Consider the following 41,294-nt stretch of genomic DNA (forward strand, 5'->3'; position numbering starts at 1 on the left):
CTGCTAATCCCTTTAAGCACTCGGGAAAACGAGATGACGTCGCGATTATAGGTAAGTTGAAAGGGACGGTGCGGCGCGAAAATGACGGTTCGCCCGTCCGCTTGCACCGTCTGGCGATACCACTCCTGGCTCTTCGGATCATAATCGAGAATATTCGAACCGTATGCCGCATAGGAAAACTGCTTAATCGGGGACACGTAAATATATAGACTATTGAAATCTTTTCTTAGGTTAAGCAGCCTTTGGAAAAATCCTTGCATCACCTGCAAAGCCTCGTATTGCTCCAAGGTGCTCCCGAACCCTTCGGAAGACAGAATTTCCCTCATGCTGAGCCCGTTCCCGTAATTGTCGGCCTCCGCGTGAATCGACATGATGATGCGGTCGATTTGATCGAGATTATCGGCAAAGCCCATGTTGATGTTATGGGCGAGACGGGCCGTCGAATCGAGGGATTGCCTTTCCAGCACTTTCTGAAAATAGAGGTAGGAGGCGATACTGGACACGGATAAGACGAGCAGTACAATGACGATTATGCCGTAGAAAAATTTATAGAACAGACTGATGCCGGACAGTTTGTCCCATGCAGCCGAAAGGCGATACCTGGCAGTCTTGGCTATGTTCGCGATCGGTTTGGACAGCAAGCTTCCTCCCCCTCTCCATGTGAATAATCACAGTCTAGCAGAAATCGCGGAATCGGCATATGCCAAGTGGCCGTTAAGGAAAGCCTTAACAGCCACTTGGTTATACGTCGTTCTAATCAATAAACGACAGCTTCCGCAAACTGCATGCGATATCGGTTGCCGTCATTCGGATTCGTTCGCAAATTCGTCCCTTCGATTTTTACGTATCGGGCGGATATGGCGGCGAACGTAAAGCTTTGAACCGCAATTCCCGGTTTCGCGTAGCCCGTTCTCGTAACCACCGTACTCCAGGTCGTTCCGTTCGCCGACACCTGGATCGTGAAATCGACCGGGAATCCATATCCGGTATCGACGCCGTCGTTACGTGGATATAAATTGACATTGCCGATCGATTTGCTAGCACCCAAGTCCAAGGTGACCGATTCCGTATGGTTCGCGAAGAGGTTGCTGTCCGTCGACCAGCCCATCGAGCCGCCGATGCTGCTCGTGTTGCCATCCATCATTCTGGAATTGCCCCAATTGGCATCCTCTACGGAGCTCGTTGAGGAAACTGCGGTAATCGCATAAGGGTTAATTTCGGCAAACTGCATGCGATACAGATTGCCGTCGTTCGGATTTGTCCTTAAACTCGTCCCTTCGATTTTCACGTAGCGGGCCGCCTGAGGCGTGAACGTGAAGCTCTGAACCGCATTTCCCGGCAGAGCGTATCCGGTTCTCGTAACCGCCGTGCTCCAAGTCGTTCCATTCGTCGACACTTGAATCGTGAAGTTAACGGGGAATCCATAACCCGTGTTTACGCCGTCATTCCGAGGGTACAAATCGACTCTTCCGACCGATTTGGCGGAAGCCAAATCCAAAGTGATCGATTCCGTATGGTTCGTCGTCAGGCTATTGTTGCTGGACCAGCCCATCGCGCCGCTTACGCTGTTTGAATTCCCATCGATAGCCTTCGCGATTCCCCAATCGGCGTTTTCGACGGAGCTGGTTGCCGTTGCCGTTATCGGCGCGTAGTTCGTATCGATATTATTCGTTAGAACTAGGTTGGAACCGGCGCTATTCGTTATTCCGATTCCTCCATAGCCTCCGGAGCCCACGATTTTGGCTGCCGTAATTCCCGCGCCGACGTTAAACGACGTATAAGGAGCTTGGTTGCCAAGGAATAACCCATAAATATTCGCTGTTCCGCCATTCAATTGGGCAGTAATCGCTTCCTTCGACATAATCACTTGATAATGGTTAACCGTCCCGCCGTTCACCGTAAAATAAGTTCCATGATCGGAGTGCCTTAGTCCGAAGAAATTTGCCGTGCCGGTGAAGGTGGACGCCGCCACGCCGCCGTACTGCGTTCCGCCTTGATCAACGAAATTAAGCGTTCCCGCATCGTCGATTCTTACGAACGGAGAAGCATCCGTCTGGCAAGTGATACAGGTGAAGTTGTTGGTCAGTCCCCCGTCGTTAACGAATCGGATGCCTGCCGCTTGAGAATCTACGGACGTATCCGGCAAATAAACGGTCAACTGCAATCCGGTAATATTCGACGTATTGCCAAGCTTAATCGGAAACGCGGTGCTGGCGAAAGACAGATTGTTGCGATAGGTGTTGTTCGGGAATGCAAGCGCCGCGCTCTCTGCTCCTTCGCCCGTCCAAGCCTGCATCAGGTTTTCCATTTTGCCGCCTGTTGAGCCTTTGCTTACGAATATAGCCGTGTTTCTGACATTCCCCGATATGCCCGAGAACTCGAAGTTGTCTGAACGAACCGTCGCGAAATCGATGCCGTTCCAGGAATTCACCATCCGAATATCCCGGATCCAAATTCCGTTGCCATTGCCTTTGATCGTATACGGATATTGCGTCGTACGGCTCGTTCCCATGTCCGGATAATAGACATTGATTCCTCTTAAGCCGCTCGATGCGTTCATGGTGATAAAAGGCGCGCCTCCTGGATTGCCTGCGTTGGCGTAGGAGAATAACGTCGATCCCCGGTTATCTCCCATGGAAGTCGCTTCGGCCACCCCTCTCAGCTCTACGCCGGTAGGAACGGTAAGCTGTCCCTTTACCATCCAATATCCCGCGGGAATAAATACGGTTCCGCCGCCCGCGGCAGAAGCCGCGTTCAAGGCGTTCTGAATCGCCGTAGTATTGTCCGTCGACGGATTGGAGGTTCCGCTAACCGCGCCATAAGTCGTAATATTGTAGAAGTTCGCCGGATTTGCCGGTTTTCTCTCGGTCATCAAGCTATAACTCGCAGTGATCGAAGGTAAACTCGGTATGCCCAGGCTCGTATGATCGATCTTGATTTGCGCCGAAGGAGTGTAAGAGATCGCAGGAGTGCCGACAAACGTATTTCCGAGAATGGAAGCCGCCTTCACCGAGCTGTTCAAGAGCAGATGCGGAGCATTCTTGTTAAAAGCCGAGGCATGGATCAAGGCGCTGCCCTGATTGACCTTAACCGCATAGTCCGTCCAATTAGTAAAGGTCATCTTCATTAAATTCAACGTAGCGGCGTTCGAATCGAAGTTAACGCCGTTCGTCGGCGTTCCGCCTATCGTAATCCCCTGAATGAGCACGGGACCGTAATTCGTCATTTTAATTCCGCTTGTATTCGTGCCCGGCAGTACGTTGATCGTCCCTCCGACCAAGGAATTTCCGGTGGCGTTCCCATCTCCTACGTGATAATAGGCACCCGTATTCACGTTATTCAAGGTCACGTTCGTGATGTGCGACCACCGAACCGAGACGTCAAGGCCAATATTCGCGTCCTCGACCCGAATATCGTACAAGTTCAACCCGTCCATATGACCATCAAGCAGAACTCCCGTCACGTTGGAGCGCAAATAGCTGATCAGGGTACTTTGGTCGGCAGGTGTAGAAGGCGATCCGGTTAACGCCGAGTTCATCCAGTACTTGGAGGAAATATGCACGCTCTCGGTATTGCCGAAGTTCCAATCGTTCGTCTGGTGCACGCCGGTATTCAAAGCCGTCATCATGACGTTTTTAATGAGGGGTTCCTGTGACTGTTCTAAACCCGGTCCCGTTTCGATCCCTTTATAAGAATTGTACAGCGTTACGTTTACGACGAAGAAGCCGTGATGGCGAGTGTCCTCGGCATCGAATATCCCTTCCGAGATCGTGTACGGATAAGCCGACGGGCTGGAGAAACTTTGATTAGGGTACCAAATGCTTAGATTTTTGACTCCGGCATTGGAAGCGACCTTGATGAACGGCGCTCCGCCCGGGTTGTTCTGGTTAGCCGTCGTGGACAAAATCGTGCCTAAAGCCGGTTCGTTCCCCGCGATATCCGGGTTGCGCCACTCGCCGCGGAGAGTAACCTTTCTTTTCAGCACCAGCGTTCCGCTTAACGTCCACTTCCCTGCGGGAACGTATACGATACCGCCCCCGTTGTTATAAGCTTCGTCGATCGCGTTCTGGAACGCCGTTGTGTTGTCCACCGCCGTATTGTTCGGCACCGCGCCGAAATCCACTACGTTCTCGGTAAAGACCACAACATCGTCCTGAGGGATCGAGGGACTCGGGTTAATATTCGGAGTGTACGCGGCATGCGTCTTCGCGACAAACGAAAACAAACTTACGCCTGCGCTGCTTAATAGAAGTGCGCTCATCAACAAGGCCGATATGAACTTCTTCATCGATTACCATCTCCTTTTGATTTGAATACGCTTTCACAAACAGCTTTATTTCGTTTCTTCGCCTCCCCCTTTTTTAATGCAATCCGGTCTTCCTTTTTCATTATAGAAAATCATGGTTACAGAGGCATTCTACTCCTGCTACTATTTTCCATGCACTTTTTTTACTTTCCGCGTTAAGCTGACGATATTCAAGGTAACTTCAGCCTTGCCTGGCTGTTTACCACATAATATTTCCTAAAATGGATAATGATAAGGCAATCCTTAAGATGGGAGGGCTTCATACTGAAACTCAAAAAAGGCACAGGCAAACGTATCGTCGATGAAATCACGGAACGGCTAGGACAATCGCCGGACTTTGTGTGCCATGAATTCGAGATCAATCCTGGTTTACGCTTTTCTTGCATTTATATCTCGACGATCGTATCCACGGAACAGATCGATGAATTCATGTTAAAGCCTATTATGGAGCGAAGTCAGGACGAAGAAGCCTCGCACGATCCCATGGGTTGGCTTAAATCCTTAATCCCCAAAGCGCAATCGAAGGAAGGTTCGGAAACCTCGGAAGGCATTCGTAATCTGCTTGAAGGTCATTGTCTTCTTATTCCTTCAGTTGGAGATTTCTATCTTTGCTACGACGTATCCAAAGGGCAAAATCGCAGCGTATCCGAACCTACGACGGAAGCCTCCATTCGCGGTCCAAGGGAAGGTTTAGTCGAGGATATCGCGAGGAACGTCTCCTTGATCCGCAAACGGTTGAAATCGGAGCATCTGGTGTTCGAACCGCTCGTTATCGGGACGGAAACGAAGACCAAGGTTTATTTGACCTATATAGACAATATCGCTTCGGCGCCGGTTGTGGATGAATTTCGTCGTCGTCTAAAGTCCATTCATACGGACAGCATTCTGGAGAGCTCTTATATTGAAGAATGGATTCAAGACACCGCTCTCTCGCCGTTTCCCCAATTGATCAGTACCGAACGTCCGGATTCCGTCGTTGCCAAGCTTGTCGAAGGTCAAATCGGAGTCATGACGGACGGTACCCCGATCGTTCTTTTCGGTCCAATTACTTTATTTGAACTGTTCAATTCTCCGGAAGACTATTATCAGCGGGCGGATATCGCCACGCTCTCGCGATGGCTGCGAATGCTCGCCTTTATGTTATCCATATTCGTACCGGCTCTCTATATCGCGATCGTAAGCTATCACCAGGAATTACTCCCTACTTCTCTCTTAATCAGTTTGGCTGCGCAGCGAGAAGAAGTACCCTTCCCTGCTTTTATCGAAGCTGCGATCATGACGGTTACCTTCGAGATCTTACGGGAAGCGGGCTTACGCATGCCGCGAATCGCCGGGCAGTCCATATCCATCGTAGGAGCGGTTGTATTGGGCCAAGCGGCGGTGGAAGCGGGGCTCGTCTCGGCCGCCATGGTTATCGTCGTCTCTCTCACGGCCATTTCAAACTTCGTTTCCCCTAACTACAGCTTCGGCATTGCCCAAAGAATCATTCAATTCGCTTTTATGTTGCTAGCGGGACTAATGGGTTTGTTCGGTCTCATGTGCGGCGTATTTTTCCTATTGGTGCATCTCGTTTCTTTACGCTCGTTCGGCGTGAAGTATCTCACACCGTTCGCACCGGTTGTCCTCTCGGACTGGAAGGACACTCTGGTTCGGGTTCCCCGGTTTATGATGAAGCGATTCCCGAATAAACGAATGGCAAACAAATAAGAAGGTGCGTCATGATGAAAGCTTTCCTAATAGGTCTAATTCTTCTGGTATTCTGTACGGGATGCTGGGATATGAAAGAAATCAATGCGCTCGCGATCGTTAGTCTAGCCGGGGTCGATAAAAATCCGGAGACGGGAGAATATACGGCTTATTACCAAGTGATCAATCCGACGGGTCTTTCAACCAGACAAGGCTCCTCGGCGAGAGCTGCCGTATATACTTATAATTTCAAAGATTTTAGCCTCGGAAGATTCACGGATAGAACAAGCAGAGTTATGCCCAGAAAGTTTTTTACGGCTCATCTGCAGAGCTACATCATCTCAGAGCGTTATGCCCGGCAAGGGATATTAGATTTCATTAATTTTATCGAGCTTAACCCGGAACGTCGGGCCAATGTGGTTTTATATATTTCGGATAGCCCCATGAACACGATCATGAACAGCTTTACGCCTTTGGACAGAGTGCCGGGAAGGTTTATCCGCTCCTTGACGAATCTTGTTAAACCGTCTTTTAGCATGGGCACGTTTCCCATCCGGATTAAAGAAATGGCCAAAGAATTACATCTTCATACGCCGACGGTTGTTCCTATCGTTCATTACGCCGGGGAGAATCCGTCTTCCACAACCAATAGATTGGAGGAAATCGATGTAAGCAAGAACGGGATGAAATTCGGCGATGGAGCCGTATTCATCCATGCCCGTATGGTAGGCCGTATAGATGAGACATCGAAAACTCTGTACTTGGTGTTGAATAAGAAACTCATGAAGTATACGGAAACCGTGAAAATCAATGGGGATTACGTGGATGTCGAAGCGCAGAACGTAAGAGTAAAACGTAAGTGGGAAAAGGATAAGCACACTTCTCTATTCGCATTGAACATAAAAGCCGATCTGCGCATATTGAACAATCAACAAAAAAGCAAGATGACCGTACAGAATCTTCGTCAGATCGAAACATCATTTAACCAAAGATTGGAGGAGAGGATAGAATCCTTTGAGAGGATGGGTAAGGAGAAAGGCTGGGATCTATTAGGCATACAGGACAATGGAGGCAATGAAATGACGTGGCGCCAAACCAAGGTCAATATACATATCAACTCTAGGATGACAGCGATCGGCAACACCAGTACGCCATACCATTTAGAATAGAGGAAGCTTTCGGATGGAGAACGCTCGATTGAGTGGTTGGCAGTTTTTTCTTCTTGCCATGTTTTACGTCGTCGGAACCACGTTTATTTTGTTGCCGGGGAGTCTTACTAACGATGCCAAACAATACGGTTGGCTTGTTCTCGTGTGGGCGTTGCTATACGGATTGGTATTGGCCGGATTCTGGCTCTACTTGTCCACCCGGTTTCCGGGATTAAGCATTGTCCAGATTGCGGTGCAGGCGCTGGGTAAATGGGCCGGCGGTTTGGTCTCTCTCCTGTATATTCTCTTCTTCATCCAAATCGCATCTTGGGTTACGCGCAACTTGAGTGATTTCATGCGCATTAACCTGATGCCTCGAACACCTGTATCGATCTTCAATATTATGATTTTGCTCGTCTGCGCTTATGCCGTCGTGAAAGGAATCGAATCGATCGCCATGGTTTGCGAGTTATTGGCGCCATACCTTACATTGGCGTTCTGGATTCCCATCTCGGTCATGGTCAAAGAATGGGATTGGCGGAACTTCGCTAACCCTTCACCCTTTCACCCTTGGGATACCTTCTTGCATACAAAGTATGCCCTCGCGTTTCCCTATATGGAAGCCATAGCCTTCATGATGTTATTTCCATTTGCCGTGCGTCGAATTAAATTCTCATTTCTGTCGGGGATTTTCATCGGGGGGATCCTCCTAGTCATAACCGTATTTTTTACGATCGGCATTCTAGGAGTAGAGCGCGCATCCCATCTTATCTATCCCGTATTTATTATTTTTCGCGAAATGCAATTTACGAACTTCGTCGAGCATCTGGAATCGCTTATTTCCGTCAATATCCTTCTTATCGTCTGCCTAAAATTAAGTTTGCTGTTTTATTGCGCTGTATTGGCCATCTGCCAGCTATTCCAAGTTAAAGAGCGCGCCGTAGTTGCCTATCCCCTAGTTTGGATTATATCCGCTTACTCCCTATTCTTCGAAAACATCGTCGAGAACGTCGATTGGATCAACAAATACTTATTCAATTACTACACGTTGTACGCTATCGTAATTCCGGTCATTCTCATTGTGAGCGCATGGCTCAGGAAGAAAGGGCAATCACAAGAAAGGGAAACGGCGACATGATCGGTTTGATTCTCTTGTACGTTCTGTTTCTAATCGGCGGAATAAGCTTATTGAGAAAAAATAATTCAAACAATAAAGAGAAAGCGCTCTTTATCGGTATTACGACTATAGGAGCGGCACTCTGGGGGAGCATAATCGTACGGCATCCGCTCGATTTGAATAAGACCATTGCATGGATATTTATTTATTGGCAGTGAGCCTAGCAGCGCTGGCCCGGACCTGATGGCAACAGCTCCGCTTCTTAATAAAATCATAGATGGTTCGGCATCAGCTCATCCATATCTATAGCCAGTGCAATATTGCATAGCATTCCCTTGGCCAGAAATATCGTCGTTCGCTCCTCGGGCTCGGGATAGCCGGATTGTTGAAAGGAACTTAAAACATAATCGCGGATTCGTTTCATGCCGGACTGCATCGCTTTCCGGATCTCGGGATCCTGGATCGTCTGGGCTTGCATTTGCAGCAAAATCTCGGACTGGAAATTCCGCAATACATTCTTATAGGCTTCGGTAAATGCGGTTTCCATATCTTCCGGTTTCACCTTCTCCCGAACCGAACTAAACGCTTGCAATATACGATCCCAAGATCTCTCCAAGGCAGCAAGCAATAAAGCCTCTTTCGTATTATAGAAGCGATATACGTATGGCTGGGAAATGTTAGCCTGTGCGGCGACTTGCGCCGTCGTGGCCCGATAATATCCGAGATCGGCGAATACCGTGATCGCGGCGGAAATGATGTCTTCTTTGCGGCTTGCCGCTTTCGGCGTAATTTTATCCATTGGCTTGCTCCTCATTTTGGCTGATTCATTATTGATTCATCAATCAGTAATTTTATTATACATCTATTTTTTATTTACGCAAGCGCATTACGGAAAGTGCAATTTACGATTTACGCACAAAACCTCCCATCCTGTTGAATCAACGGAATGAGAGGCTTATGTCGTTAACTTTGAATATCCTTTGCACCGTAACCGATTTTCTTCAGTAAAGTAATTAATAATTGTTTCTCCTCATCCGACACGAAGGAAAGATTGTTGGATATGGTGTTTACATGTCTTGGAAAAATATCATCAAAATAAGCTTGCCCTTCTTCGGTTAAAGTCACATTCGTTTTACGTCGGTCTCCAGGAATCGGAATTCGCTGAACATAGCCCTTTTTTTCAAGCTTATCTACCACATAGGTGATACTTCCGCTTGGTATTGAAAGCTTTTCGCTAATTTTTTGAATAGGTTGGGGACCTTTGCTAAACACGAGTTCAAGGATTTGAAAAGTTTCCGTATCCAGTCCATACTCGATAACGTCATCTTCAATGTTCTTGAAAACGACTTTCGACATGTTCCTCATCACACGAAAAAGTCTTAAATCAAGCTCCTGACGACTATTTTCGCTGTTTGCCATCAGCCCGTCTCCTTATCTGCGTTTCTGATACAAAGGATAATCGACTTTTTCAGGAATATCAATGAGAACAATTCGCAAATTTTCTCCATTTGCTTGAAAGACGATTTCATCCTCATCCTCGGATTGAAACACCAGAAAATCTTTATGTTCAAATGAAGTAGCTTCCTTACCGAGTGAAGAGAACGACCCGCCTCCCCTTATCGCCAATCCGGCAAGAAAGCGATTCGGCAATAATCGATAGGTGTACGATGACCCATCATCAACTTTCAAATCGATCATTTGCGCATCCGTAACTAAGTGAATGGGCGAATCATCACCCAAAATCGTTTTCATCTCGACCCCATCCTGCTTAACAACCGGAAATTGTTCGTGCTTAAATAAAGAATAGGTGGGCACTCGTTTCACGGCTTCATTCAAGTAAGGCTCAAACCAGATTTGAAACCCTTCAAATCCAGCCTCAATACCTTCGGAATGCGACACTCCGGAACCTGTCTGCATAAGTTGGATATCTCCCGCGCCTAGAATGCTTTCGGAGCCGAGAGTATCCTTGTGAACACCTTGGCCTGCTATTCCATACGTCATAATCTCGAAGCCTTGGTGCGGATGAAGCCCAAGGCCAGACTTCGTTTCCGCGTGAGCCCATGCCCAATAAAACAGCGGACCAAGTCTTATAATGGCCGATCCTTCCCCCGGGAACCCTATCGGTTTCTGCTCCTGTATTTTGCCGCCATCGAATTCGCCTTTCCCTTGATCCTGTGGGTGGATGATTTGTACGTTCATTTGAATTCCTCACCTTCAACTGTAATTAATACTCTCCCGCTAATTTCCCCGTTTTCGAATTTTCGATGAACTTCGGCCAGCTCGCTTAGACCAATTCTTTCCGTAATATCCGGTTTCAGCAGTCCTGCATCGAGTAATGCGGCTATCTCGGCTAATTGCGCCGAATTGCGTTGCGAGTTTATTCTAACCGCCTTAACGCCCAGTTCTTTAGCAAGGTTCTCATCCACCGGCGTTGTAGTGGATATGAAAATACCGCCTTCATTAAGCGTATATAAAAGCTTGTTTAATTCCGATTGACCTACGGGAGATAGATTGAAGATCACATCTACCTTTCCGTTTAAAGACTCCACTATGGGCTGACTATTGTAATCAATAATTTCATCGATTCCGAGCTGTTCCAGAGTGGAGAACTTTTTCTTGGAAGCCGTACCGATCACGTAAGCGCCTTTCCATTTCGCCAGTTGAACCGCTAAAGTTCCCACACCCCCTGAAGCGGCAGTAATGAGTACGCGTTGACCCGGCTGTAGCTTGCCATAGTCGAACAATGCTTGCCAAGCCGTCAAGGCTACGTTTGGAACAACTCCCGCTTCGTGCAAGTCAAAGTTTTTGGGCGCATGGGCTATGTCGACGGCTTTACTAACTACATACTCCGCGGCCGCGCCATTCTTCGTCACATCGATAAAACCATAAACTTTATCGCCTACCCGAAACGTGTTAACCGATTCACCTTTCTTTTCAATAATACCGGATACGTTTACGCCTAGGGTAAAAGGAAGTTCGATTGGCAAAAATGCTTTAAATGCGCCGGATCTTAATTTGGCATCGAACGGATTGAACGATGTAGCCGAGACCTTAATGAGCACTTCATCATCGCCTACTTCAGGAATGGGCGCGTCTTCGTATCGGATCACTTCGGGTCCGCCATATTGATGTATCCTTGCAGCTTTCATGTAGCTTTTTGTTGTCATTTGTAACGCTCCTATATTCAAATTTGTTGAACTGCCTTTTAATTAATAATTGCGAACTGCCTTTAATTAATAATTGAGAACTGCCTTTAATTAAAAATTGAGAACTGCGTCAATGGAGTAGTCACCTGCACCAATAAAGGCTACGCCGATGACGACGACCAGCAAGACGAGCGGATACTCGTAACCATTAGCAGTTGACCAAAGTCCGTTAGGGGCATGCACTTTCACAATGGCACCCAGCATCGTCAGTGCGATAAGTATCGCGGCTAGAGGTGTCAAGAAACCGATCGTAAACAGCGCACCACCGACCAACTCCATCAATCCGGCCAATATCGCCATTGCCACCCCCGGCTTCAATCCGATGGATTCCATAAATCCTCCGGTACCTTTGGGACCATACCCGCCGAACACCCCGAACAACTTCTGAGCTCCATGACCGACGAACAGTAAACCGATGACTACACGAATAATTAACAAACCAAATGCCATCATAATAACCAACCTCCATCTTTTTTGTTTAATTCACTTTATCCTAAAAATATAATTCCTAGTTCTAAGATAAATTTATCCTAACATTAGGATGTTTGTCTGTCAATAGGTTTTTCGTAACTGCGTAAAATAACTACGACTGACCCATACACTCGTCGATCGCTAGCAAACAAAACTTACCCTGAAAGGGAATTCCGGCTATGGAAATAGATGTGGAAGAGCCTTTAATAAGCTTGAGGCGGAGTTGGGGTTACGGCGAGGAGTTGTTCTAAATATTCGAGTATTTCGTTGGTGGTTGGGGTTTGTGGTGGGGAGTTGTTCTAATTATTCGATCAATTCGTGCATCGCAGGGGCTTTTGCGGGGAGTTGTTCTAATTATGCAGCTTGATCAAATTTTCTCCCGCTTGCACATAAGGCGTCATATTCACGCTTTTGTAGAAGGGATCCTGCCAGCTTGCAGTCTCTAACGCACGCAGTCGATGCCCGTCTATCGATCTTGCAAAGGAGGGTCTTGATTTATCCAATTCCATTCATTATTCTCTACAAAAATACTTACTGCCTGACCAAAAGTTAGACCCCATTCTTGAAATGAAGAAATCACCTCAACAAATTCTAGTACTTTTTCTTTAGTCGGGTTAATCATCATTTCATTTGCCATTTGGATATAGTTAGCGGGTTTGTCGGCTGCTTTTTCTACAAATTTCATTAATGATTTATGGCAAGGAAACAAGATTCGGTTATGTGCTAAAATCATTCTAGAAGCAAACAAAACTAAATTACTTATAGAATGGTTTAACAAATAATTGTTACCTTGTTCCAATGCTTGGATTGCAAAATATTTGCCGTATAACAAGACTTGCGCATAAAAATCAGTTAAGTTCTTCGTTCTATTCTTCTCGGGGTATATTGGAATTTGAGCTATAATTTCTTCAAAGCCTGATATTCTAGAAAATACAACCGTAGAACCGATAAAAGATGCTCTCGTAGGTTCACTGCCTCTATTAACTGCTTGTTTCAAGAAATCTATATTTATTATCTTTCCATCAATATAGCCGCCCGAGTATCCACATATTTCATCGTTGAAAAAAAATAGATTATTTTCCTTTAATCTTATTACAAATTCTTCATCTTTCACAACGAGATAAACATCTATATCTGAACTATCTTTTGCAGTACCTTTAGCAATTGAACCAGCTAGAATTATCGCTAAAAATTCCTCTTTGTCCCTTAAATAACTAATTAAGTTGTTGATTGCTGCCTGATGATGTTCTTTCATTCCTTAATGTACCTCCTGAATAATTGTATTATCATTACACCGGTTTCTGAAAACGAGCTTGTATTCACGACGCCCCACACCTTAAGGTCCATAGGACCGGCCGTGACGCGGTTAATTACTGATTGCCCAGGGCTCACTTGAGTATTTTTGTAAGTAATCCCTCTACCATCCATTATATATCCACGTTTTGGAAGGTATTCGTTGGAACGTCCTTATAAAGGCGACACCATCTAATCAGAGAGAAGGCAATATCTCCATCTGTAGTACAATGTCGAGAAAGCGGCCGAGGATGAACAGCGGTTAGGCACGCGAAAACGATATGAGAAATACTTCCAGGTTCACGAAACAACGGTAAGAGGGAGTACAGTGGTGGCGAAGCAAGCGGCGATTGACGAGGCTAAGAAAAACTGTGGCTATTTCGCATTGATCCGGAATGTTCTGTCCGACCCGGTCGTGATCTTCGAATCGGTGAGATCACTAACCCGCAACGAGAACTGTTTCAGCAATTAGGCGTGACGCCGCCCGCCTCGTTATGAGTGGGCGGGCATGCAGGGAAGAGTGCGAAATCTACTTCAATAGTTGTTTTATGAGACTTTCCATAGCCGATTCTTCCATGCCCACAAATGTAGAAAATCTACTTTCTATTTCATTCAATAACAACTTGTTTTTCGTTATAAAATACCTTAAGTACATATTTCTAACCACTGTGACTTTATCCTCAATTCCTAAAAAAGTGTCACTTAGAGATGTGCATTGTTGAATTATTTTTTGCTGCATCAAGTTCTGAATCATAATCCTCATGAACTTTTTATGATCAAGCAACACTGGCAGCACTCTATAATCTATAATATATTCTCCTTCTTTTTGCATTTGTATTTCGGTTTGAATACGTTTCAGAGTGTCAACACCATATATCTTTTCTTCCAATAGGCCGAAAGTTAGATCGCATCTATATCGAGGAGAACTACGCTTAGAATGCAAATAATCTTCCAATGACCCTATAATAAGCTCTTTATTTAATGCGACCTCTACATCTCCATTATATTTGTACAGTTCGATTCCCCAATTATATCCTGGTATTTCTTCATATCCCTTTTTAATATCTTCAAAAGAACATTTCTCGAATTTGAATATTCCGTTAACAAAAAAATCCGCAGTATAAAAAAATTTTTTTTCTTTATTATATCCATAAATAAAGATTGGATGCATGAACTCAAACGATTGATAAGCTGCATAAGGTTTAATATAGAAACCCTCAACTTCAGTATAAATATAGAAACCATTATCAATACAATCTATAAAAATATCTACAATATCCTTTCTATCATTAATATTTCTTGGTAATGTTTCCCTAATAAGAAAAGGACAATTTAATAAAGAGTATGAATTTATAGCTAGCCAAGGTGCCGTTCCGACATAAAAATCCAAACTTGTAGGTAGGTCCAAATCTGCACTCGCTATCAATTGAATGTAGTTACTAAAGAACCAAGGTAAATATTTATCGTTACACGAAATTATTGACAAACAAGTTGCATGATGAGAATAAGAAGTAATTGGTGGAAAAGAAACTGCAAGTATTTTTTCCATATCGCCACCTCCAAAAATAATAATTTCCAGATCTATTGCAAGGATCAGTGGCTTGTATTAAGTAAAGAATGAAATCTCCCCGCAGCAGGCTGCAAGGATTGAATCGGAGAGATTAATTGAATGAAAAGGTACAATTACCCGCACACCTTAATTAATATATTTGTCATTATAAATATATCAAATGCATTAAACTTTATCAATAGTATTATTTTTCAATCCGGCCAATATCGCCATTGCCGCCCCCGGCTTCAATCCGATGGATTCCATCCATTGATTACACGAATAATTAACAAACCAATTGCCATCATAATAACCAACCTCCAATATTTTGCAAAAAAAAGAAGCCTGACTTCTCAAGCTTCTTGTTTCCATATCACATAAGTCCAGTTTACCCGTTTCGATACGAACGGGGAGTATGGCCTGTTCTCTTCTTGAACAGTTTGACAAAGAAACCTTTGTCCTGGTAACCGGTAGCTTCCGCAATTTCGGAAACGGATAGACGAGTCGTTCTCAGAAGCTCGCAACTGAGCTCAATACGCAGGTTCTGAACGTACTGAGTGAAGGTAAAACCCATCTCTTTGGTGAACAATCGATGGAAATGCCGCTCGCTCAGTCCGGTCGCGATTGCGACTTGACCAGCTGTAATCGGGCCGGCAAAATGGTTGCGAATGAGTAAAATTGCCGTGCCAAGTATTCTCTCCGTTTTCGCCGGGACATCGCTCTCCAATTCGGTAAGATGCCGCTCCAACTCCGTTGCGAGAGCGATAAATAAGCTATGCATACGCGGTACAAAACCGATCTTTCGCAGGCGGAATTCCTGATAGGCATGAACCAGCAGCGTGCGGAACGCACCGGAGGTATCCCGGATTCGTTTCCAGTCAGGTTGACCGGGGACAAGGTTAAGTAAGTAAAGCGCAGTCGACAATGAGTCAAGCCCTGGAAATCGCTGCAACGCTTCTGCAACACGATCGGCCATGAAGATAAAGTTGTAAACAACAAGGGGATACTCAGGATCGGTTGACCGGGGACGGAACACATGCGAAGTGCCCAGAGGCAAAATAAACAGATCTCCAGGGCTCACTCTAAGAGTTTCATCACCGATATAATGAACTCCATTCCCCTCAGCGACATAACAAATCTCCGTAAACTCGTGTTCGTGCAGTTGCAAAGAGTAAGATTCGGAAATGCGACTCACGTTGTAAGGCAATTCTTCGTCGAAGTAAATATGAGCTGGCGTAATCTCAATCGCTTTTCTAACCATAAGAGCCCCTTTCTGTGTCAGGATTACCCTCTATATTGGCAGATTCACCTCTTTTTTGTCCAGCCCGGAAAGGTATAATGAGAGAAAAACCAACCATTTAACAGGAGGTAACCCAATTGAAGATTACAGGACTGAAAACGGAGTATACGGTTACGCCTATTGGCATAGACACTTTGGAGCCAAGATTAAGCTGGCGGTTGGAATCCGATACCCGAGGCACGAAACAAAAATCCTATCAAATCCTTGTTTCCTCCAATCTAGAAGCCCTCTCGGCTCATGATGGCGAGGTTTGGAATACAGGGCCTATCCTTTCCGATCAATCTCACGCTATTCGGTATGCAGGTAAAGGCCTAACATCCGGACAGCGTTACTATTGGAAGGTAAGAGTTTGGGAACAAACCGATTCCCCAAGCGATTGGAGTGAACCGACTTGGTGGGAAATGGGGCTATTGCAAGAGACAGACTGGCAGGGAAAATGGATTGGCGGGACTACGGTTCCATCGGATACCGAAGCTGCTGCGCCTTTATTGCGAACAACAGTCCAATTGGATAAGCGAATTGCGAACGCCAGAGCCTACATTTGCGGACTCGGTTATTATGAATTATGGATTAACGGGGCAAAAATCGGCAACAACGTATTGGACCCGGGGTTTACGAATTATGATCGACGCGCGTTTTATGTAACTCATGATATTACAACTAACCTGAGCAAAGGGATCAATTGCATAGGCGTTGAGCTGGGGCGAGGCTTTTACTCCATCCAAACCAAGAATGTGTGGAATTGGGAGCAAGCCTCTTGGAATAGCGAGCCGAAATTGCTTATCCAGGTGAATATCACATTTGAGGACGGGACAAGCCAGTGGGTTGCAAGCGATGAAACTTGGCGTACGGCATCCGGGCCGAGATTGAAAAATTCGTTGTACAGCGGAGAAGTATACGATGCAAGGCTTGAAAAATCGGGTTGGACATCCACGGATTACGACGATGCCGATTGGTCCAAAGCCGCTTTGGTAACGCCGCTTCCGGTGAAGCTGCAATCGCAAATCATCCCGCCGATTCAAATCATCGAAACCGTCCAACCTATAAGTATCAGGCACACGGATACAGGTCGTTATATCGTTGATTTCGGCATCAACATCGTTGGCTGGGTTGAATTCCGAGTTCAAGGCAATGCCGGCCAATCCTTGCAACTCCGCTATGGTGAAAAATTAAATCCCGACGATACGGTATATAACGAAAATTCGTATGTACACGCGGAAAGCCAAACGGATCATTATATTTTATGTGGAAATGGAATTGAGGTTTGGGAGCCGACTTTCAGCTACAAAGGTTTTCGTTATGTGCAGTTGGATAATTGGCCAGAAGCTCCGGGTTTAGATAGCATCACCGGTAAAATTGTACGTTCGTCGGTTAGAACTACAGGGAGATTTAACAGTTCAAACCCTTTATTAAATCAAATTTACGAAGCAACGAATCGTACCATCCTTAATAATCTGCATAGCATACCTACCGATACTCCGGTTTATGAAAAGAATGGCTGGACGGGGGATGCGCATCTAATCGCGGAGACCGCCAATCATAGCTTTGACCTATTGCTCTTCTGGGAGAAGTGGGTGCAAGATATCCAAGATTGCCAAAAGCCGGATGGGGCGATCCCCCTCATCGTGCCTGCATCCGCGTGGGGATGGGATCATGCGCCGGTTTGGACCTCCGTATATGTTCTGATTCCATGGTACCTTTATATGCATTATGGAGATCGCAGTGTATTGGAGCGGCATTATAGCACTATGAAAGCATATGCGGATTGGGAAATTTCCAAGCTCAATGAGGATTATACTGCGCATAGCGTTCTTGGAGACTGGGTTCCGCCTGGAAGTACAGATTGGAGCCCTCCGGAAGGATCGCGATTGATGGCGGCGGCTTACGTATTCCATATTTTAAAGACCGTAGGTCAAATTGCCGAAGTCGTGGGATCGGATTCGGATGTCAAACAATACAGCTATGTGGCGAACAAGATTGCGGAGAGCTTTCATGCGACCTTTTTCAATCGCGATAAAGGAATTTACGAAACGGAAATCGAAGCCGGTTATCGGCAAGCCTCCAATCTCATTCCGCTTGCATTCGGACTCACTCCTAACGAAGATAAAGATCAGGTCGTTCAGCATTTAATGCATGACATCATTAACGTACGCGATAAGCATCTGAATACGGGAATCATCGGCACGAAATACATTTTGCCTGTGCTTACCGATTTGGGATTCGGCGATATTGCCTATGCTATCGCCGATCAAAGGACTTATCCGAGCTGGGGATTCTGGCTGGAAAATGGCATTCATACGCTTATGGAAGAATGGGAATTGAAGTCGCGATCGCAAAACCATTATATGTTCGGCACGATTGTGGAGTGGTTTTATAAATATCTCGCTGGTATTCAACCTAAAGCTCCAGGGTATCAATCATTTACAGTAAAGCCGCATATTGTGGGTTCGCTCACGCAGGTTTCCGCTGAAATGGAGACCGTGTACGGTCAGTTACTGGTGTCTTGGCAGCTATCCATTGATGGAGATTACAGCCTGATTGTTACGGTTCCTGCAAACTCTCAAGCAACAATATTCATCCCGGCTGCTTATTCAGATGGTGTAACAGAAAGTGGAGTTGCACTGGAATTTGCACGGGACGTAAAAGCGATTGACATTGCCACTAAGGATTATGCAGTCTGTCAAGTGAATTCAGGAACATATCATTTCCGCTCGCGCATCCTTCCAAGTCAACTAACCAGGAGGACTCTATGATTGGAAATCAGCCAGAATTGGCAGAGCTTATTGAACGCTTTACCGGCCGGGACGGAGTTCACTCGACGGTCATACCTTCGCTCCATTTAATTCGCTGCTCCAATATCACAACGCCTATACACACAGTCCATGAACCTGCTTTGTGTTTGGTTGCCCAAGGCAGCAAAGTGGTCATGTTGGAACAGATGAGCTATCAGTACGGAATTTCCAACTATCTTGTTATTTCTGTGGATTTGCCGATTTCCGGCCAGGTCATCCAAGCGTCAGCCGAAGCACCTTATTTGTGTCTTCGGCTTGATATTGATCCCAACCAAATCTTCGACATTATGAAAGATTCTGATCTGCATTCGGATAAAGCGGGAGAATTCCATCGGGGCTTGTATATAAGTAAAACGAAGTCTACTCTTCTGGATTGTGTAGTCAGGCTTGTTCGCCTTTTGGAAACTCCGCAGGATGTTTCAGTAATTGCGCCGTTGGTTATTCGTGAGATTCTTTATAGGATTCTGAATGATGAACAAGGGAATACCTTGAAACAGCTTGCCATGACCGGCAGTAATTCATATCGCATCGCGAAAGTCATTAAACAAATCAAGCAGGATTATGACAAACCATTAAAAGTTGAGGAATTGGCCAAACTCGCCAATATGAGTTCTTCATCACTGCATCGCCATTTTAAAGATGTGACGGTCATGAGCCCATTGCAATATCAAAAAAAATTACGATTGCAAGAAGCCCGCCGCCTTTTGTTAACCTTGTCGGCAGATGCAGCAGATGTTGGCTTCCGCGTTGGTTATGAGAGTCCATCCCAATTCAGCCGTGAATATGTCCGATTATTTGGCCTGCCTCCGATAAGTGATATCAAACGAATGCGCATGCTGCCGAATTGGCAATCTTTGTGAAAATTCGTAGTGAAAGCACTAAGTTAATGCGATAAGAAGATTTTTTTCGCAACGCTTATCGCATTCAAAACTTTTGGAAATCCCGTATATATACGGGAAACATTGTAGTAGTGCTTCTATCGCTTTCTTGTCTTGTTAAACCTACATTGATAGCTGCATTGAGATGAACGTGCAACTGCGGCTCGCATCCGTCGATTTCTTGAAGTTTTGCCAAACCTCTCTCCCGTCGTTCTCCTGTATTAATTAAAGCCATTAAGTTGATTTGGAGTATCTCCTAATGATATTAATCCTAGAGCATTACGAATACTCGTATATTTTTGCATAATTGTCTAAAAACAAGGCTGAGTTCCAGATAATTGTTGTTAGAAGGTCAGCGTTTGAATTTCAGGGAGATGCTCGAAATAATCGACTAATTCCTCTGGAAATGGCCCAATTGCTGGGAGTTACTCGAAATAATCGACTAATTCCTCTGGAAATGGCCCAATTGCAGGAAGTTACTCGAAATAATCGATTAATTCCTCTGGGAAAGACCAAATTGCAGGGAGTTGCTCGAAATAATCGATTAATTCCTCTGCCATACCCACCTAAGCAACAATTGCGCGGAACACAGCCAAAAACAAACTGCATACAATGCCGAAAACTCCGATGTCAGGGATGCCTTCTTTTCCAAATTTCGAAATTAGATTCTTCACGATTATTTCTTGGAGGATTGTGCAATAACCGTATACGAATCGTCTATCGTATCAGCTCCTGTATATTCTATACTTTATTCAAGAAGAGGCCCTTCACAATAAACCGATAAGAAAAAGGAGAGAGCAATATGGAGAACAGGAACCCTGCAAGACAAACATCTTATGTAGGTATGTGGGTTACCCGGGATGGATACATCCGACATGAGCTTCTGCCTAACGGACGTTACGATGAGGCACGCGGCAATCGGAAAAGCGCATATCAAGGTCGCTATACCCTTAACGGAGACCATATCGACTACGTAGACGATACCGGATTTACGGCTGAAGGAGATTTTCGAGATGGTATTCTCTACCACGCAGGCATGATTTTATACCGGGAAGAATAACCGATTTGGAAAGGATGTAGACAAACGTGTCAAGCACCTTGGCGATATTCATTATTTCACTTACGATCCCACGAATAGATGGGGAATTCACCGAACCCTGCTCGGAGGATTATCGCTTAATGTTGTAGCACTAATTCTGATCGCGCTGGTTGTCCAATCTCCAGTGATTTTAATCCCAATGTTGATGTTATGGTCATTCGCGACTTGGTCTCCGGGTCCTCCACAGCAGTTGCACCTCATGACGCTCGCTCCTGAATCTTCGGGAATTATGCTCAGCTTGAATAATTCAGTCATTCAGGTTGCCATGGCAGTCGGTGCTGGAATCGGCGGCGGTGCCGCAAAGCAAATATCGCTTTACTCCGTTACCTGGTTTGCGGCCGTTGGAATTGCTTTAGCCGTAGCAGCAGTCATCTTATCACTAAGATATGTCAGATCCACCTCCAGCCAAAGGTCCGGTAGACAATCTATTTTAGAAGCTTAAACAATGAAGTGCACCCCTTAGAATAGACATTGGTCAAACCCTCGGGTTTAGTCGACCTTATTCTATGGGGTGCATTTTATGCTAGTAAATCAGTTGACAATCAATATTTAATCATGCCAACTGAATCGATGAAATCCGTATTATCTCCACTTGTCGTCGTTCCCTCAAACTTGATCGTATGATTTCCCGTTGTTAATGCAATCGTATTGCTTGTAAACGAATTAAAGCTGGTAGAGGCCGGAGAAAAAGCTCCCACAAAGTTATTGTCTACATAGACATTGAAGGTTTGCAGGCCTCCATAAAAGAAATTCGTCCCATCCCACCTCGCTTGCCTCTTAGCTGCCAGAAAATTAATCGCATACGTACCCGCAGATACATTAGTCAAAGTTTGCTGCATCGAACCGGTGCCTTGAATAAATGCCGTTTGAGCTCCCTCAGGCGCATAGGCGGCATAGAAGGATCCCCCAGTGCCCGTTCTCTGAATACCCGCACCGTTACTGCCGCTCTGCACGGAAAAGGTCCAACCGGCCGAAGCGGGGTTATAAATATAATCTGCGGTGGTCGGCCCCTCAAAGCCTGCATTGGATGGGATATTGCTTTGATAACAACCTTTTGCGACATTAGGAACCGGATCGCCGAAGACAGCATTGGTACAGGCCGCTGTACTGGTTTTGATACCATAGTTATATTTGCTTTGAGCTCCATAAGCAACGGTTTTCGTATCAGAAAACGAACATTGTTGATTCTCGTCCGCACAGTACGTCCAAATTCCGGGTGTCGGCGGAAGCTGTGTATCACTTATTTCGCAATGCTTGGCCACGCCTGAAGTCGGATCGCCAAACTTGCTGTTATCACATGTTATCCCATTTGTAAACGTGCCGTACACAAAGGTCGTGCCTGAGCCGTAACGAACACCCTTCGTGCCGTTAAAGCTGCACGGATTCCCTTCCGCAGCACAGTTAATCCAAGCCGTTTGCGAGCCTGTATAGCTGAATGTTCTTGAGCCCGGCTGCACACCCCGAAAATAAATGTAGTTCGCATCCTGATCTGCGCTTGTAATGCCGGAAGACCCCGAGAAGCTCGTTCCGTTCCATACTGCAGTTCCATTAATGGATACCGTCCGGTTTGCGCCGAATTTAGGTATGCCAATCACTCCTGAAGAGCCTGTATTCGTCGTACTATCCACAAGCATGGAGAAAGAACTATTATTCGCACGATCATAGGATACTTTGACAAGCTTGCTTCCATCCATCGTTAATTGGCCTTCGACATGAGTTAAGTCACCCGGATGCGGAATAACGTTATATTGCTGTCCTTTTGGAGTCGTTGGCGTAATGCCTAACACAAAGAAAGTTAAAGCGGATGTCGGTCCGCTCGCCCAGGCATGCGAATAGCTTGTAAACCAATCGTATCCGGCGCTGCCATCTTGATTAATCGACTCCCAGAAGGTTTTTGTACCTTTGGGACTATTGTACATATAGCCCCATTCCTTACGCATCAAATTCAATCCGTCTACGTCATTGAACGCTTTAAAATGCGCTTGGATTTCCATTGAGCCCGGAAAGGTTGCAATTTCAAAATCATACTCCGGATTTCGTGATCCGTATGTGCTCCAATTCGATTTCAAGTAATTGCTGACGCTTGTACTTTTCGCAGCGGAATCCGGTACATCAAACCAAACCGCCAATGAATTTCCATCCTGCGGATAGATTAAGCTGGTCGGGTTATCTTTGTATGCGCCTTGATTTGCGTCCCAAAGCGTACTGTTGATATTCGCTTTCAAGGTCGCTGCCTCATTCGTATAGGTTGTTGCTAATGTTGAGTCTCCTTCAGCATTGGCCAGAATTGCACCCGTAATTAATGATCGGTATAACATCGCATTTTGGGCAATGCTTTCCTGATTATTCAGATTATCATAATGACGTGCCCAGTCAGATTTACTTGTCACCTTCAGCAAGCCATGTGAACCATTGACTTTCGCCCGAATATACGACATCCCTAATTTGTATTTTGTCCAAACTGAATTTAACCAGGTCAAATCTCCCGAATACAAATAGTAGTTATAGGTTGTAATTAACGTCCACATATGATAGGAATCCGAACCGCCAAAATTAAATGGGGGACCGGCATACGGGAGCTCTCCTGTGGTTGCATTCTGGCTGTCAAACATACGCTGCAGCGCATTTTTCGTAGATAACGTATCATTTATGGATGCATAGGCCGTCGGAGTGGATATTCCCATATCTCCGGGCCATACGGCGCGGTCGCGTTTCGCTCCATCCCCCAGCACGGATGTGCCCCCGCTGATTGTGGCGCTATTATCCCAGCCATAATCATTACGCCACACCCTTCCTTGGGTTGGAACTATGGTATTGGTTTGTAAAGTATATGCACCCGAATACCAAAGCTTATTAATCAGATCATCATTGCTGTAGAAATAATTGGGATAGGCGCTCGGATTCGACATTAACGGAACTGCAGTGAAATTCAATGAAACTTGACCTACATGGACCCAACCGCCCGAATTCATAAAAATCGTTAAATAACGAAAACCGCCGCGCAGTTTGTTTGCCGGCATTGTATAGGAGCTTGCTCCCGTCGTAGTAATGCTGGCGTATACGGCCCCATCCGTGCTATAGTTCAATCCGGCATTAATTGCACTGTTTGAACTGTCGCTATTCGTCCCCACGTTATCGCTTGATTCGGAGAAAGCCAAACCTACCGATTCATTATTACTACTAGCTTCTGGAAAGTTAACGGTTATAATGCCTCCAACCTCCTTGCCGAAATCAAGGACAACATAAGACCCCGCACCCAGAATAAGCGCAGCGCCTCCAGTTATGATATTATTCGGATTTTGAACGGTTCCATTCGTTGCATAGATTGAGATAGGCGATACTGTTCGTGTAGTCGGCGCAAGGTTATATTGATCCCAAACTGCCGCACTTGCTGTTGTAGCAAAAATAGGGATAGTAATCATTGAAAACAATAGAGTATATATGAATGCCCTGATTGAAGTGTTCTTGATTTTCAAGTGGATCATCCTCTCTCGATTAAATAATTTTACTCATGAAAAAAAGAGAAGCCCCCCCTTCGATTAATGACAAGAGAGGCTTCTATTGTTAGAAGAAAACTATTTAGTTAATCGTTATCTTATCCACCGTTACAGTTGCCACATCATTGTAATATACTCTGTATTCCAGTTGATGGTTAAGGGTCGTTTGATTAAATGTCAGACTGAAATCCTGGTACTGGTTCGCTCCCGTGAATTGCTGTCTCAATATATTCTGCGAAGCCAAGGTCACCCCTGCTGTAGCATCCCATATATCAATGGAAGCTACTTGCGCGTTGTTAACCGTATTGTTGTCCACCTTCATTCTAAAGGTAATCTTTCTGTTGCCGATCGGAACGTTGGAATCGTACGGTCCATATACCATATGAGTTGCATTGTCCTGGGTAGGGTTTGCCTGCCAGCCGTCTCCAACCGCACGCCCGGTGGCATGCCCCAAAACGGTACCTTCAGCCTCATACTTGCCTATTCTGGTTGTTGTCGTGACCTTATCGATGCTAATCTTAGCATTATCCTTGTAGCCTGCCCTGAATTCCAACGGATGACCGGAAACGTTCGTGTAACTCAAACTGAAATCCTGGTAAACGTCGTTGGCCTTGAACTGGTTCCTGTATACATCGAAGGCCGCCAGATCCAGCCCCGTTGTACCATCTCTTACATCAAGCCTAAGAACGTTGTCGTTATTCCCCGCAATGGAATCAATCTTTACCTTAAAGGTCGTCGTAAGCTGACCTGACGGGAACGTAGTGACATATGGGCCCCAAAGCATGAAATCCGCACTGTCTTGAGCTACATTTGCCGACCATGAATCCCCGTCTGCCCGACCAACGTTATGGTTGAATGGCGACGTCGCATAGCTTGTATTTTCCGCTTCATACGTTTTTACAACTGTAGAAGGATCTGTAGGCAAGTTGTAATATTCCCTCATTAGCTGGAAGTAGTTATCAGGCGTTACAAAAACAATGTTGCTATTGGCGCTGTAATTGTTTACGGCATCGATCATGTTCTGATAGGTCAGGTCCCACGGCACTGCCTGGATCGATACGAACCTCGGAGCCGTCCCGCTCCACCCGGCAATGGCGCCATTGATTTCACTAATGACTGAGGAATACGTGGAACAGTAGGTCGCGTTGAGCGCTTGCGCCGGTAACACATTGTTATACTGCGTAACCTGTCCGCCGGCTTGCATGCCCGTCAATCCCAGAAGGGAAGGCGCATTTTGGGCAAAGCTGTTACCGACGTTGACATTGATTCCGCCCAGGATGGTGTTCCAAACCGTAATCACTTTAAGACCGGAACGATTGGAATAATCATTGCTTAACGTAATATAGTTGTCCAGATATCCTTGATTGGCCCAATAATTCGGATAGGTGTATCCCACTCCTGTCGGGCCGCCGATCAAGTTATCGTTCGGCGTAGAAGTGTTGTATAAGTAGTTCAACACGCCGGGCATCGCATCCAGCATGGCTGGCGATACGGTCCACCCTAATGGAATCGTACCCCTGTTGGGAGCATCCCACAACTTGCTTGTTTTAAAATGATGCTCTAAATACTGCAAGTTATCTCCATCGCTCATGATCAATGAGACATAAATTTTATTTTGTAACGCCGGCTTATTCGCCAAAGGTTTGACATTGACGGTCCTGGAAGTCCCGCCGAATACGGTCAAGTTTGAAGAGAAATCGCTTGCAATCGTAGTAACCCCATATTCAGATGTTCTCGTGACGCCTACGCCTTCATCCGGCCACCATCCCATATAGGTTCCGGTTCCATCATGCGGCATACCGGATAAAAACTGCCTTAATATCGTATCCTCAGCCGGAACACTCGGATCAAGCCATATCGTAGCTGCTCCGACTGCAATGGCATAATCACGCAGGAAGCCTTTTATTTTCGGATTCAACCCGACAATGACCCTATGAGTCACCGATGACCAGTAGTTATTATAGAGATACTGATACACTTGGACCTTCGTCGTAAACACGCCGCGCAAATCGTTCAGGATCGGCAGGTTGTACGGCGCACCGGTCAGCTTGGTTACCTGTGCTGACGAAGCGACAATGCCTCCGTTAAGCGATGCGATCGTCGTGGCTAGATTCACGGTGTCCGGTACTGCATCATCGTAGATGACGATACCGCTTATCTCGCTTCTATATTTGGTAATAAGGCTATAGTTGTCCGTCACATCCACATGACCTATTCCAAGCGAATTCAACCAATTATATTTCCCGTCTTCTCCTCGTACCGCATTGTCATAGGTGTAAATTCGGGGCTGGGTTTTATTCACCAAGCCTTTTACGGTTGAGAAAAGAACGGCATCGTCTTCCATCGCCTTCGGGTTCGTTCCCACGGCGCCGGCCCGGACAAAAGACCCGCCATACCAGTAAACCCTGAATTCGAGACCATGCCCAGGCGCGGGATTAGTGAAGGTGAGATTAAAAGTCTGCATGGAGTATGTGCCGGTCCATTCCATCCTTGTGACATCTCTCGCAGCCAAAGTCAGCCCGGTCGTATTGTCTCTGACGTCGATCCTCACGATCGGATCGTTATTCGCCGTATTGTTATCAACGGCCAATTCAAAGAAAGCCGTATTGACGCCTGCAGGAATGTTAGTTGCATACGGTCCATAAATCATAAAATCATTCCCGTGATCGATACCGGTTTGTACAATCCAATTGTTCCCGTCCAGATGACCGGTCGAATGCGATACCTGGGGACCATTTGACTGATATTTGTATTCCGTTGTCGTATCCATCACGTCCAGCGTAGCTGCCGGTGCTGGGAACGAAGGAAGAACCTGTCCCGCTGGCCAGCTAATTGCAGCAGCTGCAGATGAAACAAATACTGTTAAATTAACCGTTGCCGCTAACAAAATGACTATGAGCGACATTGAAAACGCTTTTTTAGTTTTCATTAACTTTTCCTCCCATAAAATGAAATTGGTTTTTACCCTTATCCAACCTTAAAATACACGAATCCTCCTTCAAATTAATTTGATGTAAGCGCAAACTAAAATCAAAAGCAAAGAACTTTATTTGGGGTTGATCCGCCTCCTTTCGAATTTTAAGTATCGGGGCAAGAGCCAAATGATTAACATGAAGAAGCGAGCAGCAGCAATTTCCCTATGGTGTGGGTCATGACGGCATACTCGCTCTTAATTACCAATGTGTTTGAAAATCTTAATCGGTTTTTCGAATACTCTTTCCGATTCGCAAGGTTTTGATCTCGTAAGGCTTCAAGAACGTATTAATGATCGGCTCCTGCAAATTTTGTAACAAGAGCTCAGCGTTATCCTCCATCAGATCCGTCTCTTCGATGTCTGCTCCAATTGCCCAACTGTTATCGAGACGGAGCCTGACTTTACTGCGAATTCCACCGTATTCGTACAAGCGAACGACAAGGGATTGTCCGTCCTCCGCTTTCTTAACCGTATCGATCATAATGTTGGATTGATCGCTTTCGATAAGGCCAAAGCTATCTGATCGCGATACTATCGATCGGTTAGCTATAGGAACTGCGAACAACGGCAAATTCAATTCACAAGCGCTTCGGTGCGTTTCTGCCTCCAGCCAATTCCCCTCATGCGGATAAAGCGAGTAGGTGAACTCATGCTCTCCCTGATCCGCTGTAGGATCTGGAGAGGTCGCCGACTTGATCAAACTTAACCGGATCGTATGATTGCGGATATCGTGACCGTATTTGCAATCGTTCAACAAGCTGACTCCGTAGCCGCCTTCGGATAAATCGACCCACCTCTGGGCAACGGACTCGAACCTCGCCCAATCCCAGCTCGTGTTCCAATGCGTCGGCCTCTCCACGTTGCCGAACTGGATTTCATAAGTTGCTTTCGTGGAACGGATGTTGACTGGGAACGCCACCTTCAACAATTGCTGGCTTTCTCTCCAACCCACCCGAGTCTTGAAATCGATGCGGGGATGATCGGCGTAAACGATGATTTTTTGTTCGATATGGGAACGGTTGTAAGTCCAATGAAGCTTCAGAACACCGCGCAGCGGACCACTTTCTTCGACCGAGCAGGACGTCAGCTCCCGAACCTCGCGCATCTTGTCTTGGTAGAATATATCAATGTCCCATGCGTCATGCGCCAATGGCTTATCCTCGAAAACCTGAAGCGCGTTGGCCGCCTCGCCTTGCATGATAACCTCGCGAGCCTGGCGTTTATCGAATAGGGAAATCAGTTGTCCCGAATCGTTAAGTTTCATTAGATAAAAAGGAGTTTCAATCTCATTCTTCTCCATTCTGATTAACGGAGAATTGATCGTTATTTCGCTTTTCATTTCCTCGATCGGTTTTCCGGAAATGGTTGCATAGCCGTAAGAAGGAACGTTATTAACTTGCACGTACATCTTGCCTGCCGCCCCACCTATTCCGGGAACGAATTGCGAGGATAACCTACGTCCGTCCATGAGCGACCATTCGAATTCGCCATCTTCTTCCCGCATGGGAATCTCGACGAGGAAAGAACGTTTCCAACCCAATGTATTGAACACCCGGTAAGTTATGATGACGTCATGTCCGGACACCCCACTCTCGCCGGTTTCAGAAATCAGTTCAATCTCGGAAATCCCCTTCTCCAACGCTTTCTCCGCGAAGTCCAAAGCTTCGGCATATTCCAATCGACTATCTTCGTAAACCTCTTTGATAGAAGAGCCGGGAATAATGTCATGGAACTGATTACGGAGCACGATCGTCCAACTGTTCCTAAGTAGATCCGCGGGGTACTCATGACCTGCATTTTGCGCAAGCGCCATCGCGTTAATCGATTCCGCGGTATGCAGCAACGCCTCCAAGTTTCGATTCATTCTCTTGTTATAAGCTTGGGAAGTGTATGTTCCCCGGTGATATTCCAGGTATAGCTCGCCATCCCATAGCGGAAGCTCTCGGCGGGACCTTACCCGCTCCTCTAATTGCTCGAAGAACGGCTCTACCTTGCCTTGTTTAACCGACGGCATACCCGGCATGGCCTCGAAGCGTCGAATCGCTTCCAGCATATCTCGAGTTGGACCGCCACCACCGTCGCCCCATCCATAAGCTAGCAACAATTCGTCGTTGATATCCTTCTGGCGATAATTGTTCCATAAGCCTTTCACGCTAGAAGCGCTAACATTGCCATTGTAGGTGTAATACCAACTGTCGTCGTTATTGGGCGTCGTGATGAAATGGGTAAGAATCTCGGTCCCGTCGATGCCGCTCCACTTAAAGGTATCCTGGGGAAAGCGATTATACTGGCTCCAACTGATCTTCGTCGTCATGAAATAATCGATGCCGCTTTTCTTGAGAATCTGCGGAAGCGCCCAACTGTATCCGAACACGTCCGGCAACCATAACACCCGGTTGTCTACACCGAACTCTTCTTTGAAGAAGCGTTTACCGGCAAGCAGCTGGCGGACGAGCGACTCGCCGGACGGAATGTTGCAATCGGACTCCAGCCACATCGCGCCGGACGCTTCCCATCGGTTTTCCGCGATCTTTTGTTTGATTTGCGCGTAAATCTCTGGGTAATCTTCTTTAAGATAAGCATATAACTGCGGCTGCGATTGGAAAAACACGTATTCGGGGTAGCGTTCCATCAGCATCAGAACGGTAGAGAACGAGCGAGCGCTCTTCTCGCGCGTATGCTTTAGCCGCCAAAGCCAAGCCACGTCGATGTGGCAATGACCGACCGCGGTCACCTGCGGCACCTTGGAACGCGAGATAGCATCGCCCCTAAGCTTCAATTCAATTAGCGCTTCCTTAACGGAATCATAGAAATCTTGCGAGCCGGGATTGCTCCAATCCAATAGCAAGTAAGCCTCGTCAACGGCGGTTAACAGGGCTTGCTTCTCGTAGGACGTCTCTTCCATGCACGCCGCGGCTTCCAATAAGTGCTTTGAGCTATAGTAAAGATCGTCCGTCTCCGGGTCGAGAAAAGCCCATTCCAGCCGATCGATCCGATGATCAAACGGATTATGATTGCCGTCTGGAGGAGTTAAACCGCTCCAGGCTTTTATCGCGAGCTTGAACGGTTCTTCATCCTCCACCAAAGCTGTCGGGAAAAACAACTCCTCATGGTTTCGATCCAATGCCTGAGCAGGCACGCCGTTAAGATAGACAAGTGCTTCGTACCCGCTGCAATTGCCGCCGCCTGTATCGCCCAGCCGGAATAATCCGACGACTTCTTTACCTATCCACGGTTCCGGAACGACTAAATCTCCGACGAACCATCTGGTCTCATCTCGGCCACCCCAACGATCACCCACCTTTACAGCCATGCCCTCAGAGCATTCCGCCTCCTCCAACGATTGGGCTCCGGACACGATGCGTATAGAAGAAAGCGGGGCTCTTTCCCGATATCTCAGTTGCGACAGCTCTTGTACCCGTCTTTCCAGCTTCTCTTGGACGAATCTCAAACCCATACCCCTCTTCCCATCCATTTCAAGAATCTAATCAGCCCTTAATGCCTGCCGACGCGAAACCCTGGACGATATATTTTTGCATAAACAGAAATATAAGCAGCGGCGGTATCGTCGTAACCGTGGCGAGGGCAAAAACGAGAGGATAATCCCTAGATCCGAACGCCGTAAGGCGGGAAACCAGAAGGCCTACATAACCCGCCATAGTCATGAATTTCTGATCGCTGATATAAATGAACGGAGTAAGAAAATCGTTCCAGGTCGCGATGGCGTTGCTTAAAATGATAGTCGCTATTATTGGCTTCTGAATCGGTACGATGATGAGAAACAGCGTGCGGAAAAACCCGCTTCCGTCGATATAGGCCGCTTCTTCGTAATCTTTGGGAAGACCGTTCATCGCCTGCCGGAACAAATATACCCACATGAAGCTGGCACCGCCGATCATGACGTACAATACCAACGGATGATTAATAAAGCCGGTGCCTCCTTGCCCCATCAGATCATTGCCCCCAATAAGCGGAAATCTAGCCATTTCTACATAAGTCGGGATGAACATCAAGGAGCTTGGGATCAGTTGAACGGCAAGAATAAAAACGAAAAACAGTTTTCTGCCCGGAAAACGCAACCGAGAAAGTACGTACCCGATCAGAACCGCCATTACGGTGATATAAAAGGCATACCAAAACACTCGCAAGAACGAATTCAAGAACGGACGAAACGCGTCGTTGCCGAAGAACATCGCATATTTCGTCGTTAACCACTTGTCCGGAATCGGCATCAGCCGGGCAGCGCCTCCGAATAAATCCTTGTCCCAAAAGCCCGCCAAGAAAGAGAAAAGCAGCGGATATATCGTAATGACGGTACCCAGCGCAAGAAAGAAATAAATAATCAACCGACGACTCCATGTCATCTAATCTTCCTCTCCTTTCAGGAATATGCGGAGATAGACGAACGACAACAACAGGGTTAAAACCCCTAGCACTAGAGACGAAGCGCCGGCCATCCCGAGGTTAAAGCTTTGCAGTCCGTCGCGGTACACCCGATAGGCAAGCACGTCGGTAGCCCCCGTGGGTCCGCCGCGCGAAATCAGCATGACCAGATCCCACATTTGCATGACCGCAATGATCCCGGTAATCATAATATAAGCCGCGATAGGCCTTAGTCCCGGAATTGTAACATACCGTATGAGTTGCCAACGTCCGGCACCGTCGATCTTGCCCACTTCGTATAACGTCGGATCGATAGACTGTAGTCCTGCCAGCCAGATAATCGCGGTTGGTCCGACCGACCTCCATGTATAATAGACGACGATCCAGAACGTCATCCAGAACGGCGAATACGTCCAGATGATCGGATTCATCCCGATTGTCTCAAGAAAACCATTCAACCCGCCACCTTGAGGCTGCAGGAGAGAAAGCAGGACCGCCGTTGTAGTAGCGACTGAAGTGATGCTGGGAATATAAAAGGCCGACCGAAAAAATCCTCTTCCCCGCAATGGCATGTTCAGCAACAGGGCAAGGAAGAAAGCGACCGCAACGTTCACCGTTAGGCATAACAATCCAATGTACAGCTGCTTCCATAGAGATGACAAATAACTAGGCGTTTCGAAAAACACCTTAAGATTATTCAAACCGACCCATTTCGGGCTAGCGGTCAATCCGTTCCACTCCATGAAGCCGAGGAGAAAACCGGTGACTAACGGGAATAGATTAATGATGAGATACCAAAGTAAAAACGGTCCGATAATGGCAAGAGCCAGAAGAGGTTCTCGGTTTCGCAATAAAAATGACGATTTGTTTGTTTTCATCTAATGCCCTCCACTTGATGCTTTGATAGAAAGAGAGGGCCGGGAGACGAGCTTACTCCCCCAGCCCCATGGCCCGCATCTTTATTTCAGAGCACTGTCTGCTTCCACTTGAGCTTCCTTCACGATCTTATCGATCGGGTCATTCGAAATCGTAGTTCTGGCAATGACTTTGGAGTTGATGATATCCCAAATCTGGGCGTTGTTCTTGTTGAACACCGGCAGAGGCTGGAATTCGTTCGTCTGCAAAAGCTTCATAATTTCCTGCATCCACGGATAATCCTTATAGACATTGGCTGCATCATTCTGAACTTCTTGGTTCGCCACCGCTACCGAATATTGAGAGGCCATAATGGATTGCACTTCCTTGCTCAGCATGGTGCGTAATACATTGAAAGCTGCTTCTTTGTTTTTCGAAGCTTTCGGTACGGCGCTGTAGACGAAGCCTACGCGAGTGTTGGAAGGCTTGCCGTTCGGACCGACCGGAAGCGGCGCGATCCCGAGATCGATACCGTTGGCGATCGCACCGCGCGCCGCCCATGTCCCGTTAATGACGAAGGCGAGTGATTTTTCCTTCTCGAACAATGTGCAGCAGATTGGACCCTCATCCGGGTTGTTACCTACGCCTTTAGGAAGGTTTTTGTCCATGTCGCGCAGGAATTGCAAAGCTTGAATATTGGCTGGCGTATCGATGGTAACTTTGTCGCCGCCGCCGAAATCCTGACCGATGCTTCTTACGATGGAGGTAAATCGCAGCGAGCCGCCGAAATGCGGATGGCTCGGTACGCCGCCGCCGAAGAACTTGCCCTTGCCTGCGGCAGTGATGGCATCCGACACTTTTTTCCAATCATCCCATGTATCCAACTTAACGGTTTCTGGGTCAATTCCAGATTTTCTCAGCAACTCTTTGTTATAGAAGAGCAAGAAAATCGTTCCTTCAGCTGCCACAGCAACCGGTTTGCCATCGTTATCTTTGATTAGGTAGTTCGGGTTGACCATCTGAACGATATCGTCCGGAAGAGGTTCGAGAATCCCTTCACTGGCATAGGCCGGAATGAATGTCTCCCCACGAACGATGTCGGGTACATTACCGCTCAGAATAGCTGCCCGTTGCTTGGAGTCAAGATCTTCGGCCCAGCCCCAGTTCTGATAATTGATCTTATAATTCGGATAGTTCTTCTTTAGTTGGTCGTAGATGACGAGCGGAGTCTTGTTTGCACCTGGATCGGTATTGTCGCGCAAAGCCTTGATCTCGTCTTCCGTGTTGTAGAAAACGAAAGTTACTTCCGCGTTGTCATCCGCAGCGCTTGGAGAATCGCTCGGTGCAGAGGATTCGCTCGGTGCAGCAGAGGATTCGCTCGGTGAAGCAGATGGACTTGCCGCATTACCATTGTTGTTTTTGCCTCCACACGCAGACAAAGCTACCGCCAAAACAAGAATCAGAGAAAGCAATGACATTCTTTTCAATTTCTTTACCCCTTTCGAAATGTAAGTGTTTTCACTTAGTAACAAGTTAAATATATAATATATATCTTTTAGGGTCAATAAAAACTTATATATTTCTTTATTTTATTCAAAAACATTCACATATTGATCAAAATATAGGCAATATGCAGAATATCATTAGACATAAACTATATTACATATAAATTAATTATATCAGTAGAGTAGAAAGCTGAATTTCAAACGGAAGACGCACGCCTTTCTTTTACTTTCCAGCTCCCCCCTCATCAAACCGGACGTGAGTAGAGTAGGCACCTAGCGAGTTACTATCCGAAGATATCACTTTTCTAAATACCCCTCTCAGAACGGAGCGTGCAAATGTGTCAATCGGTCAATCAACTGGCTTTTGATGCTGAACACTTTTCCTGTCGGCATCGCATCTACAATGACGGAATCTTTCTTGTATCCGAGTTTGAACCCTCCAAAGTAAGCAACCAACGGTTTTTTGCCTTCGCGTTTCACTTCCGTTTGAAGCACCTTGTAACTTTGCCATCCGTTTCACACGTCGTTTTGTACTTCTTAAATATTTTGTTCGGCGTTGTTTTAAACTTGTTCGCAAGAGTTCATACTGGGCTTATGCCTTCTTACTTTGTATAACGAGTTACTACACATAAGGAGGCTTATGCAAAGCTTTGCATAAGCCTCCTTGTGGACTTCCGAGCTCGGTTTCGTGGAACTGATCATCTTTCACAAATCCTGCCTTCAGCCACTTGCAAACGAGTTTCAGCACGCGGCTATCGCTGATGCGTTGTTCTACCAATTGCATCAACTTATCGTGCGCAATGTTGTCGAAGTAGCCGCGAATATCGATGTCTACGACCCAGTACACGCCCTTCTTAACCGCTCGGCGGATATCGGATATGATTAATCGCGTCGTGCTGGTTTCGCTTCGGTCTGAAGCCGTAGGAGCAGTCTTTAAAGTCCGCTTCAAAGATGGGTTAAATGACCTCCATTATTTGCCCGCCAGCTACGAGGCGAATTGGCTCTTACTTCCACCGGACTCACACCGGCTAGTTGTGCCTAACTTGGCTAGGCGCGTAATATTAAAAAAACCGCTTTCCCTATAATCCGTGAAAACGGTCTGCAATCGCCCGACAATAGCCTGCCAGCCTTTATTTCGCCAATCCGATAAGCGGTCCCGTTGAACTTCTAATGACAAGCTCCGGTTTGAGAATGACTTTCTTGTAACCGTTGGCATTCTCCGGGTTATTCAGCAGATCGATCAGAATGGATGCCGCACGGCTCCCGATTTCATCCTCGGATTGCGCTATATGCGTAAACGTACCCTGTTCATCGATTCCGGAAGATGGATCATCGAACGTCAGGATGGACAGGCGGCCCGGCACATTTAGTTTGAGTCTTCGGGCGATGCCCGCGATATAAAGGCCCAGCTGAGCATTCAAGGTAATATAGGCCGTTGCTAATCCGTTTTTTATATAACGATGCAGTACATGATTGTCGTCTTTCTCTTTGTAGTCGACCGAAAATTCCGTCAGGATCAGAGCAGGATTGATCATCGCCTCCCGTTGCTTAAGGGCATCCATATATCCGGCAATCCGTTCTTCCACCGTGACGGTGTTAAGAGGCGAATCCGTGCATATGGCAATTTCCCGATGACCGAGCTCCCATAAATGAGAGACAGCCAATTGGGCTCCGAGCCTATTATTCGAACAGACGAAATGCGTATCTACGCCAGGTAAATAGCGATCGATCAGCACAAAAGGGAAATTGTTGATCTTAAGCGATAGAATCTCATCGTTATAAGTCTCGGCATCGATCGGGAAGATGATCAACCCGGCTACGCCCTTCTGCAGCAATTGAACGATCGCTTCCTTCTCCATTTCCTTGGAGTGATTAGTGAGAATGACCGCCAGGTAATAGTCGCTATTCTTTAATATCTTGTTGATTCCCTTCAATAGGCGAAGAGCGAAAAAATCTTCTACCGTAGGAATGATTAGCGCGATCATCCGTTTTCCGGACGATTGGGCAACGAATCTAGTCGAATCCCCCGCTTGCTTAGAAATGTCTTCTCCATCGGACGGAATCACGACGGGATCAACGGGTATTTCTACCGTTTCTCGCAACGTCTCCGGGAACGAAGGCCCCTTGCTTACGAAACTCCCCCTGCCCGGAATACGGTAGATCCATCCATCTTGCGCGAGTTGGGTAAGGGCGTTCGCAACCGTTATTCGGCTGACATTAAATTTGCTGATAAGTTCGTTTTCGGTAGGAATTTTCTGATTCTCTGTAAGCTCACCGGAAGAGATCAATTTCTTGAAATACTCTTGGATTTGAATATATAAAGGTAATCGCAGCCGTTCCTTTTTCATAATCCACTACTCCTAGAAGCAAAGTTTATTTATGTTTATTTATGTTTATTATAGCTAATAGATATTTTATGTCAATTACACAAAAACTCCCCCATGTGGTCTGAGAACCGCACGGGGTATTAACAGGTCAAGTGAATGCTCCCACCGCCTACAGAGGCGGGGGCTTCTTGTTTCGACGATCTCTGCCTTTCCCGGGAGAAAGGTCTTACATGATCTCCACAAGCGTTCGATGCTGTTCGCATCCCGTTCGGGGCAACCCCTCCCTACGGTGTTCGACCCATCAAGCCGATATTTTCAAGGCGCGTTGCAAGATAATCTTGGCCGAGACGACGTCTCTGTCTTGAATAAGACCGCATCTTTTACATTCATGAACCCGAACGGCCAACGTTTTCGGAACGTCCGCGCCGCATAGACAGGTCTGCGATGTGCCGTAGGCAGGCACTTGAACGAATCGCTTTCCATGTCTTTCGGCTTTATAAGACAGGTAGGTGATAAACTTTCTCCATCCGGCATCCGAGATGCTTTTGGCCAGGCGGCGGTTGCGTACCATGTTCCTGACTTTCAACTGTTCCGCCGCGATCAGATCATGGCCCTGGACGATGCGGTACGATTGTTTGTGCAGAAAATCTTTTCGCTGCCGCGCGACTTTTTGGTGGGTTTTGGCGACCTTTCGTTTGGCCTTCTGCCGGTTGCGGGAACCTCGTTGTTTGCGGGAAAGCCTCCGCTGCGCGCGCCTCAGCCGTTTCTCCGCTTTGCGCAAATACCGCGGGTTGTCCACCTTTGTTTCATCGGACAGCGCCGCAAACGCGTTCAGCCCTACATCAATGCCGACGGCGGATTCCACCGCTTGCATGGCTTCCGTATCCGACACTTTCACGCTGATGTTGATCATCCACCGGTCCCCATATCGTTTCACATTGATTTGCGTCACGCTCACCCGGTCGAAGGGACGGTGGACATTCATTTTGACAACGCCGATTTTTGGAAGATAGACGGTTCCCTCTTTGGCAAAGGTCTTTTGTACCGCACCTGGCTGCGGATAGGTAAAAGAAACGTATCGGTCTGCCGACTTGTAATGGGGATACCCTGCTTCACCGTGGAAGAAATGCTGATAGGCATCGTCCAAACGTTGCAGGCAATCCTGCAGCACTTGCGAATGAACTTCCTTATATACTGGAAATTCCTTCTTAAAGGCAGGCAATCCGTTCTGCTGCATGGCATAAGTGATGGTTTTACCTTCTTGGTTGTAGGCGGTCTCACGTTGTTCCTTGGCCTTATTGTAAAGCTTCCGGCACAAATCCAGCGTTCGATTCATTAGTTGTTCCTGTTCGAGGGTCGGATAAAGGCGAAACTGAAAGGTTATTTGCACAAAGGCTCACCACCATAACGGGAACGTATATTCCTATTATACTCCAAAAACATCCGCTATTCCAACTTTAGAAACTGTGACAAACGATCGATTCTGATGACGGATTCAGGCAAATAGACAAATGCATTTAGGCTTTGCCTAACCGAAATTCATCCCCTCCCTACAGAGGAAGAGGACTTCTTTCGGATTGTTGTTAAAATCCACTTATTATTATGTCTGGATCTTTCCAATGGGCTGAGTTCATTTTGCTCACCGAAAGGTAACGAAAAAAGGGTCAGCAGATCCCTGCATCGTTCATCCGGATTTCATTATGGGACCGATGGCGGATAACGATGCTGGAAATATCATACTATATAGATGCAGTAAAATTAAATAAGGATGTTGCTTGGTTTTATGAGGAAATTACGAAGTCCAAAAAGGGAAGAAAGAGGAAGGTGGATAAGCCATGACAACCAGAGTCAGATTAAATCTGTATGAGCAAGGCATTGCCGAAACCTTGGTCTATAATTTTGGATATACCAAAGGCGCAGCTCGAGAGCTCGTTGTCGAATATATCCAAGTGGTTCGATTGCTAGGCGGATACGATACCTGTCTGGATCACGCTGAACGCCTTCATACAGCCCGAAAAAATGGATTTACTCCCAACCAATGGACTAAACGAATCGAAGAAGTTCGTCGCGATAAGCTGAAAGACAAAGGTTTGCCGGATGAAAGATGTCACAGATTCGCATAAATATAATGGATTGAGAAAAGACCCTCAATCGAGGGTCTTTTTACTGTGATCTAAAACATCGCTATTTCGCTTGAAATTATCCGAGTGCTAAGTTCTTCCGCCATCTCGCCATATTCCTTTATCTTTCAGCAGGTTCATGTAAAACCCGCCCACTACGCTGCGATGCTGGAAATTGAGTTGGCGGGCCGTAATCGTATCCGTCCAATCGGAGAACGCTACGCGGTCAGGAGTGTCGTTCAACATCTTCCACAGCGGCTCGGCATTTGCCCTTACCTTGCGTTATCACTATATACCTGGCTATTGCCGAGCGGATATTGGCCAATATCGTGGGAAGCAAACTCGAAAGGCCATGCCTCGCTTTTCGCATACTAGGATGATCCGGATTTCAGATCTCTTCCCCTTGCGTTTACTCTCAAAAATCAAACCCGGTTTCAAACAGTTCCGTCGAACGTCCTTTGCCAGATTCGTCTTGCAGCCCCGTCAACTCACGCAAGCTCGTATGCGATTCAGCCGCCACTCGAACCAGCAGCTTTTGAAAGCCTTCGGCCATTTGAGCTACCGTGTCAGCCTCGAACAGCCTGCTGCGGTACTCAAAAGACAGCTGCAGCTTCCCGTTCTTTTCCTCCGCCTGCAACACCAAATCCATTTTCGCGGACGCACTATCCCACTCGAGCGGCTGCCAACCAAGCTCCCCCGCGGCCATTGGACTCGCATCCATGTTCTGCATGACGAATAAAGTATCAAATAACGGGTTACGGGTTGACTCCCATCGAATAAAGCTCCGTTCATCCAATAGTTCGACCAATTCCTCTACAGACAACCATGCGTGATCGAGTGCTTGCAGCATGCTTTCCTTCACGATAGAGAGCCAGCTATCAAATGTATCCGAAAGATCAATGCGATTACGGATGGCCATTGTATGAAGAAGAAGCCCCGCCGTATCGACTAAGTCGGGATGGGATCTTCCTGCTGACGGTACGCCAGTAACAACCTCTGAGGAACCAGACCAATGGCTCAGCATCGCCTGATAAGAAGCTAACAGCACCATGAACAACGTTGAGCCGGCGTTGTTTGCTAATTGCTCCAGGGAAACTTTCAACTCGTCGCTTAATATCCATCGATATCGCGCGCTCTCATCCAAGCTTGCGGGATCCGATATCGACTCCCTTGTAGTGTCATATGGCAAATCCAGCCGGGGCACGCCCTCCGCGAATCGACTCAACCAATAGGCTCGATGGCGCTCCAGCTCTTCGCCGGATAAATACGCCGATAGCCATTCACTATAATCCTTGAGCTGCGCCTTCACGGCAGGGAGCGTCTTGCCTTCGTAAAGCGCGATAAGATCGCGAATCAATAAGACGGTCGTAACCCCATCGGAAATCGCATGGTGAATGTCCAAAAGAAGCAAGTGTCGATCTGCATCGAGCGATACGAGGCCCACTCGGAATAACGGAGCTTCTGCTAGATCGAACGGCCGTACCCAAGCCGAAGCCGAAGCTTCCCAGTTTCCAGGACGATTGCCGAAAAACTCCGTTTTGTCGATCTGATGAAACGGAATGGCGACATCCGTGTTAACCCGTTGCACCATTCGGCCATCGATCTGCTTGAAAGAAGTTCGGAGCGATTCATGCCTTGCCATCAGCTTTCCTAACCCATCTCTTAGCTTCGCGATGTCCGGTATGCCAATCAGCAGCAGAAGCGACGGCATATTGTAAGAAAGACTTGCGGGGTTCCTTCTCTGGTGGATCAGCATTTGCTCCTGCGCCGAACTGACAGCATAATAATCCTTCCTTGGCGCAGGTTGAATGGGTGGATAAGCTCTTTCCGTATTCCCTGACGATAGCCGATCCGCAAGAGATCGAATCGTAGGATGAACGAAAATCTCCTTAAGCGATAATCGGACGGAGAACGCCTGCTCGATTCGTACGGATAGAGTCGCCGCTTTCAACGAATGACCCCCCAGCTCGAAGAAGTTGTCGTCGATACCGACCATCTCCCGCTGCAGCAGCTCTTGCCAGATGCCGACCAGCTTCTCCTCCGTCTCGTTTCCCGGAGCCGCATAGGCCGTCCCCGTCGCCATGCTCGCCTCCGGTGCAGGCAGCGCCTTGCGGTTCGTCTTCCCACTGGCTGTCAAAGGCATTGCTTCCAGCTGCGTGAACGACGCCGGTATCATGTATTCCGGCAGCCGTTCTCCGCAATGCCGTCGCAGCTCCCCGGACGTGCATTCCCGGTCCGCCACGACGTAAGCGCATAACCGCCGGCCTCCCGCCCCGTCGTCCCGTGCCGTTACCGCGCACTCCGATACCGCTTCGTGCAGCAGCAGCGTTCGCTCGATTTCTCCCAGCTCGATCCGGTAACCCCTGATCTTCACCTGGTCGTCGATCCGACCCAGATACTCAATCTGGCCGTCCTCCATCCAGCGCGCCAGATCGCCCGTACGGTACATCCGCTCGCCAAGGGCGAACGGATTGGGCACGAATTTTTCCGCCGTCAGCTCCGGTTCGTTCGCGTAACCGACCGCCAGCTGCACCCCGGCAATACACAGCTCCCCGGGCACGCCGATCGGCTGGGCAGCTTGTCCGCCGACATTTACGACATACAACGACGTATTGTCGATCGGACGGCCGATCGGCACGAAATCCAAGTCGCTGTCCGGCACGCATTCATGCACCGATACGTCCACCGTCGCTTCCGTCGGGCCGTACAGGTTGATCAGCTTCGTATCGTTCATGCCCATCGCGCTTGTCAATTCATAAAACCGCTCCACGTGCGCCTTATGCAACGC

The 41,294-nt window shown here is 47.0% G+C and carries 32 protein-coding genes (1 of these 32 running past the window's edge); 10 read left to right on the plus strand and 22 right to left on the minus strand.

The features are described from left to right. Positions 1–641, minus strand: partial view of a sensor histidine kinase gene (locus K7P76_RS06745; protein ID WP_232184407.1) — the beginning only. Its footprint begins 1,270 nt before the window's first position; 641 of the gene's 1,911 nt are visible here — the first part of the coding sequence; it begins with the start codon at positions 639–641; its stop codon lies beyond the left edge, outside the window. A gap of 116 nt (positions 642–757) precedes the next feature. Then, positions 758–4,288 carry a discoidin domain-containing protein gene (locus K7P76_RS06750; RefSeq protein WP_232184409.1) on the minus strand — a complete coding sequence of 1,177 codons (3,531 nt, stop codon included), beginning with the start codon at positions 4,286–4,288 and terminating at the stop codon, positions 758–760. Between the two features lie 246 nt (positions 4,289–4,534). On the opposite strand from K7P76_RS06750, the gene K7P76_RS06755 reads away from it, so the two are divergent. The 4 genes from K7P76_RS06755 to K7P76_RS06770 are packed head-to-tail and all read left to right on the plus strand — an operon-like array spanning position 4,535 to position 8,475. After that, positions 4,535–6,013 carry a spore germination protein gene (locus K7P76_RS06755; protein ID WP_232184411.1) on the plus strand — a complete coding sequence of 493 codons (1,479 nt, stop codon included), beginning with the start codon at positions 4,535–4,537 and terminating at the stop codon, positions 6,011–6,013. Between the two features lie 14 nt (positions 6,014–6,027). Further along, on the plus strand, positions 6,028–7,161 hold the full coding sequence (locus K7P76_RS06760) for a Ger(x)C family spore germination protein (RefSeq protein ID WP_255678399.1): 1,134 nt from the start codon (positions 6,028–6,030) through the stop codon (positions 7,159–7,161). A gap of 13 nt (positions 7,162–7,174) precedes the next feature. Next, entirely contained in the window at positions 7,175–8,278 is a 1,104-nt protein-coding gene (locus K7P76_RS06765) for a GerAB/ArcD/ProY family transporter (protein WP_232184413.1), read from the plus strand. After that, a complete protein-coding gene (locus tag K7P76_RS06770) occupies positions 8,275–8,475 on the plus strand; it encodes a hypothetical protein (RefSeq protein ID WP_232184414.1) in 201 nt (66 codons plus the stop codon). The genes K7P76_RS06765 and K7P76_RS06770 overlap by 4 nt, the downstream gene beginning before the upstream one ends. 53 nt (positions 8,476–8,528) lie before the next feature. Here the strand turns inward: K7P76_RS06770 and K7P76_RS06775 are convergent, their stop codons facing one another. The 6 genes from K7P76_RS06775 to K7P76_RS06800 form a co-directional block, all read right to left on the minus strand. Next, entirely contained in the window at positions 8,529–9,056 is a 528-nt protein-coding gene (locus K7P76_RS06775; protein WP_232184415.1) for a TetR/AcrR family transcriptional regulator, read from the minus strand. Between the two features lie 164 nt (positions 9,057–9,220). Further along, a complete protein-coding gene (locus tag K7P76_RS06780; RefSeq protein ID WP_232184416.1) occupies positions 9,221–9,676 on the minus strand; it encodes a MarR family winged helix-turn-helix transcriptional regulator in 456 nt (151 codons plus the stop codon). Between the two features lie 12 nt (positions 9,677–9,688). Then, the gene (locus tag K7P76_RS06785) at positions 9,689–10,456 is read right to left on the minus strand and encodes a pirin family protein (protein WP_232184417.1); all 768 of its coding nucleotides are present in this window, start codon (positions 10,454–10,456) and stop codon (positions 9,689–9,691) included. After that, positions 10,453–11,424, minus strand: a complete 972-nt coding sequence (locus K7P76_RS06790; RefSeq protein ID WP_232184418.1) for an NADP-dependent oxidoreductase — start codon at positions 11,422–11,424, stop codon at positions 10,453–10,455. Before K7P76_RS06790 ends, K7P76_RS06785 begins: the two co-directional genes overlap by 4 nt. 90 nt (positions 11,425–11,514) lie before the next feature. Further along, positions 11,515–11,916 carry a DoxX family protein gene (locus K7P76_RS06795; protein WP_232184421.1) on the minus strand — a complete coding sequence of 134 codons (402 nt, stop codon included), beginning with the start codon at positions 11,914–11,916 and terminating at the stop codon, positions 11,515–11,517. Between the two features lie 484 nt (positions 11,917–12,400). Next, positions 12,401–13,189 (minus strand): nucleotidyltransferase domain-containing protein, encoded by a 789-nt coding sequence (locus tag K7P76_RS06800; protein ID WP_232184423.1) that lies wholly within the window; start codon positions 13,187–13,189, stop codon positions 12,401–12,403. A 366-nt stretch (positions 13,190–13,555) separates the two neighbouring features. On the opposite strand from K7P76_RS06800, the gene K7P76_RS06805 reads away from it, so the two are divergent. Continuing rightward, positions 13,556–13,699, plus strand: a complete 144-nt coding sequence (locus K7P76_RS06805; RefSeq protein ID WP_232184425.1) for a hypothetical protein — start codon at positions 13,556–13,558, stop codon at positions 13,697–13,699. Positions 13,700–13,756: 57 nt separating this feature from the next. Here K7P76_RS06805 and K7P76_RS06810 read toward each other — a convergent pair whose 3' ends face one another. Then, the gene (locus K7P76_RS06810; protein WP_232184426.1) at positions 13,757–14,776 is read right to left on the minus strand and encodes a hypothetical protein; all 1,020 of its coding nucleotides are present in this window, start codon (positions 14,774–14,776) and stop codon (positions 13,757–13,759) included. A gap of 388 nt (positions 14,777–15,164) precedes the next feature. Next, entirely contained in the window at positions 15,165–16,037 is an 873-nt protein-coding gene (locus K7P76_RS06815; protein ID WP_232184427.1) for an AraC family transcriptional regulator, read from the minus strand. Between the two features lie 116 nt (positions 16,038–16,153). Here K7P76_RS06815 and K7P76_RS06820 point away from each other — a divergent pair, with 116 nt between their 5' ends. The 4 genes from K7P76_RS06820 (at position 16,154) to K7P76_RS06835 (ending at position 21,287) form a co-directional block, all read left to right on the plus strand. Beyond that, the gene (locus K7P76_RS06820; protein WP_232184428.1) at positions 16,154–18,829 is read left to right on the plus strand and encodes a family 78 glycoside hydrolase catalytic domain; all 2,676 of its coding nucleotides are present in this window, start codon (positions 16,154–16,156) and stop codon (positions 18,827–18,829) included. Next, a complete protein-coding gene (locus K7P76_RS06825) occupies positions 18,826–19,728 on the plus strand; it encodes an AraC family transcriptional regulator (protein ID WP_232184429.1) in 903 nt (300 codons plus the stop codon). Before K7P76_RS06820 ends, K7P76_RS06825 begins: the two co-directional genes overlap by 4 nt. An 820-nt stretch (positions 19,729–20,548) precedes the next feature. Further along, the gene (locus tag K7P76_RS06830) at positions 20,549–20,806 is read left to right on the plus strand and encodes an Atu4866 domain-containing protein (RefSeq protein ID WP_232184430.1); all 258 of its coding nucleotides are present in this window, start codon (positions 20,549–20,551) and stop codon (positions 20,804–20,806) included. 238 nt (positions 20,807–21,044) lie between these two features. Continuing rightward, positions 21,045–21,287 (plus strand): hypothetical protein, encoded by a 243-nt coding sequence (locus K7P76_RS06835; protein ID WP_232184431.1) that lies wholly within the window; start codon positions 21,045–21,047, stop codon positions 21,285–21,287. Positions 21,288–21,387: 100 nt separating this feature from the next. On the opposite strand, the gene K7P76_RS06840 is transcribed toward K7P76_RS06835, so the two are convergent. The 10 genes from K7P76_RS06840 to K7P76_RS06885 all read right to left on the minus strand — a co-directional run bounded on the left by K7P76_RS06840 (position 21,388) and on the right by K7P76_RS06885 (position 37,776). Beyond that, positions 21,388–24,321: an alpha-L-rhamnosidase-related protein gene (locus tag K7P76_RS06840; RefSeq protein ID WP_232184432.1), complete on the minus strand. Its 2,934-nt coding sequence runs from the start codon at positions 24,319–24,321 to the stop codon at positions 21,388–21,390. Between the two features lie 103 nt (positions 24,322–24,424). Continuing rightward, the gene (locus tag K7P76_RS06845; protein WP_232184433.1) at positions 24,425–27,271 is read right to left on the minus strand and encodes a GxGYxYP domain-containing protein; all 2,847 of its coding nucleotides are present in this window, start codon (positions 27,269–27,271) and stop codon (positions 24,425–24,427) included. A 265-nt stretch (positions 27,272–27,536) separates the two neighbouring features. Further along, positions 27,537–30,767 (minus strand): alpha-mannosidase, encoded by a 3,231-nt coding sequence (locus K7P76_RS06850; protein WP_232184434.1) that lies wholly within the window; start codon positions 30,765–30,767, stop codon positions 27,537–27,539. Positions 30,768–30,804: 37 nt separating this feature from the next. Continuing rightward, complete coding sequence (locus tag K7P76_RS06855) at positions 30,805–31,680, minus strand: carbohydrate ABC transporter permease (protein WP_232184435.1); 876 nt, start codon at positions 31,678–31,680, stop codon at positions 30,805–30,807. Then, positions 31,681–32,577, minus strand: a complete 897-nt coding sequence (locus K7P76_RS06860) for a carbohydrate ABC transporter permease (RefSeq protein WP_232184436.1) — start codon at positions 32,575–32,577, stop codon at positions 31,681–31,683. Between the two features lie 81 nt (positions 32,578–32,658). Next, the gene (locus tag K7P76_RS06865; protein WP_232184480.1) at positions 32,659–34,032 is read right to left on the minus strand and encodes an ABC transporter substrate-binding protein; all 1,374 of its coding nucleotides are present in this window, start codon (positions 34,030–34,032) and stop codon (positions 32,659–32,661) included. A gap of 345 nt (positions 34,033–34,377) precedes the next feature. Further along, the gene (locus K7P76_RS06870; RefSeq protein ID WP_232184437.1) at positions 34,378–34,554 is read right to left on the minus strand and encodes a hypothetical protein; all 177 of its coding nucleotides are present in this window, start codon (positions 34,552–34,554) and stop codon (positions 34,378–34,380) included. 127 nt (positions 34,555–34,681) lie between these two features. Continuing rightward, the gene (locus K7P76_RS06875; RefSeq protein ID WP_232184439.1) at positions 34,682–35,008 is read right to left on the minus strand and encodes an RNA-dependent RNA polymerase family protein; all 327 of its coding nucleotides are present in this window, start codon (positions 35,006–35,008) and stop codon (positions 34,682–34,684) included. Positions 35,009–35,189: 181 nt separating this feature from the next. Continuing rightward, positions 35,190–36,407 (minus strand): GntR family transcriptional regulator, encoded by a 1,218-nt coding sequence (locus tag K7P76_RS06880; protein WP_232184440.1) that lies wholly within the window; start codon positions 36,405–36,407, stop codon positions 35,190–35,192. A 280-nt stretch (positions 36,408–36,687) separates the two neighbouring features. Continuing rightward, positions 36,688–37,776 (minus strand): RNA-guided endonuclease InsQ/TnpB family protein, encoded by a 1,089-nt coding sequence (locus K7P76_RS06885; RefSeq protein ID WP_309244736.1) that lies wholly within the window; start codon positions 37,774–37,776, stop codon positions 36,688–36,690. 445 nt (positions 37,777–38,221) lie between these two features. Between K7P76_RS06885 and K7P76_RS06890 the strand changes: the two genes are divergently transcribed. Continuing rightward, positions 38,222–38,509 (plus strand): hypothetical protein, encoded by a 288-nt coding sequence (locus K7P76_RS06890; RefSeq protein WP_232184442.1) that lies wholly within the window; start codon positions 38,222–38,224, stop codon positions 38,507–38,509. An 87-nt stretch (positions 38,510–38,596) separates the two neighbouring features. On the opposite strand, the gene K7P76_RS06895 is transcribed toward K7P76_RS06890, so the two are convergent. Beyond that, positions 38,597–38,761 carry a glutaminase domain-containing protein gene (locus K7P76_RS06895; RefSeq protein ID WP_255678400.1) on the minus strand — a complete coding sequence of 55 codons (165 nt, stop codon included), beginning with the start codon at positions 38,759–38,761 and terminating at the stop codon, positions 38,597–38,599. A 160-nt stretch (positions 38,762–38,921) separates the two neighbouring features. Further along, positions 38,922–41,294 (minus strand): condensation domain-containing protein (locus tag K7P76_RS06900; protein WP_232184444.1); only part of this gene is annotated, 2,373 nt, incomplete at its 5' end.

This window comes from Cohnella silvisoli (genome assembly GCF_021190915.1).
Lineage (GTDB): Bacteria > Bacillota > Bacilli > Paenibacillales > Paenibacillaceae > Cohnella > Cohnella silvisoli.

Coding starts and splice junctions, on each gene's coding strand:
- K7P76_RS06750 (WP_232184409.1), bottom strand. CDS start 4,288: ATGAAGAAGTTCATATCGGCCTTGTTGATGAGCGCACTTCTATTAAGC.
- K7P76_RS06755 (WP_232184411.1), top strand. CDS start 4,535: ATGATAAGGCAATCCTTAAGATGGGAGGGCTTCATACTGAAACTCAAA.
- K7P76_RS06760 (WP_255678399.1), top strand. CDS start 6,028: ATGAAAGCTTTCCTAATAGGTCTAATTCTTCTGGTATTCTGTACGGGA.
- K7P76_RS06765 (WP_232184413.1), top strand. CDS start 7,175: ATGGAGAACGCTCGATTGAGTGGTTGGCAGTTTTTTCTTCTTGCCATG.
- K7P76_RS06770 (WP_232184414.1), top strand. CDS start 8,275: ATGATCGGTTTGATTCTCTTGTACGTTCTGTTTCTAATCGGCGGAATA.
- K7P76_RS06775 (WP_232184415.1), bottom strand. CDS start 9,056: ATGGATAAAATTACGCCGAAAGCGGCAAGCCGCAAAGAAGACATCATT.
- K7P76_RS06780 (WP_232184416.1), bottom strand. CDS start 9,676: ATGGCAAACAGCGAAAATAGTCGTCAGGAGCTTGATTTAAGACTTTTT.
- K7P76_RS06785 (WP_232184417.1), bottom strand. CDS start 10,456: ATGAACGTACAAATCATCCACCCACAGGATCAAGGGAAAGGCGAATTC.
- K7P76_RS06790 (WP_232184418.1), bottom strand. CDS start 11,424: ATGACAACAAAAAGCTACATGAAAGCTGCAAGGATACATCAATATGGC.
- K7P76_RS06795 (WP_232184421.1), bottom strand. CDS start 11,916: ATGATGGCATTTGGTTTGTTAATTATTCGTGTAGTCATCGGTTTACTG.
- K7P76_RS06800 (WP_232184423.1), bottom strand. CDS start 13,189: ATGAAAGAACATCATCAGGCAGCAATCAACAACTTAATTAGTTATTTA.
- K7P76_RS06810 (WP_232184426.1), bottom strand. CDS start 14,776: ATGGAAAAAATACTTGCAGTTTCTTTTCCACCAATTACTTCTTATTCT.
- K7P76_RS06815 (WP_232184427.1), bottom strand. CDS start 16,037: ATGGTTAGAAAAGCGATTGAGATTACGCCAGCTCATATTTACTTCGAC.
- K7P76_RS06825 (WP_232184429.1), top strand. CDS start 18,826: ATGATTGGAAATCAGCCAGAATTGGCAGAGCTTATTGAACGCTTTACC.
- K7P76_RS06830 (WP_232184430.1), top strand. CDS start 20,549: ATGGAGAACAGGAACCCTGCAAGACAAACATCTTATGTAGGTATGTGG.
- K7P76_RS06835 (WP_232184431.1), top strand. CDS start 21,045: ATGACGCTCGCTCCTGAATCTTCGGGAATTATGCTCAGCTTGAATAAT.
- K7P76_RS06845 (WP_232184433.1), bottom strand. CDS start 27,271: ATGAAAACTAAAAAAGCGTTTTCAATGTCGCTCATAGTCATTTTGTTA.
- K7P76_RS06855 (WP_232184435.1), bottom strand. CDS start 31,680: ATGACATGGAGTCGTCGGTTGATTATTTATTTCTTTCTTGCGCTGGGT.
- K7P76_RS06860 (WP_232184436.1), bottom strand. CDS start 32,577: ATGAAAACAAACAAATCGTCATTTTTATTGCGAAACCGAGAACCTCTT.
- K7P76_RS06865 (WP_232184480.1), bottom strand. CDS start 34,032: ATGTCATTGCTTTCTCTGATTCTTGTTTTGGCGGTAGCTTTGTCTGCG.
- K7P76_RS06880 (WP_232184440.1), bottom strand. CDS start 36,407: ATGAAAAAGGAACGGCTGCGATTACCTTTATATATTCAAATCCAAGAG.
- K7P76_RS06890 (WP_232184442.1), top strand. CDS start 38,222: ATGACAACCAGAGTCAGATTAAATCTGTATGAGCAAGGCATTGCCGAA.